Source organism: Brevundimonas sp. 1080 (assembly GCF_040545985.1).
Taxonomy (GTDB): domain Bacteria; phylum Pseudomonadota; class Alphaproteobacteria; order Caulobacterales; family Caulobacteraceae; genus Brevundimonas.
Window position 1 is genome coordinate 962303 of record NZ_JBEPMW010000002.1, and the last position, 56306, is coordinate 1018608.

General features: G+C 66.8%; 54 protein-coding genes (2 of these 54 running past the window's edge). 32 read left to right on the forward strand and 22 right to left on the reverse strand.

Annotation, left to right across the window (positions count from 1 at the left end):
• On the reverse strand, positions 1-253 hold the 5' portion of the coding sequence (locus tag ABIC32_RS10060) for a universal stress protein (protein WP_055809688.1). Its footprint begins 215 nt before the window's first position; the window shows 253 of its 468 coding nt (coding positions 1-253); it begins with the start codon at positions 251-253; its stop codon lies beyond the left edge, outside the window.
• Between the two features lie 73 nt (positions 254-326).
• Positions 327-5183 (reverse strand): NAD-glutamate dehydrogenase, encoded by a 4857-nt coding sequence (locus ABIC32_RS10065; RefSeq protein ID WP_354074057.1) that lies wholly within the window; start codon positions 5181-5183, stop codon positions 327-329.
• A gap of 449 nt (positions 5184-5632) precedes the next feature.
• Between ABIC32_RS10065 and ABIC32_RS10070 the strand changes: the two genes are divergently transcribed.
• Positions 5633-6529: a hypothetical protein gene (locus tag ABIC32_RS10070; protein ID WP_165114750.1), complete on the forward strand. Its 897-nt coding sequence runs from the start codon at positions 5633-5635 to the stop codon at positions 6527-6529.
• On the opposite strand, the gene ABIC32_RS10075 is transcribed toward ABIC32_RS10070, so the two are convergent.
• Together ABIC32_RS10075 and secA are read right to left on the reverse strand one after the other, a co-directional pair.
• Positions 6530-7690: an aminotransferase class V-fold PLP-dependent enzyme gene (locus ABIC32_RS10075; RefSeq protein ID WP_354074058.1), complete on the reverse strand. Its 1161-nt coding sequence runs from the start codon at positions 7688-7690 to the stop codon at positions 6530-6532.
• Between the two features lie 84 nt (positions 7691-7774).
• Positions 7775-10624, reverse strand: a complete 2850-nt coding sequence (gene secA, locus ABIC32_RS10080) for a preprotein translocase subunit SecA (RefSeq protein ID WP_354074059.1) — start codon at positions 10622-10624, stop codon at positions 7775-7777.
• A 244-nt stretch (positions 10625-10868) separates the two neighbouring features.
• Here secA and ABIC32_RS10085 point away from each other — a divergent pair, with 244 nt between their 5' ends.
• From ABIC32_RS10085 to ABIC32_RS10100, 4 genes are read left to right on the forward strand one after another with little or no spacing between them, the layout of a single operon-like run.
• On the forward strand, positions 10869-11765 hold the full coding sequence (locus ABIC32_RS10085) for a peptidylprolyl isomerase (protein WP_354074060.1): 897 nt from the start codon (positions 10869-10871) through the stop codon (positions 11763-11765).
• A 1-nt stretch (position 11766) separates the two neighbouring features.
• A complete protein-coding gene (gene argJ, locus ABIC32_RS10090) occupies positions 11767-13161 on the forward strand; it encodes a bifunctional glutamate N-acetyltransferase/amino-acid acetyltransferase ArgJ (protein ID WP_354074061.1) in 1395 nt (464 codons plus the stop codon).
• Positions 13158-13571, forward strand: a complete 414-nt coding sequence (locus tag ABIC32_RS10095) for a (deoxy)nucleoside triphosphate pyrophosphohydrolase (protein WP_091751939.1) — start codon at positions 13158-13160, stop codon at positions 13569-13571. The genes argJ and ABIC32_RS10095 overlap by 4 nt, the downstream gene beginning before the upstream one ends.
• Before the next feature lie 25 nt (positions 13572-13596).
• A complete protein-coding gene (locus ABIC32_RS10100) occupies positions 13597-13785 on the forward strand; it encodes a Flp family type IVb pilin (RefSeq protein ID WP_039246696.1) in 189 nt (62 codons plus the stop codon).
• Here ABIC32_RS10100 and ABIC32_RS10105 read toward each other — a convergent pair.
• The gene (locus tag ABIC32_RS10105) at positions 13782-14684 is read right to left on the reverse strand and encodes a class I SAM-dependent methyltransferase (protein WP_354074062.1); all 903 of its coding nucleotides are present in this window, start codon (positions 14682-14684) and stop codon (positions 13782-13784) included. The two genes, ABIC32_RS10100 and ABIC32_RS10105, sit on opposite strands and share 4 nt — an antisense overlap.
• Between ABIC32_RS10105 and ABIC32_RS10110 the strand changes: the two genes are divergently transcribed.
• The 5 genes from ABIC32_RS10110 to ABIC32_RS10130 all read left to right on the forward strand — a co-directional run bounded on the left by ABIC32_RS10110 (position 14683) and on the right by ABIC32_RS10130 (position 17580).
• Positions 14683-15477 (forward strand): ComF family protein, encoded by a 795-nt coding sequence (locus ABIC32_RS10110; RefSeq protein WP_354074063.1) that lies wholly within the window; start codon positions 14683-14685, stop codon positions 15475-15477. The two genes, ABIC32_RS10105 and ABIC32_RS10110, sit on opposite strands and share 2 nt — an antisense overlap.
• Positions 15478-15541: 64 nt before the next feature.
• Positions 15542-15799 (forward strand): glutaredoxin 3, encoded by a 258-nt coding sequence (gene grxC / locus ABIC32_RS10115; protein WP_354074064.1) that lies wholly within the window; start codon positions 15542-15544, stop codon positions 15797-15799.
• Between the two features lie 3 nt (positions 15800-15802).
• Positions 15803-16642, forward strand: a complete 840-nt coding sequence (locus tag ABIC32_RS10120; protein WP_354074065.1) for a carbon-nitrogen hydrolase family protein — start codon at positions 15803-15805, stop codon at positions 16640-16642.
• A 6-nt stretch (positions 16643-16648) separates the two neighbouring features.
• Positions 16649-17083: a DUF1178 family protein gene (locus ABIC32_RS10125; RefSeq protein WP_112863065.1), complete on the forward strand. Its 435-nt coding sequence runs from the start codon at positions 16649-16651 to the stop codon at positions 17081-17083.
• Positions 17083-17580, forward strand: a complete 498-nt coding sequence (locus ABIC32_RS10130; RefSeq protein ID WP_354074066.1) for a GNAT family N-acetyltransferase — start codon at positions 17083-17085, stop codon at positions 17578-17580. Before ABIC32_RS10125 ends, ABIC32_RS10130 begins: the two co-directional genes overlap by 1 nt.
• On the opposite strand, the gene ABIC32_RS10135 is transcribed toward ABIC32_RS10130, so the two are convergent.
• A complete protein-coding gene (locus ABIC32_RS10135; RefSeq protein WP_354074067.1) occupies positions 17577-17882 on the reverse strand; it encodes a UrcA family protein in 306 nt (101 codons plus the stop codon). The genes ABIC32_RS10130 and ABIC32_RS10135 overlap by 4 nt on opposite strands.
• Positions 17883-18115: 233 nt before the next feature.
• On the opposite strand from ABIC32_RS10135, the gene typA reads away from it, so the two are divergent.
• From typA to ABIC32_RS10160, 5 genes are all read left to right on the forward strand, one after another.
• Positions 18116-19948 carry a translational GTPase TypA gene (typA, locus tag ABIC32_RS10140; protein ID WP_039246805.1) on the forward strand — a complete coding sequence of 611 codons (1833 nt, stop codon included), beginning with the start codon at positions 18116-18118 and terminating at the stop codon, positions 19946-19948.
• Positions 19949-19999: 51 nt separating this feature from the next.
• On the forward strand, positions 20000-22705 hold the full coding sequence (glnD, locus tag ABIC32_RS10145) for a [protein-PII] uridylyltransferase (protein WP_354074068.1): 2706 nt from the start codon (positions 20000-20002) through the stop codon (positions 22703-22705).
• Positions 22706-22741: 36 nt separating this feature from the next.
• Positions 22742-24337, forward strand: coding sequence for a murein biosynthesis integral membrane protein MurJ (gene murJ / locus ABIC32_RS10150; RefSeq protein ID WP_354074069.1), 1596 nt, complete (start codon positions 22742-22744; stop codon positions 24335-24337).
• Positions 24338-24462: 125 nt separating this feature from the next.
• Positions 24463-25506 (forward strand): tryptophan--tRNA ligase, encoded by a 1044-nt coding sequence (trpS, locus tag ABIC32_RS10155; RefSeq protein WP_354074070.1) that lies wholly within the window; start codon positions 24463-24465, stop codon positions 25504-25506.
• Positions 25506-25970, forward strand: a complete 465-nt coding sequence (locus ABIC32_RS10160) for an OsmC family protein (RefSeq protein WP_354074071.1) — start codon at positions 25506-25508, stop codon at positions 25968-25970. Before trpS ends, ABIC32_RS10160 begins: the two co-directional genes overlap by 1 nt.
• Here ABIC32_RS10160 and ABIC32_RS10165 read toward each other — a convergent pair.
• Genes ABIC32_RS10165 through ABIC32_RS10185 form a run of 5 tightly spaced genes read right to left on the reverse strand, consistent with a single transcriptional unit; the run spans position 25967 to position 29194 of the window.
• A complete protein-coding gene (locus tag ABIC32_RS10165; protein ID WP_354074072.1) occupies positions 25967-26908 on the reverse strand; it encodes an NAD(P)/FAD-dependent oxidoreductase in 942 nt (313 codons plus the stop codon). The two genes, ABIC32_RS10160 and ABIC32_RS10165, sit on opposite strands and share 4 nt — an antisense overlap.
• Positions 26886-27365 (reverse strand): Rrf2 family transcriptional regulator, encoded by a 480-nt coding sequence (locus tag ABIC32_RS10170; protein ID WP_354074073.1) that lies wholly within the window; start codon positions 27363-27365, stop codon positions 26886-26888. The genes ABIC32_RS10165 and ABIC32_RS10170 overlap by 23 nt, the downstream gene beginning before the upstream one ends.
• Before the next feature lie 57 nt (positions 27366-27422).
• The gene (locus ABIC32_RS10175; protein ID WP_354074074.1) at positions 27423-28172 is read right to left on the reverse strand and encodes a dienelactone hydrolase family protein; all 750 of its coding nucleotides are present in this window, start codon (positions 28170-28172) and stop codon (positions 27423-27425) included.
• A gap of 52 nt (positions 28173-28224) precedes the next feature.
• Positions 28225-28863 carry an alpha-ketoglutarate-dependent dioxygenase AlkB gene (locus ABIC32_RS10180; protein ID WP_354074075.1) on the reverse strand — a complete coding sequence of 213 codons (639 nt, stop codon included), beginning with the start codon at positions 28861-28863 and terminating at the stop codon, positions 28225-28227.
• Complete coding sequence (locus tag ABIC32_RS10185) at positions 28826-29194, reverse strand: hypothetical protein (RefSeq protein ID WP_066553572.1); 369 nt, start codon at positions 29192-29194, stop codon at positions 28826-28828. Before ABIC32_RS10185 ends, ABIC32_RS10180 begins: the two co-directional genes overlap by 38 nt.
• Before the next feature lie 257 nt (positions 29195-29451).
• On the opposite strand from ABIC32_RS10185, the gene dnaK reads away from it, so the two are divergent.
• The 3 genes from dnaK to dapB all read left to right on the forward strand — a co-directional run bounded on the left by dnaK (position 29452) and on the right by dapB (position 33516).
• On the forward strand, positions 29452-31392 hold the full coding sequence (gene dnaK / locus ABIC32_RS10190) for a molecular chaperone DnaK (protein ID WP_354074131.1): 1941 nt from the start codon (positions 29452-29454) through the stop codon (positions 31390-31392).
• 175 nt (positions 31393-31567) lie between these two features.
• A complete protein-coding gene (dnaJ, locus tag ABIC32_RS10195; RefSeq protein WP_354074076.1) occupies positions 31568-32770 on the forward strand; it encodes a molecular chaperone DnaJ in 1203 nt (400 codons plus the stop codon).
• A complete protein-coding gene (gene dapB / locus ABIC32_RS10200; RefSeq protein ID WP_354074077.1) occupies positions 32767-33516 on the forward strand; it encodes a 4-hydroxy-tetrahydrodipicolinate reductase in 750 nt (249 codons plus the stop codon). Before dnaJ ends, dapB begins: the two co-directional genes overlap by 4 nt.
• Before the next feature lie 70 nt (positions 33517-33586).
• Here dapB and dnaQ read toward each other — a convergent pair whose 3' ends face one another.
• From dnaQ to ABIC32_RS10225, 5 genes are read right to left on the reverse strand one after another with little or no spacing between them, the layout of a single operon-like run.
• Positions 33587-34309, reverse strand: a complete 723-nt coding sequence (dnaQ, locus tag ABIC32_RS10205; protein WP_153924215.1) for a DNA polymerase III subunit epsilon — start codon at positions 34307-34309, stop codon at positions 33587-33589.
• 24 nt (positions 34310-34333) lie between these two features.
• On the reverse strand, positions 34334-34966 hold the full coding sequence (gene coaE, locus ABIC32_RS10210) for a dephospho-CoA kinase (protein WP_354074078.1): 633 nt from the start codon (positions 34964-34966) through the stop codon (positions 34334-34336).
• Positions 34963-35793, reverse strand: coding sequence for a shikimate dehydrogenase family protein (locus ABIC32_RS10215; RefSeq protein ID WP_354074079.1), 831 nt, complete (start codon positions 35791-35793; stop codon positions 34963-34965). Before ABIC32_RS10215 ends, coaE begins: the two co-directional genes overlap by 4 nt.
• Positions 35790-36422 (reverse strand): Maf family protein, encoded by a 633-nt coding sequence (locus tag ABIC32_RS10220; protein ID WP_354074080.1) that lies wholly within the window; start codon positions 36420-36422, stop codon positions 35790-35792. Before ABIC32_RS10220 ends, ABIC32_RS10215 begins: the two co-directional genes overlap by 4 nt.
• Positions 36422-37291 carry a pyruvate, water dikinase regulatory protein gene (locus ABIC32_RS10225; RefSeq protein WP_137720454.1) on the reverse strand — a complete coding sequence of 290 codons (870 nt, stop codon included), beginning with the start codon at positions 37289-37291 and terminating at the stop codon, positions 36422-36424. Before ABIC32_RS10225 ends, ABIC32_RS10220 begins: the two co-directional genes overlap by 1 nt.
• A gap of 450 nt (positions 37292-37741) precedes the next feature.
• Here ABIC32_RS10225 and hemE point away from each other — a divergent pair, with 450 nt between their 5' ends.
• The 11 genes from hemE to ABIC32_RS10280 all read left to right on the forward strand — a co-directional run bounded on the left by hemE (position 37742) and on the right by ABIC32_RS10280 (position 48155).
• Positions 37742-38800: a uroporphyrinogen decarboxylase gene (gene hemE / locus ABIC32_RS10230; protein WP_354074081.1), complete on the forward strand. Its 1059-nt coding sequence runs from the start codon at positions 37742-37744 to the stop codon at positions 38798-38800.
• Positions 38797-39858 (forward strand): ferrochelatase, encoded by a 1062-nt coding sequence (hemH, locus tag ABIC32_RS10235; protein ID WP_354074082.1) that lies wholly within the window; start codon positions 38797-38799, stop codon positions 39856-39858. The genes hemE and hemH overlap by 4 nt, the downstream gene beginning before the upstream one ends.
• Positions 39855-40322: a CopD family protein gene (locus ABIC32_RS10240; RefSeq protein WP_354074083.1), complete on the forward strand. Its 468-nt coding sequence runs from the start codon at positions 39855-39857 to the stop codon at positions 40320-40322. The genes hemH and ABIC32_RS10240 overlap by 4 nt, the downstream gene beginning before the upstream one ends.
• Before the next feature lie 207 nt (positions 40323-40529).
• A complete protein-coding gene (gene rho, locus ABIC32_RS10245; RefSeq protein ID WP_354074084.1) occupies positions 40530-41963 on the forward strand; it encodes a transcription termination factor Rho in 1434 nt (477 codons plus the stop codon).
• Between the two features lie 82 nt (positions 41964-42045).
• On the forward strand, positions 42046-42270 hold the full coding sequence (locus ABIC32_RS10250) for a DUF6489 family protein (protein WP_354074085.1): 225 nt from the start codon (positions 42046-42048) through the stop codon (positions 42268-42270).
• Between the two features lie 36 nt (positions 42271-42306).
• Complete coding sequence (gene mnmE / locus ABIC32_RS10255) at positions 42307-43617, forward strand: tRNA uridine-5-carboxymethylaminomethyl(34) synthesis GTPase MnmE (protein ID WP_354074086.1); 1311 nt, start codon at positions 42307-42309, stop codon at positions 43615-43617.
• Between the two features lie 102 nt (positions 43618-43719).
• Complete coding sequence (gene mnmG / locus ABIC32_RS10260) at positions 43720-45600, forward strand: tRNA uridine-5-carboxymethylaminomethyl(34) synthesis enzyme MnmG (protein ID WP_354074132.1); 1881 nt, start codon at positions 43720-43722, stop codon at positions 45598-45600.
• Positions 45600-46232 carry a 16S rRNA (guanine(527)-N(7))-methyltransferase RsmG gene (rsmG, locus tag ABIC32_RS10265; protein WP_354074087.1) on the forward strand — a complete coding sequence of 211 codons (633 nt, stop codon included), beginning with the start codon at positions 45600-45602 and terminating at the stop codon, positions 46230-46232. Before mnmG ends, rsmG begins: the two co-directional genes overlap by 1 nt.
• Positions 46213-47031, forward strand: coding sequence for a ParA family protein (locus ABIC32_RS10270; RefSeq protein WP_039246649.1), 819 nt, complete (start codon positions 46213-46215; stop codon positions 47029-47031). Before rsmG ends, ABIC32_RS10270 begins: the two co-directional genes overlap by 20 nt.
• Before the next feature lie 24 nt (positions 47032-47055).
• Positions 47056-47946: a ParB/RepB/Spo0J family partition protein gene (locus tag ABIC32_RS10275; protein ID WP_354074088.1), complete on the forward strand. Its 891-nt coding sequence runs from the start codon at positions 47056-47058 to the stop codon at positions 47944-47946.
• A gap of 26 nt (positions 47947-47972) precedes the next feature.
• A complete protein-coding gene (locus ABIC32_RS10280) occupies positions 47973-48155 on the forward strand; it encodes a hypothetical protein (RefSeq protein WP_055755069.1) in 183 nt (60 codons plus the stop codon).
• 2 nt (positions 48156-48157) lie between these two features.
• On the opposite strand, the gene holA is transcribed toward ABIC32_RS10280, so the two are convergent.
• The 4 genes from holA to ABIC32_RS10300 all read right to left on the reverse strand — a co-directional run bounded on the left by holA (position 48158) and on the right by ABIC32_RS10300 (position 52889).
• Positions 48158-49210: a DNA polymerase III subunit delta gene (gene holA, locus ABIC32_RS10285; protein WP_354074089.1), complete on the reverse strand. Its 1053-nt coding sequence runs from the start codon at positions 49208-49210 to the stop codon at positions 48158-48160.
• Positions 49207-49686, reverse strand: coding sequence for an LPS assembly lipoprotein LptE (gene lptE, locus ABIC32_RS10290; RefSeq protein WP_354074090.1), 480 nt, complete (start codon positions 49684-49686; stop codon positions 49207-49209). Before lptE ends, holA begins: the two co-directional genes overlap by 4 nt.
• Positions 49686-52265, reverse strand: a complete 2580-nt coding sequence (leuS, locus tag ABIC32_RS10295) for a leucine--tRNA ligase (protein ID WP_354074091.1) — start codon at positions 52263-52265, stop codon at positions 49686-49688. Before leuS ends, lptE begins: the two co-directional genes overlap by 1 nt.
• 159 nt (positions 52266-52424) lie before the next feature.
• On the reverse strand, positions 52425-52889 hold the full coding sequence (locus ABIC32_RS10300; protein ID WP_017505409.1) for a DUF3576 domain-containing protein: 465 nt from the start codon (positions 52887-52889) through the stop codon (positions 52425-52427).
• Positions 52890-53213: 324 nt separating this feature from the next.
• Here ABIC32_RS10300 and ABIC32_RS10305 point away from each other — a divergent pair, with 324 nt between their 5' ends.
• A complete protein-coding gene (locus tag ABIC32_RS10305) occupies positions 53214-53633 on the forward strand; it encodes an NtrZ family periplasmic regulatory protein (protein ID WP_354074092.1) in 420 nt (139 codons plus the stop codon).
• A gap of 10 nt (positions 53634-53643) precedes the next feature.
• Here ABIC32_RS10305 and ABIC32_RS10310 read toward each other — a convergent pair whose 3' ends face one another.
• Positions 53644-54288 (reverse strand): thiamine phosphate synthase, encoded by a 645-nt coding sequence (locus tag ABIC32_RS10310; RefSeq protein ID WP_354074093.1) that lies wholly within the window; start codon positions 54286-54288, stop codon positions 53644-53646.
• Here ABIC32_RS10310 and ABIC32_RS10315 point away from each other — a divergent pair.
• Together ABIC32_RS10315 and ABIC32_RS10320 are read left to right on the forward strand one after the other, a co-directional pair.
• Positions 54287-55003, forward strand: coding sequence for a YggS family pyridoxal phosphate-dependent enzyme (locus ABIC32_RS10315; RefSeq protein WP_354074094.1), 717 nt, complete (start codon positions 54287-54289; stop codon positions 55001-55003). The two genes, ABIC32_RS10310 and ABIC32_RS10315, sit on opposite strands and share 2 nt — an antisense overlap.
• Before the next feature lie 65 nt (positions 55004-55068).
• Positions 55069-55755 carry a response regulator transcription factor gene (locus ABIC32_RS10320; protein ID WP_066627096.1) on the forward strand — a complete coding sequence of 229 codons (687 nt, stop codon included), beginning with the start codon at positions 55069-55071 and terminating at the stop codon, positions 55753-55755.
• Positions 55756-55759: 4 nt separating this feature from the next.
• Here the strand turns inward: ABIC32_RS10320 and yczE are convergent, their stop codons facing one another.
• On the reverse strand, positions 55760-56306 hold the 3' portion of the coding sequence (yczE, locus tag ABIC32_RS10325) for a membrane protein YczE (protein ID WP_354074095.1). Its footprint extends 53 nt past the window's final position; the window shows 547 of its 600 coding nt (coding positions 54-600); the start codon falls outside the window, past its right edge; it ends in the stop codon at positions 55760-55762.

Here is a 56306-nt window from a genome sequence, read left to right on the forward strand (position 1 = left end):
TTAGGAAGACCGGCGCGGCGCCGGAGCGGGTCTGCGCCTCCTCGCCCAGGCGGTTGAGCAGGATTTCCGCCTCCTGGCGCTGCTGGCGTTCGATTTCCTCGCGCACGCCCGACCAGTGGGCGTCGCTGTCGGTCGGCAGGACGCGCAGCATGACCACGCGCCCGCCCGTCGATTTCGCCCGGCGCGAGGCGAACCGCAGGGCGGCCTCGAACTCCGGACTGTCGTCGACGACGACGAGGAACTTTCTCGGCATTGCGGCCTCCCCAGCCTGATCATCGGCTGAAGAGGCCGTGCGACGACGGCTTCGTCAAGCGAAGACCCGCTGCTCAGCCATTCACGGCCGCCGTCGCCAGATCGCGGATCGTCGCGTTGGCGATCGTCAGTTTGGCGAAGGTCCAGCCCGAGCCGGACTGTTCGATCTCGTCCACCGAGGCGCGCACGCCCTCGACCGTCGCCTGTTTGGAGCCGATCCAGGCGTCCACGGCGGCCTCAGCCGCGTCCTCGCTGACGCCAACCGACGGATCGGAGGCGCGGGCGACGGCGCGGGTCAGGGCCGCCTGCTCGTTCATCAGGTCCTCGATCAGACGACGGACGGCGAGACGATCGAAATGATCCGCAGACGGAATGGAACCGGCGGCGGCGCGCAGACGGTCGAAGTCGAAGGCGGCGCCGACCTGGTGATACAGGCGCGCCATGGCTGCGACCGGCCAGTTCGCCTCCTGCGCCAGGTCCCCGATGTCGGAGGCGGCGACGAGGGGGCGCATGATGGCGATGCTGCGGGTCAGATCCTCAGGCGCGCCGTGGTCGGCGAAGCGTTTGACGCGCGCATCCAGACGCCCTTGTTCGAAGCGCGACAGGACCGGCGCGCCCTCGGCCTGCAAGGCGTCGGCGATCGGACGATAGCGGTCGATCAGGGCCTGAACCGACAGACCGCCCTTGGCGCGGCGGGCCAGCCAGAAGGTCTGACGACGCAGGACGACGGCGATCTCCTGATAGAGGGCGATCTGCGCCTCGGCCGAAATCTTGAGGTCCAGGGCCGAAACGGCGTCCCAGGCTTCGTCCAGGCGGAAGACGCGGCGCGCGGCCTCGAAGGCGATGATCAGCGCGGTGGTGTCGCATTCCGCCGAACCGCGCAGGCGGTCGGGGAAGGTCGGGCCGCACATGTTGACGACTTCGTTGGCCATGACGGTGGCGATGATCTCGCGCCGCAGACGGTGGCTCTTCATCTCCGGCTCGAACCGGGCCAGAGCCTCGGGGAAGTAGCGGACCAGGATCTGTTCGAAGAAGGGATCCTCGGGCGCCTGCGAGGCGACGATGTCGTCCGACAGCTCCAGCTTGGCGTAGGCCATCAGGACGGCCAGCTCGGGCCGGGCCAGCGGGATGCCCGCCGTCATCAGCTCCTTGACGCGGGCGTCGTTGGGCAGGCCCTCGACCTTGCGATCCAGCTTTCCACGCGCCGACAGGCTCTGCATGAACCGCTGCTGGGCGTCCAGGGCGCCGACGCCTTCGGCCTGTTGCAGGGTCAGGGCCAGGGTCTGGTCGTAGTTGTGGGCCAGCACCTTGAGGCCCACCTCGTCGGTCATGGAGGCCAGAAGCGGCGTGCGCTCCTCGGCCGGCAGGACGCCGTTGGTCACGGCTGAGCCGACCAGGATCTTGATGTTGACCTCGTGGTCGGAGGTGTCGACCCCGGCGGAGTTGTCGATGGCGTCGGTGTTGATCCGGCCGCCGGCCTGACCGAAGGCGATGCGCCCGGCCTGGGTGAAGCCGAGGTTTGCGCCCTCGCCCACCACCTTGACCCGCAGTTCGTCGGCGTTGATGCGCAGGGCGTCGGTGCCCTTGTCCCCGACCTGGGCGTCGGTTTCGGCCGCCGATTTCACATAGGTGCCGATGCCGCCCAGATAGAGCAGTTCGACCGGCGCCTTCAGGATGACGCGGATCAGGCTGACGGGGTCCAGCTCGTCCTCGGCGATGTCCAGGGCCGCCTTGATCTGCGGCGTCAGCTGGATCGACTTGGCCGAGCGCGAGAAGACGCCGCCGCCCTCCGAGATCAGCGCCTTGTCGTAGTCCTGCCAGGACGAGCGCGGCAGGTCGAACAGACGCTTGCGTTCGGTCCAGCTGGCCACATGATCCGGGTTCGGATCAATGAAGATGTCGCGGTGATCGAAGGCGGCGACCAGGCGCGTCGCCTTGGACAGAAGGACGCCGTTGCCGAAGACGTCGCCGGACATGTCGCCGACGCCGACCATGGTGAAGGGCTGGGTCTGGATGTCCTTGCCCATTTCGCGGAAGTGGCGCTTGACCGCCTCCCACGCGCCGCGCGCAGTGATGCCCATGGCCTTGTGGTCATAGCCGATGGAGCCGCCGGAGGCGAAGGCGTCGCCCAGCCAGAAGCCGTAGGCGGCCGAGACGCCGTTGGCGATGTCGGAGAAGGTCGCCGTGCCCTTGTCGGCGGCGACGACCAGATAGGGGTCGTCGCCTTCCCAGGCGATGACATTGGCCGGATGGGTCACCGAACCGTCGGCGGCGATGTTGTCGGTGATGTCCAGAAGGCCAGACAGGAAGGTGCGATAGGCGCGGATGGCCTCGCCCTGAATGGCCTCGCGGTCCGTCGTGCGGGGCAGTTGCTTGGGATAGAAGCCGCCCTTGGAGCCGACCGGCACGATGACCGCGTTCTTGACCTGCTGCGCCTTGACCAGGCCCAAGACCTCGGTGCGGAAGTCGTCGCGACGGTCCGACCAGCGCAGACCACCGCGCGCGACGGGACCAAAGCGCAGGTGCACGCCCTCGACGTGCGGCGCCCAGACGAAGATTTCGCGATAGGGTTTGGGCAGGGGCAGGTCGTCCAGCTCGCGCGAGGCGATCTTGATCGAGATGTGCGGCTTGGGCTGACCGTCGGCGTCCAGCTGGAAATAGTTGGTGCGCTTGATCGCGCCGATCAGGGCGGCGATGCGGCGCAGGGCCCGGTCGTGATCCAGGCTCTTCACGTCCTGCAGCAGAGTGACGATCTTGGCGTCCAGCTCGGCGACGGCCGGCGCGCGGTCGTCAGCCGAGCCCCCTTCGGGCGCGAACTTGGCCTTGAACAGCGACAGCAAAGCGCGCGCCACGTCGGGATATTCGCGTAGGGCCTCTTCCTGCACCGTTTGGGAGGGGTCGAGACCCGTCTGCTGACGATAGTGGGCCAGGGTGCGGATCAGAGCGGCGTCGCGCCATTCCACGCCCAGTTCGATCACCAGACGGTTGAAGCCGTCGCTTTCGTTGCGGCCGGTCCAGACAGCGGCGAAGGCGTCCTCGAACGGGCCCTTCACATCGTCGAAGACCAGCGCCTCGCCACGCGGATCCTCCATCAGGAACTCGTGGACGTGGATCTCCTCCTCGCCCATCGGACGGATCGGATAGCCGTATTCCTCCAGCGTCTTCAGGCCCATGTCGGCCAGGATCGGCAGGACGTCGGACAGGGGAACGGCGGGGCCGCGACGGTAAAGCTTGAAGCGGAACTGCAGACGGCTGTCGTCCGGCGTGCGGAAGGCGCGCACGGCGACGGCCTTGCCCTCGCCGGGCAGACCGGTCTCATTCAGCCGGTTTACATATTGTAGGTCGGTCGCGGCCTCATCGGCGTCATAGCGATCGCGATAGGCGGCGCCGAAGGCGCGGGCCCATTGGGCGCTCAGCGGCCCGACGGCGACTTCCTCGACGCCCGAGCGACGCAGAGCGCCTTCGAAACGATCGACCCAGCCGCGACCGGCCTCGGCGACGTCGGCCTCCAGCTGGGCGGCATCCGGGATCGGGTGGGCGCCGGGCTCCACGCCGATGATGTAGTGGATGCGCACCAGGGGCGCGTCCGACAGCTGCGGATACCAAGCCGAGATGCGGCCGCCCCAGGCGCGGGCGACGATCTGGCCGATGCGTTCGCGCACGGCGGAATCGAACTTCTCGCGCGGGATGAAGCACAGGACCGAGACGAACCGGTCGAACGGATCCTGGCGCGAGAACAGGCGGATGCGCGGCCGGTCGTAGAGGTGAAGGATGCCCAGGGCGATGGACAGCAGCTCGTCCTCGCTGACCTGGAACAGCTCGTCGCGCGGATAATTCTCAAGGATATTCTTGAGGCGTTTTTCGTTGTGGCTGCCGGGCGCCTTGTCGGCGCGAGCCAGGGCGTTGGCCACCTTGCGACGCAGCAGCGGCACCTCGGTCGCCAGATGATCGTAGGCTTCCGACGTGAACAGGCCGACAAAACGGGTCTCGCCGGTCGCCTTGCCGTCCGGGCTGTAACGCTTGACCCCGACATAATCCATGTAGGCGCGACGGTGGACGCGCGAGCGGGCGTTGGCCTTGGCCACCGTCACCGGTTCGCTGAGATCCAGCTGGCGGCGCATCTGGCGCGTCAGGACGGCGGGTTCCGACGCGCGACGCAGCACGGTGCGCTCGGGATCGGCCAGGATCCCCAGGCCGTCGGTGGACAGGCCCAGCGGCGCCTCGGCCTCATAGTCGCCGTCGGCGTTCAGCGGATAGTCGTAGTCGCGCGCGCCCAGGAAGACGAAATGGTCGCTCTTCAGCCATTTCAGGAAGGCGATGTTCTCGGCCAGCACGGCGGGATCGACCGGGGGCGGGGTCTCTTCCAGACGCTGCACGGCCTGGCGCATCAGAGACGTCATGGCGTCGTGATCGGCGACGGCGGCGTGGACGTCCGACAGGCTCTGGGCCAGGCCTTCGCCCAGGGCGTCGCGGCGCTCCTGCGGCACGCTGTCGATGACCAGCATAATGATCGACAGGCGCCGGCCGTCCAGCTCGACCACCGGGTGGAACAGGGCGCGCACGGACACGCCGGCCTCGGCCAGGGCGCCCATGACGCTGTCGACCAGGAACGGGGCGTCGTACTGGACGATGCGCACCAGATCGTAGTCCAGCACCTTGTCCGACGCGCCGTGCAGCGGGCCGACGGTGATGGTGGGGGCGGCCGCGTCGGTCGGATAGGCCTTAGCGGCGGCCCAGGAGGCGGCAAGCAGGGCGGCCAGATCCTCGCCGCTCAGCTCAGGCGTCTCATCGGCGGAATAGTCTTCGTGCGCCTGGGTCAGATAGGTCTGTTCGACTGCGCCGGGCCCGGTCCCCACGATCTTGGCGAAGGCCGCCTCCAGCGCGGCCTTGGTGATCGGCTGAACGGGTTGGCGCAGATCGTGGGCGGTCATGGACGAGCAGTCTCGAACGACGCGGCAGGGCCGCAAGGGATGCGGCGCGACGAGGCGCCACCCCCGCTGACTAGGCCAGGTCCGGTCGCTCGGGAAGCCCCTGGCGACCGTTCATTGTAATGATCAGTGATCAGGTTGGAATTATTGTGCAGCGCCACAAAGCAGAAAGCCGCCGGACTGGGGGAGTCCGGCGGCCTGCGCGAGCGGCGCCTGGAGGGGAGGGGAGGGCGCCGGCTTCGCTTCGCTGCGGTTCGGAGGGGGAGTGTCCCGCAGCGTCGAAATCGGAAATGGGAAGCCCCCTGCGCCGTTCAAGAGTGGATCGGCCGGAATCTTTCGCGACATTTTGGCGCCTCTGAGCGGCGATGACGACGTCGGCGAATGCGGGCGACAACGGATTCCGATGCTATGCGTTAGGATGGGTCAACGGTGAAGCTGGAGCACCCGATTACATGCGTCGCTTTTTGATGGGTTCAATCGTGGCGGCCGTGGTCGGCCTGCTGCTCGCCGGCGCCGGATACTGGGCCTATTGGAACTTCTATTCGCGGTTCCAGCCGGTCACGATCAGCCGCAATCAGGCCGAGGTGCAACAACTGCTGGACGAGGCATCCTGGGTGTCGGACGGCAGCGGGGGACAGGCCCTGTATATCGTCACCTATCGCGACAGCGCTTCAGCCCTGCGTTACGCGCGCGACGAAGCGCCCAAGCTGAAGGCGGCGGGGATCGAGACGCGCTACATCCTGTTCGCCCGCCCCGATCTGGAAGGCGCGGCGCAATCGACGGCGGCGGAGCGGGCGACGGTCGCGGAGCTGTGGCTGACGCGGGATTGGCCGCTGTATCAACGCTGGATGGCGACGCCGGCGAACAGCTGGACCGCCGCCGGCGTGCCGCAGGCGGACGGCAATCTGGCGCGCACCGCCGTGGTCGAGGCCGGACGTCGCTTCAACGAGCGGCTGAGCCAGCTGCTCAAGGAGTCCGGCGTCGACATCAGCTATCCGCTGATCCTGTGGCGTGACAAGCAGGGCTTCCTGAAGGCCTGCGGCTGCTCGGACCGGCAGGCCTGGGCCTTCATCCGCGACGATGTCGGCGCGCCCGACCGGTTGGGCCAGTCCGATGCGGGACCGATCGCGCCCGATGAAGCGGCGCCGGCGCAGGACGCCCGCCCTTCGGCCATGCCCTATCCAGATTTGCCGGCGATCCCTCCGGTGGATGCGCCGGCGGGCGGGACCACGCCGACGCCGCCCTCGCCTCAAGCCCGCCCGGCGACCCCGCCCGCATCGAACCGTCCGACGCCGCCGCCGCGCACGGCCCCGGCGCCCAGCAAGCAGGACGACACGACCTTCTACTGATCAGAGGGATCGGCAGGCCGCGATCAGGCGATCGACGTCCTCGGCGTCCTGATACAGACCGAAGCCGAAGCGGATGACGTCCTCGCGCACGTCGGTGACGATGTTCGCCGCCCGCAGACCCGCGCACCAGGCCTGGGCGTCGGGATGACGCAAGGCGAGGAAACGGGCGCGCGGCGCATCGCCCTCGACCGGATTGAGGATTTCGGCCTGAGACAACAGCCCCGCCTGTCCAGCCTGAACGGCCTGCTGGAACGTGGTCGCCAGATCGCGCGCATGGGCGGCGACGGCGGCGGTGTCGATCCCCTGCTGATCCAGCATTCGGCGCACGGCGTTGAAGCGATACAGCGGCGTGCAGTCGAAGGTGGCGCCCCAGAAACGACCGCCGTCGCTGCGATACTGAACGCCGCCGGGCGGACCCGACAGGTCGCCGAACTCCGCGAACCAGCCGGTGACGACAGGACGCGGGCAGAAGCCGGGCGGGGCGTGCAGGAAGCAGACGCCCTCGCCTGACATGGCGTATTTGTAGCCGCCGGAGACATAGAAGACCCGGTCGGCCACCGCCGACAGGTCGGTCGGGGTCGCCATGAAGCCGTGATAGCCGTCGATCAGCACCCAAGGCCCTTCGGGTCTCGCCAGGGGGGCAAGCTCCTCGATCCGGTCGAACAGGCCCCCGGTGCGGAAGAAGACCTGGCTGACCACGATCCAGTCGTAACCGCCCCTTGACGCCTCGGCGATGAAGCGGTCGGCGAAGGTGTCGAAGGGCGCCAGCGGAATGCGCGTGACCACCGCCGCCCCGACCTCTTCCCACCGTTCGGCCTGACGACGGAAGGAGTGGAATTCGCCGTCGGTCGCCAGAACGCGGACCGGCCTGGTTTCCACGCCCGAAAACAGGCGCAGCAGGAAGTCGTGGGTGTTGGACGAAAAGACGATGCTGTCGGGCGAGGGCAGTCCCAGCTCGGCCGCGACATGGGCCTGGGCCTCGGGAATCACCTGGCGGAAGACGAGGTCCCACTTGTGATCGGCATGAAGATTGGCGTCGAGCCAGGTCTGTTGCTGCGCCTCGAAACTGGCGTCGGGCCACAGGTGATGGCTATGCGCGGCGAAATGCAGCCGACCGGGCGCCGCCGACAGGGCGCGGGAGAAGAGGGACTTGTAGGTCATCCCTCTTCTTTAGGACATCTCACTCAGCGCTCAAGCAGCGAGCCGAAGCGCGGCGAGCGAGAGCGCCGCGCGGTGGCTCGCCTCTTAAACGAGAGCCCCGTGGCAGTGTTTAAACTTGCGGCCCGAGCCGCAGGGGCAGGGGGAGTTGCGGCCGGTCATTTCCCAGCCGGGCGGCAGAGCCTCGACAGGCAGTTTGGAGCGGTCGTCGCCGATCAGCGTGCCTTCAGGGTTCTGAGCCGACGGATTGGCCATCTCGTTCTCGCCGGTGCCGGGGTTCAGGTGGATTTCCTGGAACTCGGGCAGTTCGGGTGGCGCCTGGAAGCGGAACTCGACCGTCATCAGCCAGCGGGTCACGTTGTGGCGCAGGTCGTAGAGCAGGTTCTCGAACAGCGAGAAGGCTTCGGTCTTGTATTCGTTCAGCGGGTCGCGCTGGCCATAGCCGCGAAGGCCGATGACGCCGCGCAGGTGGTCCAGGTGGACCAGGTGCTCGCGCCACTGCATGTCGATCATCTGCAGCATGAACTGCTTTTCCAGACCGCGCGTCTGTTCGGCCCCGATCATCTCCAGACGTTCGGCGGCGCGCGCATCGGCGGCGGCCAGCAGCCGCTCCTCGATCTCCTCGTTCGACACGCCTTCCTCGGCGGCCCAGTCGTGCAGCGGCAGCTCAAGGCCCAGGGTCGAGCGGACCTTTTCGTCCAGGCCGTCGATGTCCCACTGCTCGGCATAGGCCTTGGGCGGCATGTAGCGTTCGACCAGGTCGGACACGACGTCGCGACGGAAGTCGCCGACCAGTTCGGACAGATCCTCGGAGTCCATGAACTCCTGGCGCTGCTCGAACACGGCCTTGCGCTGATCGTTCACGACGTCGTCGTATTTCAGCAGATTCTTGCGGATGTCGTAGTTGCGGGTCTCGACGCGCTTCTGGGCGGTCTCGATGGCGCGGTTCAGCCAGGGGTGGGTGATCGCCTCGCCCTCCGCCACGCCAAAGGTCTTCATGATCGAGTCGAGGCGGTCGCCGGCGAAGATGCGCAGCAGGTCGTCCTCGCAGGACAGGTAGAACTTCGACGTGCCGGGGTCGCCCTGACGGCCGGTGCGGCCGCGCAGCTGGTTGTCGATGCGGCGGCTCTCGTGGCGCTCGGTGCCCAGAACGAACAGGCCGCCGGCGGCCAGAGCCTTTTCCTTCTGGACGGCGATCTCGGCCTTGAACTCGGCTTCCTTGCCCGCTTCCATTTCCGGCGTGACCTCGACGGCCAGATTGCGCTGTTCCAGCAGCCACTTCTGCATCTTCATCTCGAGGTTGCCCCCGAGTTGAATGTCGGTGCCGCGGCCAGCCATGTTGGTGGCGATGGTCACCGCGCCCGGCAGGCCGGCGTCGGCGACGATATAGGCTTCCTGCTCGTGCTGGCGCGCGTTCAGGACACTGTGCGGAATGCCGCGCAGCTTGGTCTCGTAGGTGATGTTATAGGCGGCGTCGCCGATCTTCTCGGCTTCCTTGGCCTTGCCCGCATATTCCGGCTTCAGCGTGCGCGAGGTCTCGACCTTGTACTCGAAGCGGTTCAGCAGGTCCGACAGCTGTTCCGAACGCTCGATCGACACGGTGCCGACCAGGATCGGCTGACCGGCGAGGTGGCATTCGGCGATCTGGCGCGCGATGGCCTGATTTTTCTCGGCGTGGGTCCGATAGACCTCGTCGTCATAGTCCTTGCGCTGGATCGGCCGGTTGGTCGGCACCTCCAGCACGTCCATCTTGTAGATGTCGCCGAATTCCTGCGCCTCGGTCGCGGCCGTGCCGGTCATGCCCGACAGCTTTTCATACAGGCGGAAGTAGTTCTGGATCGTCACCGAGGCCAGGGTCTGGTTCTCGGGCTGGATCTTGACGTCTTCCTTGGCCTCGATGGCCTGGTGCAGACCTTCGGACAGGCGACGGCCGGTCATCATACGGCCGGTGAACTCGTCGATCAGTACGATCTCGCCGCCCTTGATGATATAGTCCTTGTCGCGCTGATACAGGGTGTTGGCGCGCAGGGCCTGGTTGGCGTGGTGAACCAGGCTGATGTTGGCGGCGTCGTACAGGCCGGTGGTGTCGGCGGCGAAGTGACCGCCGGCCTCCAGGGCTTCTTCCATCCGCTCGGAGCCCAGCTCGGTCAGCAGGACCTGCTTCTGCTTCTCGTCGAGCTCGAAGGTGTCCTTGTCCTTGATCAGGTCTTTGATCAGGCCGTCGAGGATCTTGTAGAGATCCGAACGGTCCTCGGTCGGGCCCGAGATGATCAGAGGCGTGCGCGCCTCGTCGATCAGGATGGAATCGACCTCATCGACGATGGCGAAGTTGTGCGGACGCTGCACCATCTCGCGCCGGTCATAGACCAGGTTGTCGCGCAGATAGTCGAAGCCGAACTCGTTGTTGGTGCCGTAGGTGACGTCGGCGTTATAGGCCTGCTGGCGCTGGCCCTGGCTGAGGCCGTTGACGATGACGCCGACCTCAAGACCCAGGAAGCGATAGACCTTGCCCATCGTCTCGGCGTCGCGGCGGGCCAGGTAGTCGTTGACGGTGATGACGTGCACGCCCTTGCCGGGCAGGGCGTTCAGATAGACCGGCGCCACGGCGACCAGGGTCTTGCCTTCACCGGTCCGCATTTCGGCGATGCCGCCTTCATGCAGGATCATGCCGCCGGCCAGCTGAACGTCGTACTGACGCTGGCCCAGCACGCGCTTGGAGGCTTCGCGCACGACCGCGAAGGCTTCGGGCAGGATCTTGTCCAGGGTCTCGCCGTTCGCCAGCCGATCGCGGAAGGCGTCGGTCATCATCCGCAGTTCGTCATCGGACAGGGCGGCGAACTTGGGCTCCAGCGCATTGATGCGCTGGGCGTGGTCCTGGAAGGCCTTGACCTTGCGGTCGTTGGAAGAGCCGAAAAGTTTCTTGGCGAAGCCGAGCATATTGGATCCGGTAAGCGGTCGAGCGTCTGCGAGCTGAGCGGCTCTGAAATCCCGTGAGGGGCGGCGATACGGACGCCGTGAGAGAGGCCCTGACCGACCGCAGCCCCGGAGCGCCGCATCAGGCGCGCGCGAAGGGCCGCGCAGACGATCAAAACCCCTCGACTTGGGCGCAGGCGGGACTTAAGCACCGGCCTAACCCCTGTCAACGCGAGGGGCTTTCGGCCGCCTTCGACGGAGCGCCCCCTTGACCCCATTCCGGCGATCTTCACGTATCCTGACGGCGGCCTTGCTGACGGCGGCGCTTTCGATCGCCGCCTGTTCGCGTGGCGGCGACAACCGTCCACCCGAACAGGGCGACAAGGCCGTGGCGACGGTGCAGGACGAAACCATCTGGGCCTCGGACGTGAAGCGCGAGGCGGTGGCCCAAGGTTTGATCGGCGAGGACGAGGCGCTGGATACGACGTCGGATCTCTTCCGCCGGGTGCTGGACGAGGTCATCGACCAAAAGCTGCTAGCCGGAGAGGCGCAGCGGCGGCGGCTGGACTCTTCACCTCTGGCGCAGCGGCGTCTGGAAGCGACGCGCGAACGCATCCTGGGCGACATGCTGGTCGAGAGCGTGGTCAACAAGGCCGTCTCGGACCAGGCGGTGCAGACCCTTTATAATGAGCAGTTGCGGCTGGCGAAGACCTCGGAAGAGATCCGCGTACGGTTGATCCTGTCGCGCACCAAGCCCGAGGCGGACGCCGTGATCGGCATTCTGGGCCAGGGCGCCGGCTTCGAGGCGGTGGCGGCGGAGCGGTCGATCGACGAGGCGACGCGGTTTTCCGGCGGTGATCTGGGCTACTCGACGCTGGACGTGATGCCCCAAGCCTATGCCGACGCCCTGCGCGACAAGCCGGCCGGTGCGACCGTCGGGCCCTTCCAGACCGAGGGCGGCTGGGCCGTTCTGAGGGTTGAGGACCGGCGCAAGGAAAACCCGCCGACGCTGGAACAGGCCCGACCGCAGATCGTGCGCTATCTGACCTATGAGGGCGTGCGACAGTTGCTGGAACAATTGCGTGGCAAGGCCAAGGTCGATGTCCGCCTGCCCGCGCAGACGCCGCCCGCATCGCCTGCTCCTTCCGCTCCTCCGGGCGCCTGACATGACCAAGCCTCCCTCCACGACCGGCCAGAAGATCGAGCATGCGTTCGAAAAAGCGCTGGACCCGTTCGCCACGGCGCTGAAGCGCGCCACCCGCACGCCGGGATCGGATGCGGCCCCGGCCGCCGCGCCTGCGCCGGCCGCCGCCGGCAAGCCGGGTCTGGCCATCTCGCCCTTAGCCGTGCCGTTCCCGACCATTCCGCCGATCGGCGGGGTCGAGATCGCGACCGCCCGCGCCGGCTTCTACAAGCACGAGCGCGACGACCTGGTGGTGTTCCGGTTCGCGCGCGGGACCAGCTGCGCCGGGGTCTTCACCCGCCACAAGATCGGCTCGGCGCCCGTGGACTGGTGCAAGAAGCATCTGGCCGGGGCCGAGGGCGGCAAGGATGTGCGCGCCCTGGTGATCAACGCCGGATGCGCCAACGCCTTCACCGGCAAGGCCGGCGCGGACGCGGCGCGGCGCACGGCCTCGGAGGTCGCCAAACGGTTCGGCTGTCGCCAACGCGACGTCATGCTGGCCTCGACCGGCGTGATCGGCGTGGTGCTGGACGACAAGAAGATCGTCGCCAAACTGCCCGAGATCGAGACCGGACTGGAGGCGGACGCCTGGGCCCGGGCCGGTCGCGGCATCATGACCACCGACACCTTCCCCAAGGGCTCCTACGCCGAGGCCGAGATCGAGGGCTACAAGGTCCGGATCGCCGGCATCGCCAAGGGATCGGGCATGATCGCGCCGGACATGGCGACCATGCTGGCCTTCATCGTCACCGATGCGGACATCCATCCGAACGTGCTGCAGGCGCTGCTGGGTCTGCATGTGCGCACCACCTTCAACAGCGTGACGGTGGACGGCGATACCTCGACCAACGACACGGCCCTGCTGTTCGCCACCGGAACCTCGGGCGCGCCGCGCATCGGGCGGGTCGGCGATCGCCGCCTGAAGAGCTTCTCGGCCGCCCTGGACAAGGTCATGCTGGACCTAGCGCACCAGTTGGTGCGCGACGGCGAAGGCGCGACCAAGTTCGTCAAGGTGACGGTGGACGGCGCCGCCTCGCCCGCCTCGGCCCGCAAGCTGGCCAAGTCCATCGCCGACAGTCCGCTGGTCAAGACCGCCATCGCCGGTCAGGACGCCAACTGGGGCCGGGTCGTCATGGCGGTGGGCAAGACCGAGGAACCGGTCGATCGCGACCGCTTGGCCATCAAGTTCGGCCCTCATCAGGCCGCCGTCGATGGCGCCCCGTCCCCGACCTACGACGAGGCCAAGATGACCGCCTATATGAAGAACCCCGAGATCGACATCACCGTGGATGTAGGTTCGGGCCGGGCGTCGGCGACCGTGTGGACCTGCGATCTGACGAAGGGCTACATCGAGATCAACGGCGACTATCGCTCGTGACCGCTGCGTCGCTTCCCACTGTCCTGGTCGTCGCCGTCGCCCTGATCGACGTGGACGGGCGGGTGCTGATCGCCAAGCGTCCCGAGGGCAAGAAACTGGCGGGGCTGTGGGAGTTTCCGGGCGGCAAGGTCGAGCCTGGAGAGCGGCCTGAACAGGCCCTGATCCGCGAGCTGAAGGAAGAGCTGGGCATCGACGTCAGTGAAAACTGTCTGTCGCCATTCGTTTTCGCCAGTCACGCTTACGATTCGTTTCACCTGTTGATGCCATTGTATCTGTGCCGACGGTGGGACGGCGTGGTCACGGCGCGTGAACACGACGGCCTGGCCTGGGTGAAGCCGAGCAAGCTTTCGGACTATCCCATGCCGCCGGCGGACGAACCTCTGGTCGCCTGGTTGCGCGACCTGCTCTGACCACCGCCGACCAGGGAGGCCGGCCATGCGACGTCTTATCGGCCGGTTCCTGCGCAATGAGAGCGGGGCCACAGCCATTGAATACGGGCTGCTCTGCGCCCTGATCTTCCTGGCGATCGTGACCTCGATCAGCGCCTTGGCGAACAGCCAGAATGGCGGCCTGGCCGCCACGGTGAACAAGCTGAGCGCCGCCATACAGGCCGCGATCAGCTAGTCCGGCTCTTCGCCCGTCATTTCCTTGACGCCCAGCGCATCGGCCAGCCGCGTCTTGGCCGAGCCGCGCGGCAGGGGCTTTTGCTGGCTGTCGTGGGGTTTCCAGCCGGCCAGATGGATGATCTCGAACGTCGCCGGGATGCGGCCGTCGTCGAGACCGTAGCGCTCGGCATAGAGGGCGGCGGCGCGCGCCACGAAGCGGCGGCTTAAGGGTCGAACGGGCCCGTACAGCACATTGGTCTCGCCCATGGCGCGCAGGTCGCGGATCAGGGCGAACAGGTCGGCGTAGCGGACAGTGAAGCGGTCCACGTCCGATACCGGCAGGGCGAACCCGGCGCGCTGCAAGAGGGCCGCCCCGTCATAGCCGTCAGCGAAGGGCGAAACCCGCGCCTGGGCGCCGCCGCGCTCTTCCAGTTCGACCTCGGTCAGGACGGCGCGAAGCTCTTTCAGCGTGCCCGCGCCGAACAGCGTGCCGATGAACAGGCCGTCCGGTTTCAACGCGCGCCGGATCTGGGCCAGGGCGCCGGGCAGGTCGTTGGCCCAGTGAAGGGTCAAAAGGGAAACGATCAGATCGGTCGAGGCGTCGGCCAGCGGCAGCGCCTCCGCACCCGGCGCTGCGCGCTGGGCCAGGGAGACGGGCGTCTGGATGGGACCGACGCGTTCAGCGGCGTCGCTGGACCGGACCGCCGCATCGAACACGCCTGGATGGGCGGACAGATCGACCACAACGGGAAAATCGCGCAGTATGGCTTCCAGGCTCTCGGCGGCGTTGGCGGCGGCGCGGGCGTGCAGGAAGTCGGCTTGGGGGAACCGGGCGGCGGACCGCACAAGCCGCGCTTGGCGTCGAATGGCGTCGAAGATGCGCGGGGGGCCGTCGGAGGGGGATTGGGGGGCGGTCATGGACGCACAGGATGGGGGCTGGCGACGCGCCTGGGAAGGGGCGGGCCGTCACTTGCGAGGAGCGGGGCGGGGACTGGCCGATCTGATCCTGCCGCCGATGGCGCACGACAGCCGTGAGGCGACGGCTGCGGCCGGCCTGACGCCCGACGCCTGGAGCCGGATCAAATTTCTGGAGGCGCCGGTCTGCGACGGCTGCGGAGCGGCCTTCGACTTTGACGGCGGCGCCTTCGCCCAGGATCGCTGCGCCGCCTGTATCGCCAAGCCCTATGCGTTTGAGCGGGCGCGGGCGGCCTGCCTGTATGATGAGGCGTCGCGCGGTCTGATCCTGAGGTTCAAGCACGGGGACCAGCAGCAGTTCGCTCCGCTGTTCGCGCGCTGGATCGAACGCGCCGCCGCCGATCTGGTCGAAGACGCGGACGTGATCCTGCCCGTGCCGCTGCATCGTTTTCGCTTGTTGTCGCGACGGTTCAATCAGGCGGCCGAAATCGCCCGGCCGCTGGCCCGGCACGCCGGCCGCGACTATTTGCCCGACGCCCTAGTCCGCACGACCCACACGACCAGCCAGGGCGGCAAGAGCCAGCGCGGGCGGCGGCTGAACGTCAAGAAGGCCTTTGCCGTGACCGAGGCGGGCCGGCGTCGGATCCGGGGACGACGCATCCTTCTGATCGACGATGTGTTGACCACGGGCGCGACCGGAGAGGCCTGCGCGCGCGCCCTGATCGACGCCGGAGCGCGCGCCGTGGATCTCGCCGTCATCGCGCGGGTGCGAAACGCCCGTGAACTTATTATGTAGGCCCTATCGCTCGTCGCGCGGCGGCTCGCTGCTTTAGGGCGCCCTCACTTCTGGAGATCTGATTTTGGCCGACGTCGTCATCTACACCAAGCCTGGCTGCCCCTACTGCTTCAGCGCCATGTCGCTGCTGAAGAAGAAGGGCGTGGACTATACCGAGATCGTCGCCTCCAACGATCCCGACAAGAAGGCCGAGATGGTCGAGAAGTCGGGCGGCCGCATGACCTTCCCGCAGATCTTCATCGGCGGCCAGCACGTCGGCGGCTCCGACGACATCCACGCGCTGGATCGCGACGGCAAGCTGGACGGACTTCTGGACGCCTGATCCATGAGCAGCGGGCTCGACATCGCCCTGATCCAGACGCGCACGCCGGCGACGGCGCGAGAGGCGCTGGCCCATATCGAGCCCCTGATCCGCGAGGCGGCGTCGGGCGGAGCGAAGTTCATCTTGACGCCCGAGGGGACCAATGTCCTGGAGCAGCGCCGGGCCCGGCGCGATGTGGCGATTACGACCGAGGACGAGGACGTCGCCGTTCTGGGTCTGCGTCGTCTGGCGGCGGAACTGGGCGTCTGGCTTCTGATCGGTTCGGCAATCGTCCGGTCTGGCCAGGCGGGAGATGGCCGCGCCGCCAATCGGTCGCTGCTGATCGATGCGTCGGGCGGGATCGTGGCCCGATACGACAAGCTGCATGTCTTCGATGTGAACCTGCCCAATGGCGAGACCTATCGCGAAAGCGCGACGGTGAGGCCCGGCGACGGGGCGTCGGTAGCGGACACGCCCTGGGGCCGGCTGGGCCTGACCATCTGCTACGACATCCGCTTTCCCCACCTGCATCGCCAGCTGGCCAAGGCCGGGGCGTCGATGATCGCTGTCCCGGCCGCCTTCACCGCCCCGACAGGCGAGGCGCATTGGGAAACCCTGCTACGCGCCCGCGCCATCGAGACGGGGGCCTTCGTCCTGGCCCCAGCGCAGGGCGGACTGCACGAGGACGGTCGCCGCACCTGGGGGCGATCCACCGTCGTCGGCCCGTGGGGTGAGATCATCGCCAAGGCGGATCACGACGAGCCTTGCATCGTGCGTGCGAAACTGGACATGGAGGCCGTGGCCAGGGCGCGCGCCGCCGTGCCCAGCCTGACCCACGATCGCGATTTCCTGCCCGCCACCTGACCCCCCATGATCCGCTACGCCCTGAAATGCGACCAGGCCCACGCCTTCGAAGCCTGGTTCGGCTCCTCGACCGACTATGACGATCAGGCGGCGCGGGGGCTGGTGGAATGCCCGTTCTGCGGTTCGCACGCGGTCGAAAAGGCGATCATGGCTCCGGCGGTCAGCGGCGCCCGCAAGGCCGATCCCGCCTCTGACGTCGCCGCCAAGATGCAGACGATGATGATGGCCGCCGCTCGCGAGGTCCGCGCCCATGTCGAGGCCAACTTCGACTATGTCGGCGATGCGTTCGCCCGCGAGGCGCGCGACATTCACGAGGGCCGGTCCGAGAAGCGCGAAATCTATGGCGAGGCCACGCCCGCCGAGGTCCGAAAGCTGAAGGACGACGGGGTGCCGGTCTCGGCCCTGCCGGCTGCGCCCGTCGATCCGGCAAAGGTGAACTGATGATCCGGCAATGGCGACCCATGCGGCCGACGGACATTGATGCGGTGGTGGAGGTGGCGCGGCTGTCGTTTCCCGACCATTTCGAGGATCGGGCCTGTTTCCAGAACCGGCTGGCGCTCTATCCGCGCGGCTGTTTTGTGCTGGTGGAGGGCGAGGGCGCCGCGCGGGGCTATCTGATCGCCTATCCGTGGAAGACCGAGAGCGCGCCGCCGCTGAATACGGTGATCGAGGGCCTGCCGGCCCAGCCGGACCTGATCTATCTGCACGATCTGGCCCTGCACCCCGAGGCGCGAGGCGGGGGCGTGACCGGCCCCATCGTCGAGCGGCTGGCCGAACAGGCGACGGAGGACGGTTGGCCCGCCATCGCCCTGATCGCGGTCAATGACGCCGTCGGCTTCTGGTCGCACCACGGTTTCGTCGAACAACCCGCCGAGGCCATGGCGGCCAAACTGGCCAGCTACGGCGCCGACGCCCGCTATATGCTGCGGCCGCTCTAGCGCCGATTGAGGGCGGTCTGTCCGCCCGCACGCACGAAATGCATGCGTTGGGGACGGGGCAGGGCGATATAGGCCCGGCGTCTCATTTCACGCTCGCAGACGCTGGCGTCGCCAAGACTGTCAGGCGTCAGAACCGCGCGATGAACGGCGCACCAGTCATGGCTGGCAGCGCGGATGCGGCTGGCCAAGATCATCGCCTCGCCGGGTCGGGCCATGTTCAGCCCCTCGGCGTTCACATGCATGTCCGGCGCCTCGCCCACGGCCAGGGCGGCGGCAAGCGCGGCTGCGATCATCAAACCCATAATCATCTCCCCTTCGGAATGGACCTGCGCCAGGCCCGTCGTGGGAAAGAGGCGTCCGTCGGCGGCGTCGGATGCGGCGTCTGGGATGAAATATCGGTAAGGCGGCGATCGGCGCGACGAACGCCCGCTCTGGTCTTTCTGTCCACATGCCTGTAAGAGGCGCGCGCCTCCCGCATGCCTTTTCATGACCAGCGGCCGCCCGTATGCCGGCCGCGCCTTTTCGCGATACTCAAATGAACCTGCGCAACGTCGCCATCATCGCCCACGTTGACCACGGCAAAACGACCCTGGTTGACCAACTGCTCGCCCAATCCGGCGTGTTCCGAGCCAATGAGGCGACGACCGAGCGCGCCATGGACTCCAACGACCAGGAAAAAGAGCGCGGCATCACCATCCTGGCCAAGTGCACCTCGGTGCTCTGGAACGGCAAGGCGGGCGAAACCCGCATCAACATCATCGACACCCCCGGGCACGCCGACTTCGGCGGCGAGGTCGAGCGCATCCTGGGCATGGTGGACGGCTGCGTCATCCTGGTCGACGCCGAAGAGGGCGTCATGCCCCAGACCAAGTTCGTGCTGACCAAGGCGCTGAAGATGGGCCTGCGCCCGATCCTGTGCATCAACAAGGTCGACCGCGCCCACGCCGATCCGGACCGCGTCCACAACGAGACCTTCGACCTGTTCGCCGCCATCGGCGCGACGGACGAGCAGCTGGACTTCCCGCACATCTACGCCTCGGGCCGCAACGGCTGGGCGACGCTGGACCTGAACCAGCCCAACGACAATCTGGCCCCGCTGTTCGACCTGATTGTCGACCACGTCCCGCCGCCCGCCGTCCAGGCCAACAAGGACAAGCCGTTCCGCATGCTGGACGTGCTGATCGAAAGCGATCCGTTCCTGGGCCGCCTGCTGACCGGCCGCATCGAAAGCGGCAAGGCCGTTCCCGGCATGGCGATCCACGCCCTGGACCGTGAAGGCAAGGAAATCGAACGCGGCCGCATCACCAAGGTGCTGGCCTTCCGCGGCCTGAAGCGCCAGCCGCTGGATGAGGGTTCGGAAGCGGGCGACATCGTCGCCATCGCCGGCATGTCCAAGGCGACCGTGGCCGACACCCTGTGCGCCATGGAAGTGACCGAGCCGCTGGACGCCCAGCCGATCGATCCGCCGACCATCTCCATGACCGTGTCGGTCAACGACAGCCCCCTGGCCGGCCGTGAAGGCGACAAGGTCCAGTCGCGCGTCATCCGCGACCGCCTGCTGAAGGAAGCCGAGGCCAACGTCGCCATCCGCGTGACCACGACCGAAGGCGGCGACGCCTATGAAGTCGCGGGCCGCGGCGAACTGCAGCTGGGCGTTCTGATCGAGAACATGCGCCGCGAAGGCTTCGAGGTTTCGATTTCGCGTCCGCGCGTCGTGTTCAAGGAAGGCGAGAACGGCGAGAAGCTGGAGCCGATCGAAGACGTCATGATCGACGTGGACGACGAGTTCACCGGCGTGGTCATCGAAAAGCTGTCGGCCCGCAAGGCCGAGCTGGCCGACATGGGCCCGTCGGGCGCCGGTAAGACCCGCATCAGCCTGAAGGCGCCGTCGCGCGCCCTGATCGGCTATCAGGGCGAGTTCCTGACCGACACGCGCGGTTCGGGCGTGCTGAACCGCGTGTTCAGCCACTATGAGCCGCACAAGGGCGCCATCGCTGGCCGTCTGAAGGGCGTTCTGATCTCGAACTCGGACGGTGAAACCGCCGCCTTCGCCCTTTGGAACCTGGAAGACCGCGGCGTCATGTTCGTCGGCGCGGGCGAGAAGACCTATCAGGGCATGATCATCGGCGAGAACGCGCGCTGGGACGACCTGGACGTCAACCCGATCAAGGGCAAGCAGCTGACCAACGTCCGCGCCGCCGGCAAGGACGAGGCCGTTCGCCTGACCCCGCCGCGTCAGATGTCGCTGGAACAGGCCATCGCCTATATCGACGACGACGAGCTGGTCGAGGTGACGCCCAAGTCCATCCGTCTGCGCAAGCAAGTGCTGAACCCGTCATTCCGCAAGAAGCGCGTTCGCCCGGAGTAGTCCGCAATCCCTGACTGACGTGCGGTGGGATGGGGCCTATAGACGGCTGACATGAACGCCTCGCCCAGTCTGGATGACCGCCTTGACGAGGCCGCCCGCGCGGAAGACCCGCGCGCGGCGGTCTCTGTCGTTTTGCGCGAGACCTATGACGCCGCCCGCGCGCGGGCCGAGCGCAAGCTGGACGGGGGCATGAAGGGGCGTGACGTGGCCCGTCTCTATGCCGCCGCCGCCGACGAGATGCTGGCCGGCCTGTGGCGGGTGGCGACCCAGACCCTGTGGCCGACCTCGCCTGTCGAGGCCGAACGGCTGGCCCTGGTCGCGGTCGGGGGCTACGGCCGAGGCGTTCTGGCGCCGCATTCCGATCTGGACCTGCTGTTTTTGAGATCGTCCAAGGCGACACCGCGCGGCGAGCAGGTGATCCAGTTCGTTCTCTATGTGCTGTGGGACCTGGGGGCCAAGGTCGGGTCGGCGGTGCGCTCGGTCGAGGAGTGTCTCAGCCTGTCGCGCACTGACATGACGGTGCGGACGACCCTGCTGGAGGCCCGTCCGCTGGCGGGGGACGAGGCGCTGGCCCAGCTGATGATCGGCCGGTTCCGCGACATGGTGTCGAAATCCGATCCGCGCCCCTTCATCGCCGCCAAGCTGGAGGAGCGTGCCGCCCGGCACGAAAAGGCCGGCTCGACCCGCTACAAGGTCGAACCCAACGTCAAGGACGGCAAGGGGGGCTTGCGCGACCTGAACACCCTGTACTGGATCGCCCGGTCCCTGGCGCCCGAAAGCCGGCTGGGCGCAACGGTGATGGACGAACTGTTCACCCCGCGCGAGCGCCGCACGTCGGACGAGGCGTTCGACTTCCTGTGGCGGGTCCGCATCCATCTGCATCTGATCGCGGGCCGCGCCGAAGAAAAGTTGACGTTCGACATGCAGCCCGAGGTCGCCCGGCGCATGGGCTGGCGCGGGCGTGGCGACGAACCGGCGGTCGAGCGGTTCATGCGGCGATACTTTCTGGTGGCCCGCGACGTCGGCGCCCTGACCCGCGCCATGTCGGCCAAGCTGGAGGCGCGCCACCAGAAGACAGCGCACGGCCTGTCGCGTCTGATGGCGCCGTTTCGGCCCGCCCCCCGGCGCAAGCTGGAGGTCGAGGGGTTCTGGATCGACCAGGGCCGTCTGTCGGTCGGAGGGCCGGAGGTGTTCGCCGCCGATCCGGTCAAGCTGCTGACCCTGTTCGTCTGCGCCGACAAGCACGACCTGGATCTGCATCCGGACGCCTTTTCGGCGGTGACGCGGTCGCTGTCGCTGGTGACGCCCCGGCTAAGGCGCGATCCGGCGGCGACGCGGGCCTTTCTGGACATTCTGGCGCATGGGCAGAGGCCCTATCGCGTCCTGACCATCATGAACGAGACGGGCCTGCTGGGCCGGTTCCTGCCCGAATGGGGGCGCATCGTCGGCCAGACCCAGTTCAACATGTACCACGCCTATACGGTCGACGAGCACACGCTTCAGGCCATCGGCATCATCAACGACATCGCGCGCGGCAAGCTGAAGACCGACCACCCGATGGCCAGCGAGATCGTGCATCTGATCTCGGACATGGAAGCCCTGATGCTGGGCATGCTGTTGCACGACGTGGGCAAGGGTGGCGAGCGGGGGCAGCTGGAGGACGGGGCCATCGCCGCGCGTCGGGCCTGTGAGCGGCTGGGCGTCGATCCGCGCCGGATCGAACTGGTGGTCTGGCTGGTGCGCAGCCATCTGGCGCTGTCGGACTACGCCCAGAAGCGCGATCTGTCGGACCCGGCGACGATCCGCGCCTTCGCCGAACTGGTCGGTGATCCCGAGCGGCTGCGGATGCTGCTGGTCCTGACCGTCGCCGATATTCGGGCCGTGGGGCCGGGCGTGTGGAACGGCTGGAAGGGTCAGCTGATGCGCACCCTTTACAACCAGGTCGCCGCCCTGTTCCGGGGCGAGGACGTGACGCGCGAGGATCCGCTGGCGGCGCATCCGGCCCTGGTCCAGCGGGCGCGCGAGACGGGCGCGGCGGCCGAGAGCGCGCCAACCGCGCCGGTGCAGGGGCTGACGGTCCAGACCACCGAAATCTCCATCGCCGCGGCCGACCGGCCGGGCCTGTTCGCCGACCTGGCCCAGACCATGGCCGCGCTAGGGGCCGACGTGACCGACGCCCGCGTGGCGACCGAGGACGGCGTCGTTCTGGACGTGTTTCGTGTTCAGGACGGGGCGGGCCTGCCCTATGGCCAGGCCGAACCGCGCCGGCTGAAGGCGCTTGTCGAGGCGCTCGAAAAGGCTGCGCGGGGCGAGGGCCACATCGGCCGAGCGCCTGATCCGGCCGGCAATGCGCGCAAGGCGGCCTTCGAGGTCCGGCCCGTGGTCATGGTCGATCACCACGCCAGCGAGGTCGCCACCGTGGTCGAGGTGTCCTGCGCCGACCGGCCGGGCCTTCTTGCGGACCTGTCGCGAGTGTTCAACGACGAAGGCCTGAGCATCCGCTCCGCCCACGTCGCCAGCTATGGCGAGCGGGCGGTAGACAGTTTTTACGTCGTGGATCGCAAAGGGCGGAAGATCACCTCGGAACAGCGGATCGCCGAACTGCGCACCGCGCTTGAAGCCGTGCTGGACAGCCGCGCGCCCGCGCCCGCCGGACGCAAGGTCGCCTCGGCCCGCGCCAGCGCGCGCGACGTCTCCGACCTGGGCCGCCGCAGCCCGCGCGCAAAGCCCGTATCGCCCGGCGAACAAGCGCGCTAAGCGACAACCTTCCTCCGCGCCCTGTCGAATGTCCGCATGAGCCTCGCCCGAAACACCCTGGTGCAGTCGACCCTGACGCTGGGCAGTCGAATTCTCGGCTTCGTGCGCGACATGGCGCTGGCGGCGCGCTTCGGCCAGGGGCCGATGATGGACGCCTTCACCACGGCGTTGATGCTGCCCAACATGTTCCGCCGCCTGTTCGCCGAGGGCGCCTTCGCCCAGGCCTTCGTGCCGGTCTATGGCGGGGTTCGGGCGCGCGAGGGTGAGGAAGCGGCCGCCGTCACGGCGTCCGAGGCGCTCAGCTTCATGCTGGCCGTGGTCGCGGGCTTCTGCATCCTGCTGCAGGTCGTGATGCCCTGGATCATGCCGTGGCTGCTGTCGGCCTATCGCGACCAGCCGATGGTGCTGCGCGCCGCCGTGATCGCAACCCAACTCGCCATGCCTTATCTGGCCTGCATGACCGTGGCCTCGCTGCTGTCGGGCGTGCTGAACACGGGCGGTCGGTTCGCCCTGTCGGCGGCCGTGCCGGTGTTCCTGAACCTGTGCACCCTGGCCGCCCTGATGCCGCCACTGATCCTGCCGATCCCGCAGGAGACGGTGCTGCTGATGGTGACGGCGGCGGTGACGGTGTCGGGCCTGATCCAGGCCGGTCTCTTGTGGTGGGGCGTGCGGCGTCTCGGCGTTCGGCTGAAGATCGGCCTGCCGCGCATCACGCCGAATGTGCGTCATACCCTGGCGCTGGCCGTGCCCGGCGCCCTGGCGGGGGGGGCGCTGCAGATCAACTCTCTGGTGTCGCAGTTTCTGACCGGCTCGGACGAAGGCGCGCGCTCGGTGCTGTATAACGCCGACCGCCTTTATCAACTGCCGCTGGGCCTGGTGGGGGTCGCTATCGGCCTGGCCCTGGTGCCGCGCCTGACCAAGGCGTTCGTCGACGGCGATCACGAGGGCGGGCAGAAGACGCTGGACGACGGCATCAACCTGGCCATGGCCTTCACCCTGCCGGCGGCCGTGGCCCTGTTCGTCATTCCCTTCTTCATCATCGACGCGACCGTAACGCGCGGCGCCTTCACCTCGGCCGACGCCGCCCGCACAGCCGACGTTTTGCGTCAGTTCGCCTGGGGCGTGCCGGCCTTCGTCCTGGCCAAGGTTCTGACCCCGCCCTTCTTCGCGCGCCAAGACACGCGCCGTCCGATGATCTTCGCCGTGGCCAGCGTGGTCATCACCGTCATCCTGGGCTCGGCCCTGTTCTTCTGGTTACGCCGTCAAGGTTGGGACGGGGTGCTGGGCCTGGCCATCGCCACCAGCACCTCGGCCTGGGTGAATGTCGCCCTTTTGGGCGGGGTCCTGATCCGCGAGAACAGCTGGCGGCCGTCGCCGGCCTTTTTGTCGCGCATCGCCCGCGTGATCGCCGCCAGCGCCATGATGGCCGCCCTGCTGTTCGCCGCCGACGTCTTCTATCCGCAGCTTAGCCGCCTGTTCCTGGCCAAGGAAATCGCCGTCCTGGTGGTCTGCGGCGCCGGGGCCGGGCTTTACGGCTTCTGCCTGCTGGCGTTCCGGGCCGTCACGATCTCGGAACTGAAGGCCACGCTGAAGCGCGAGCCCGGTGGCGGCGCGGTCTCCGGTCTGGACTGACAGGCGGCGAACCGATAAGCGCGAGGCCATGACGACCTCGGGCCTGATCCATGACCTGCGATGGCGCGGCTGAACCGCCGCCTGCCTCGCCACGCCTGCCTTTCGACCTTCCGAGACCCGATCCCATGACCGACCAAACCCCCGCCGTTGCGACCTATGACGGCCCGCGCCGCATCCTGTCCGGCATCCAGGCCTCAGGCGCATTGCACCTGGGCAACTACCTCGGCGCCCTGAAGCGGTTCGTGGAACTGCAGGACCAGGGCGCGCCGGTCTATGTCTTCGTCGCCGACATGCACGCCATCACCGTGTGGCAGGATCCCGCCAAACTGACCGCCCAGACGCGCGAGATCGCCGCCGCCTATCTGGCCTCGGGCCTGGATCCGGAAAAGGCGACCATCTTCCCGCAGTCGGCCGTACGCGCCCATGCGGAACTGGCCTGGATCTTCAACTGCGTCGCCCGCCTCGGCTGGCTCGACCGGATGACCCAGTTCAAGGAGAAGTCGGGCAAGCACAAGGAACGCTCGTCGGTCGGCCTCTACACCTATCCCGTGCTCCAGGCGGCCGACATCCTGCTGTACAAGGCCACCGAAGTGCCGGTCGGCGAGGACCAGAAGCAGCATCTGGAGCTGACCCGCGACATCGCCGCCAAGTTCAACAACGACTTCGGCGTTCCCGGCTTCTTCCCCGTACCCGAGCCGATCATCCAGGGACCGGCGACCCGCGTCATGTCCCTGCGCGACGGGGCGGCCAAGATGTCCAAGTCGGATCCGTCCGACAACAGCCGCATCAACCTGACCGACGACGCCGACACGATCGCCTCCAAGATCAAGAAGGCCAAGACCGATCCCGAGCCGTTGCCGGAAACCCTGGAGGGCCTGAACGAACGGCCCGAGGCCAAGAATCTGGTCGCCATCTATGCGGCGTTGGCGGGCCTGACCCGCGAACAGGTGATCGCACAGTTCGGCGGCCAGGGCTTCGGCGCCTTCAAGCCGGCGTTGGCGGATCTGGCGGTGTCGTCGCTGGCGCCCGTGACGGCCGAGATGCGCCGTCTGATGGACGATCCGGCCGAGATCGACCGTGTGCTGAAGGCCGGCGCCGAACGCGCCGCCGAGGTCGCCGATCCCGTGGTGGACGAGGTCAAGAAGATCGTCGGCTTCTGGAGGGCGTAATGGGGGTCTATGAAGCCAAGGTCGTCTGGAACCGCGGCGACCAGCCCTTTCTGGACAAGGGCTACAGCCGGGCCCATTCCTGGAGCTTCGACGGCGGGGCGGTGGTGCCGGGGTCGTCGGCGCCCTCCAGCGTGCCCGTGCCGATGTCCGATCCGGGCGGCGTCGATCCAGAAGAGGCGATGATCGCCTCCCTGTCCAGCTGTCACATGCTGTGGTTCCTGGCCTTCGCCGCCAACGCCGGCCTGGTGGTCGACACCTATGTTGACGAAGCGTCGGGCAAGATGGGCAAGGACGAGAACGGCAAGCGCTACCTCGCCGAGGTGACGCTGCGCCCCTTTACCAGCTTCACCGGCCGCGAACCCGATCAGGCCGAGATCGACGCCCTGCACCACCAGGCCCACGACCATTGCGAAATGGCCCATTCGGTCCGCGCGACCATCACGGTCGAGGCGACGATCGGCTAGGCGGCGACCGCCGTCTCTTCCTCGACCAGGGACCTGAACAGGGCGTGGGCGGCGATCATGCCATCCGAGGTCGCCAGGGTGATGTTGGAGGCGGCGCGCGCCAAGTCGCCGGCGGCGAAGACGCCCGGCTGGGTCGTCTGCTGCATGGCGTCCACCTTGATCACTCGCCCAATCGGGGTGTCGGTCATCTCGCAGCCCAGCCGCTCGGCGAAGGGGCTGGCGACGCGCACATTGGCGCCGACGAAGATGGCCTTCAGGCCGACGAACCGTCCGTCGGTCAGCCGCGCGCCGCTCAGGTCAGGCGCCTCGCCCTCCAGCCGCGCGATGGGCGTGGCCTCGATGGTGACCCCGCGTCGATCCAGCAGATGGGCGTCCTCGGGCGACAGGCCCACGTCGAGATCCATGAACAGGGTGACCTGGCCCCATTCGGCGACCGTCGCCGCATACGGGACCGCGTGATCGCCGCGCCCCAGCACGCCGATGGGGCCGCCGCCGATCTCATAGCCGTGGCACCAGGGACAGTGCAGGGCGGTGCGGCCCCAGCGTTCCTTCACCCCCGGGATGTCGACCAGCACGTCCTCGACCCCATGCGACAGCAGCAGCCGGCGACCGCTTGTCCGTGTGCCGTCAGCGAAGGCGACCGAGAAACCGCCATCGATCCGTTCGACTTCGACCGCCTCCGCCATGCGGAAGGCAGCGGTCGGATAGGCCGCGACCTGGGCTCGAGCCGACGCCGTGATCTCAGCGCCGGGCTTCCCGTCATTCGTCAGGACGCCATGGGCGCGAGCCGCGAACCGATTGCGCGGCCGGCCGTCGTCGATGACCAGAACGCGGCGGCGCGCGCGGACCAGCTGCATGGCTGCGGATAGGCCGGCATAGGAGCCGCCGATGATCAGGGCGTCGTGCGGCATGACGTCAGGACTTTCGAGCGTGGGCATGCAGGAGGTCTCTCTTGGGATGTTCGGCCATGCGGCGCGAGAAATCCGCCGCCAGATCGGCCAGGGTTATGTCGTTCAGGCGCGCGATCAGAAGGGCGCGGGCGGCGGCGTAGGTCTCGGCCAAGGCGTCGTTGACCGCCGCCTCGACCAGGCAGCCGTCGGCCTCGATAGGCGGAGCGGCCGGAAACAGATCCGCGCCGCCGAGGGCCGCGTTCACCTGGCCCAGGGTGACCTGATCCAGCGGTCGCGACAGACGCCAGCCGCCGCCATGTCCCTTTTCCGACGCCACCAATTCCTGCTCGCGCAGGCCGGCCATGGTTCGGCGCACCACCACGGGATTGGTCGAAAGGCAGACCGCCAACTGGTCCGAGGTCATCGGCGAGCCGGTGCGTGTCTCATGCTCGGCCATGTGCAGCAGAGCGTGGAGAATGTTGGACAGACGAGAATCCCTTTTCATGTAACTGCAATTGTTACGTGATGGATCGCCCGTCAAGAGCGCGGGTCAGTTTTCTTTTCAGCTGTGTGGCACGGCGTCGGTCAGGAAGGCGCCGAAGCGGCGCAGGGCCTCGGTCGTCAGTTCCGGATCGTGGCGCATGGGGCCGTTGTTGGTCGGTTCGTCGAAGGCGTGAGTGCCCCCGGCGATCCAGCTTTCGACCTCGGAGCCGCAGTTGCGGATCATGGCGTTGACCTGTTCGGCGTTGCGCACGGTGGTCAGGTGGTCGCGCTTGCAGGTGACGGCCAGGACATGCGGGCAATGCCGCCAGGGCTTCAACCGGTTGAAGGCGAACGGGCCGATGTAGGGATAGGCCAGCCACACCGCCTTGACCCCGGACAGGCTGGCCTCGGCGGGATCGGTCACGCCAAAGGCGCCGGGCGTCGGCGCGCCGCTCATCATCTCCATGATCGACCAGCCGCCGTGGCTCCAGCCGGCCAGGGCCAGCTTCGTCGCGTCGACATCGGGGCGTGCCGAAACGCCCCGGATCGCCGCCAGCACGTCGCCCACCCGCTCATAGCCCCGGAACGACAAGCCTGTGCAGACCGCCGCCAGGGTGAAGGCCCGGCCCCAGCCGCGCGGGCCGTAGGAATCGATGATGAAGGCGCGCCAGCCCGCCGCCTTGGCGACCTCGGCATAGCGGGGCAGGTGATCGCGCAGACCCCCGCAGCCATGGAACATCAGCACTGCAGGACGGGGCCGGTCGTCGTCCGGGCCCACGACGGTGATGGCGGGCTCCAGCCGGGCCCAACGACGCTTCAGATCATCCATCTCCGACATACGCCGCAGCCGGACGGCGAAAGCCAGTCCAAAAATCCGGCGCTCAACCGGCGCAGCGCAGCGTCAGGTTCAGCCGGCCGCCGCCGGGGATCAGGCGCGACGATCCGGCCAGCACGTGGTCGACGCCGTGGCGGGCCAGGCGCGCGGGTCCGGTCAGGGCGCAGACATCGCCGCTGTCCAGCCTCAGCGTCGTGGTGCGTCCGCCCTCCGCCGCGCCGATGCGGAACGTCGCCGCGTCTCCCAACGACACCGACAGGACAGGCGCGCCGAGATCGGCCTCGTCCTTGTCCTGATGCAGGCCCATCTTCGCCGCATCGCGATACAGATTGACCAGACAGGCGTCCGGCGGTGTGGGCCAGCCGACCGTGGCGTGCCACAGATCGAGCAGCACAGTCGGGATCGCCGGCCAGGGTCGCCCGGTCTCGGGATGGATCGACTGGTAGCGATAGCCGCCCCGGTCGGAGACCCAGCCCAGCGGACCGAAGTTGCTCATCTGAACCGAAAAAGGCCGACCGCCCGGTGTGGTCGGCCGATAAAGCGGCGCGTCATCCAGTCGGGCGAACACCTCGGCGACCAGATCAGCCTGCGCCGCTGCATTGAGCGCCCCCGGCCAGAGCCGGAAGCCCTCGACGGCGCTCTTCACCTCAACGGGTATAGGTGTATTCGCTGACCTCACAGACATTGATGCGCGACCGCGTCAGCTCCTGACCGTTGGTGAACTCGGCCTTGAAGTCATAGATGCAGGCGCCCGAGCCGTCATCAATGTTGATGCGCACATCCTGCCCGCTTTCCAGAACGTCCGAGCCCAGGATGTCCTCTTCCCAGTCGTCGCTGCGCGAATCCGACGCGTAGAAGCGCAACATGGTCCAGCCGGTGCGGTTCTTGATTGTGACGTGTCGATCATAGCCGTCACGCGACTGGATGGCCGGCGCCCCAGCAGGCGGCGCGGCGGCGGCCGCAGAGCCGATCAGAACGGCGGCGGCGACGGCGGCCTTGAGCATGATCTTGATCATTGTTTCCTCTCCCTTCCTCGATCGCGATCCCCAGAGCGCGATGCAAAATCTTATGCGCCGTAATCGCCGCGCCTGCATATTCGAATTTCACCGTTCTTCGAAAGCGTTGAATCGCATAACGCCCTTGCGGGCCGGGGGGATTTTCCCATATCGGGGCCAGCTTCGGAGAAACCCCGCGAAACTTGGGGCTATCCAGCCTGATCCACGCCAACCCAACCGGGGGCGGTCACGCGCGGCGCTTCGTCGAAGGCCGCCGCATCGCCCGCCGAACCAGAGAGACTGAAGAACACATGGCCAAGATTATCGGCATCGACCTGGGCACCACCAACTCGTGCGTCGCCGTCATGGACGGCAAGACGCCGAAGGTGATCGAAAACGCCGAGGGCAACCGCACGACCCCGTCGGTCGTGGCGATCCAGGACGGCGCGGAAGTGCTGGTGGGCCAACCCGCCAAGCGCCAGGCCGTCACCAACCCGTCCAACACCTTCTTCGCGATCAAGCGCCTGATCGGCCGCAACTTCGATGATCCCGTCGTCGCCAAGGACAAGGGCATGGTGCCCTATGAGATCGTCAAGGGCCCGAACGGCGACGCCTGGGTGCGCGCCTTCGGCAAGGACTATTCCCCGCAGCAGATTTCGGCCTTCACCCTGACCAAGATGAAGGAAGCGGCCGAGGCCTATCTGGGCGAAAAGGTCACCCAGGCCGTGATCACCGTGCCGGCCTATTTCAACGACAGCCAGCGTCAGGCGACCAAGGACGCCGGCAAGATCGCCGGCCTGGAAGTGCTGCGCATCATCAACGAGCCGACCGCGGCGGCCCTGGCCTATGGCCTGGAAAAGAACGACGGCCAGAAGATCGCCGTCTATGACCTGGGCGGCGGCACCTTCGACGTCTCGATTTTGGAGATCGGCGACGGCGTGTTCGAGGTGAAGTCGACCAACGGCGACACCTTCCTGGGCGGCGAGGACTTCGACCTGCGTCTGGTCGACTACCTGGCCGACGAGTTCAAGAAGGAGCAGTCGGTCGACCTGCGCCAGGACAAGCTGGCCCTGCAGCGCCTGAAGGAAGAGGCCGAAAAGGCCAAGAAGGAGCTGTCGACCACGACCCAGTACGAGGTCAACCTGCCGTTCATCACCATGAACGCCTCGGGTCCGCTGCACCTGAACATCAAGCTGACGCGCGCCAAGCTGGAAAGCCTGGTCGAGGACCTGGTCCAGCGCACGATCGAGCCGTGCAAGAAGGCCCTGGCCGACGCTGGCCTGAAGGCCTCGGACATCGACGAAGTGGTTCTGGTCGGCGGCATGACCCGCATGCCCAAGGTCGTGGAAGCCGTGAAGGCCTTCTTCGGCAAGGAGCCGCACAAGGGCGTGAACCCTGACGAAGTCGTGGCCCTGGGCGCCGCCGTTCAGGCCGGCGTTCTGCAAGGCGACGTCAAGGACGTGCTGCTGCTGGACGTGACGCCGCTGACCCTGGGCATCGAAACCCTGGGCGGCGTGTTCACGCCTCTGATCGAGCGCAACACGACGATCCCGACCAAGAAGAGCCAGACCTTCTCGACCGCCGACGACAACCAGTCGGCCGTGACGATCCGGGTCTTCCAGGGCGAGCGTCCGATGGCGTCGGACAACAAGATGCTGGGTCAGTTCGACCTGATGGGCATTCCGCCCGCACCGCGCGGCATGCCGCAGATCGAGGTCGCCTTCGACATCGACGCCAACGGCATCGTCAACGTCTCGGCCAAGGACAAGGCGACCAACAAGGAGCAGTCGATCCGCATCCAGGCGAACGGCGGCCTGTCGGACGCCGACATCGACAAGATGGTCAAGGAAGCCGAGGCCAACGCCGCCACCGACAAGGCCAAGAAGGATCTGGTCGAGGCGCAGAACGCCGCCGACAGCCTGATCCACTCGACCGAAAAGGCCCTGGCCGAGCACGGCGACAAGGTGGGCGCCGACGAGAAGACGGCCATTGAGACCGGACTGGCCGAGCTGAAGACTGCGCGCGAAGGCACGGATCCAGAAGACATCCGCGCCAAGACCAACACCCTGGTCCAGGCCTCGATGAAGCTGGGTGAAGCCATGTACGCCCAGCAGCAGGGCGACGCCGCCGCCGAAGGCCAGCCGGCCGACGACGGCGTGGTCGACGCCGAGTTCGAGGAAGTGTCGGACACGGACGGCGACGACAAGAAGAGCGCCTGATCCGTCATAGGTCGCTGAAATGATACGGCCCCGCTTGTCTTGCGATAGGCGGGGCCTTTTCATGAAACTTGCATCATTGGTCCCGGACCCCATGTCAGCCGGGACATCGATTTCGACCAACGCTCGATAAGAGGCGAGGCGAAAGCGAACGGGGAAGTATGAGGACGAACGCCCGATGGCGCGTGATTATTACGAAGTTCTGGGTGTCGAACGCACGATCGACGCCCCCGGCCTGAAAGCCGCCTACCGCAAGCTGGCCATGGTTCACCACCCCGACCGCAACGGCGGCTCGGAAGAGGCGATGGCCAAGTTCAAGGAGCTATCCGAGGCCTATACGGTGCTGTCGGACGACAATAAGCGCGCGGCCTATGATCGTTACGGCCATGCGGGCGTGAACGGCGGCGGGGGCGGCAATCCCTTCGGCCAGGGCGGCCAGGGTTTCTCGGACATCAACGACATCTTCTCCCAGGTCTTCGGCGACGCGTTCGGCGACGCGTTCGGCGGACGCCAGGGCCGGGGCCAGCAGAGCGGACCGCGCCGGGGCTCGGACCTGCGCTACGATCTGGAGATCACTCTGGAGCAGGCCTACAAGGGCGAAGATGTCGAGATCGACATCCCCTCGACCATGACCTGCGACACTTGCGAGGGGTCAGGCGCCAAGCCGGGCACCAAGCCCGTCACCTGCACCACCTGCCAGGGCGCCGGTCGCGTGAGGCAAGCCAACGGCTTCTTCCAGGTCGAGCGCACCTGCCCCCGTTGCCACGGCCAGGGTCAGATGATTGCCGATCCCTGCACCACCTGCCACGGGCACGGCCAGGTTCGCAAAACTCGCACCCTGAACCTGAAAATCCCGGCCGGCGTGGACGACGGTTCGCGCATCCGTCTGTCGGGCGAGGGCGATGCGGGCCAGCGCGGCGGACCGCGCGGCGATCTGTATGTCTTCATCTCGGTCACGCCGCACGACCTGTTCGAGCGCGACAACCTGGACCTGCTGGTCACTGTGCCCGTGCCGATGACGGTGGCGGCCCTGGGCGGCGAGATCGACGCCCCTTGCCTGGTCTCAACGGCCTGCGACGGCAAGTGCAAGGCCTCGGTCGCCGTGCCGGCCGGCGCCCAGACCGGCAAGACCGTACGCATCAAGGGCAAGGGCATGCCCCATCTGAACGGCCGCAACCGGGGCGATCTGGTGGTCGAACTGTTCGTCGAGACGCCCACCGATCTGACCGCGCGCCAGCGTGAGTTGCTGGAAGAGCTTGCCCTGTCGTTCGGGGAGGGGCAGAACCCCAGGAATTCCAGCTTTGCCGGAAAGGCGAAGCGTTTCTGGGCCGACATCCTGGGCAATCAGGACGCGGACGGGTCGAAAGAGAACGCGGTTTGAGCGCAATCTTCCACGCCGGCATTTCCGGCTATCGCGGCCGGATGGGGCGTGCGGTCTCTCAGGTTCTGGACGCCCGCGAGGACGTGGTGGTCGCCGCCCGCTTCGATTGGGGCGAAACCGCCGACCTGTCGCTGTGCGACGTGATCATCGACTTCTCGACTCCGGCCGCCTCGGTGGCCCTGGCCCAGAGCGCGGCCGAGCGCGGCGGCCCGGCCTTGGTGATCGGTTCGACCGGCTTCACGGGTGAGCAGGAGGCCGACCTGATGAAGGCCGCCGAGAAGGTCGCCATCGTCAAGAGCGGCAACTTTTCCCTGGGCGTGAACATCCTGATCGGCCTTGTCCAGCACGCGGCCCAACGTCTGGACGCCCAGGATTGGGACATTGAGATCACCGAGGCCCACCACCGCCGGAAAGTGGATTCACCGTCGGGCACCGCTCTGATGCTGGGCGAAGCCGCAGCCGAGGGGCGGTTCGCGGATCTGGATGACCTGCGCTCCAAACCCTATGACGGGGTCCAGGGCGAGCGCGAGAGCGGCAAGATCGGTTTTTCCTCGATCCGCGCCGGCGGCATCATCGGCGAGCACACGGTGCTGTTCGCATCGGAAGACGAGGTACTGACCCTCAGTCATTCGGCGATCGATCGGTCGCTGTTCGCAAAGGGCGCTGTCGCCGCCGCTGCCTGGGTGCGGACGCGAGGGCCCGGTCTCTATGACATGCAAGACGTGCTGGGCTTCCGGCAGGCTTAAGCCTGGGGCGCTGCGCGCCGCGCTATGTTCGCGACGCGGTCGCTCACGACTTGGGCGCTAAAAAAAGAGACTAAGCCGCGTCTTCCTGCGCCGGCAGACCGTAGGCGTCCCACAGTGATCGGTCCTTAAGCGCCTTGGCGAGGAAGGCGACGTGGGCGGCCTGTTCCTCAGGCGTGGAGCGCGGCGCCAGAGGGCGGGGGCGCTGGCCGTAGGCGGCGGTTTCGATGACGCCGCCGGGACCACGGCCGACCGGCGCGGACGACAGGTCCAGCACCCGCTCCTTGCCGCCGCGAAGCTCAAGATAGACCTCGGCCAGCAGACGGGCGTCGATCAGGGCGCCGTGCAGCGTCCGCTCGACAAGCGAGACCTTGTAGCGTTTGCACAGGGCGTCCAGCGAGTTAGGCATGCCCGGAAACCGCGTCTGGGCCAGTTTCAGCGTATCGATCCAGCGCGCCTCGCCAGTGATCGGCCGGCCGCACCGCGCATATTCGAAGTCGATGAAGTTTCGGTCGAAGGCGGCGTTATGGGCGATCATCTGCGCATCGCCGATGAATTCGATCAGGTCGTCGGCGATCTCGGCGAACTTGGGCGCATCTTTGACCTTTTCGTCGGTGATGCCGTGAACCCGGATGGCGTCGGGCGGGATCAGCCGCTCTGGATTGACGAACCGATGGAAGGTGCGCCCCGTCGGCAGCAGGTCCTGGATCTCGATACAGCCGACCTCGATCAGCCGGTCGCCCGTCTTGGGGTCGAAGCCGGTGGTTTCCGTATCCAGAACGATCTCGCGCGCCATTCGCCCTTAATGGCGGCATTCGCCTCAGCGCGAAAGGCTCGCCGCGCCGCGCCGGGGAGATATCCACGACGGGTCCAGAACGGCGGCGACGATCGCCTCGACCTCGGCCCGCGCGGCCTCCAAACCCCGGCCGGTGTCGATGACGAAATCGGCGCGGGCGCGCTTTTCGGCGTCCGGCATCTGGCGCGCCAGGATGGCGTCGAACCGTTCGCGGGTCATGCCGGGACGGGCCAGGACGCGCTCCGCCTGGATCGCCGGATCGGCGGTGACCACGACAACGGCGTCGACGGCCTTGTCTCCACCCGTCTCGAACAGCAGGGGGATGTCCAGAACCGCCAGTTTCACACCCGCCGTGCGCGCCGCCTCAAGATCCGCCGCGCGACCCTGGGCGACCAGGGGGTGCACGATGGCTTCCAGATGTCGAAAGGCGGTGTCGTCTTTCCCAAGCACCTCCGCCAGACGCGTGCGATCGACCGCGCCGTCCACCACGACGCCGGGAAAGGCTTCGCCCACCGGACCAACCGCCGCACCGCCAGGCGCATAGAGGCGGTGAACCGCATCGTCGGCGTTCCAGACGACCGCCCCCAAATCGGCGAACATGGCCGTCGTCGTCGACTTGCCCATGCCGATGGAGCCGGTGAGACCGAGCAGGATCATGCCGCCTCGCCCAGATGGGTCATCAACAGGGCGCGAAGATCGAGAGGCGGCGGCGGACGGCGGAACAGGGCTTCGAACGACGGCGCCGCCTGGCCGATCAGCATGGCCAATCCATCCACCGTCGGCAGGCCGCGTTCGCGCGCCGCCGTCAGGAAGGGCGTGGCCAACGGCTTGTAGGTCATATCCATCACCACCGTGCCGGGCGCGATCCGGTCGAAGTCGATGCTGGGCGCAACGCTCAGCGCGTTGATAACCAAGGCTGCGCCGTCAAAAGCGTCGTCGGCTGCCATGACCCGAACCGACGGCCCGAGATCAACGGCCAGGGCCTGGGCGCGTTCGGGCGAACGGTTGACGATGCGAACCTCGGCGCCCGCCTCGACCAGGGCGCCGGACCCGGCGCGCGCCGCGCCGCCGGCGCCCAGCACCACTACAGGCCGCCCCGCCACGTCCAGGTCCGGCGCCTGTTCCTTCAGGCCACGCATCAGCCCGATCCCGTCGGAACTGTCGGCCAGCACCCGCCCGTTTTCGAACTGCAGGATATTGGCCGAGGACGTCAGCCGTGCGGCCGCCGTCGCCTGATCCGCCAGGGCGAAGGACTGTTCCTTGAATGGGGCGGTGACGTTCAGCCCCATGATCAGGCCCGCGCGTCCCGCTGCGACCAGGGCCTCAAATCCGGCCGCATCGACAGGGGCGAAGGGGACATAGACGCCGTCGATCCCGCTTGCCGCCAGCCAGGCGTTGTGGATGACCGGACTGAGCGAATGGGCGACCGGATTTCCGGCGATCCCGGCGACCATGGCGGCCCCGGTGATGCGGTGGGTGCTCATGCCGCGATCACCCCCGCCCGACGCAACTCTTTCAACACCGGCCAGAGCGGCAGACCCAGCACCGTGAAATAGTCGCCGTCCACCGCTTCGAACAGCTGCGAGCCTAGCCCCTCAAGCCGGTAGGAACCGACGCAGGACAGCAGGGCCTCGCCCTCGGCCGCCAGATAAGCGTCGAGGAAGGCGTCCGAGAAATTGCGCATCCGCATCTGAACCGTATCGACGCCGGACCAGACGATCTGGCCCTTGGTCGCCAGCGCTGCGCCGGAGTGCAGTTGGTGCGACTTGCCGCGCATCGCTTTCAGCCGCTCGCGCGCCGCGTCAAGCGACTTGGCCTTGGAGACCAGGCCGCCGTCAAAGGCCAGGGTCTGATCCGAGCCCAGCACCCAGGCGGTCTCATCGGCGCGTGAAACGGCCAGGGCCTTGGCTTCCGCGAGACGAACGGCGAGGGCCGCGGCGTCCAGATCGGTCGAGACGGCCTTGATCGCGTCCTCGTCCACATCGGCGACGCGCACCTCAAAGGCGACGCCGGCGTTTTCCAGCATGGCGCGGCGGGCCGCGCTCTTGGACGCCAGGATGAGAGTGCCGCGCTCAAGCAGCGCGGAGGGCGATACCGAAACAGCGGCGCTCATCACCAGGTCGTCCCGATCTTGTGGTTGCGGTGCTCGCTCAGAAGATTGGTGATCGCCGCCGCCGTTTCTTCCACCGAGCGGCGCGTCACGTCGATGGTCGGCCAGCCACGCCGTTCAAAGGCCCGCCGGGCCTTGATCGTCTCGTCACGCACGGCGTCTTGGTCCGTATAGTTCGACGACTGGCTGGCGTTCAAATTGTCGATGCGGTTGCGCCGGATCTGAACCAGCCGATCGGGCGACACGGTCAGGCCGATCACCAGGGGGTTCTTTAGCTTGGTCAGCCGCTCGCCGTCCTCCTGGCCCGGCACCAGGGGCACGTTGGCCGCCCGGATGCCGCGGTGGGCCAGATAGATGCAGGTGGGGGTCTTGGATGTCCGGCTGACCCCGCACAGAACGACGTCGGCGCCCTCCAGCTGATCCAGCGAACCCTGGCCGTCATCATAGGCCATGGCGAAGTCCAGCGCCGCGATCCGGTTGAAATAGTCGTGGTCCAGCGCGTGCTGGGCGCCGACGCGGGTGGACAGGGCCGCGCCGAGATAGCGCGACATGGCGCCGACCAAGGGATCCAGCGCGCCGATCTGGGGCATGTCCAGGCGACGACAGCCCTCTTCCAGCTGCTCGCGCAGATCGCGGTCGACCAGGGTGTGGAGAACGACGCCCGGCGCGGATTCTACTTCCTGCAGCACCCGCTCCATCTGCTTTGGCGATCGCACCAGGGAATAGATGTGCTCAATCGGAATAACGCCGTCGAAACGCGCGGTCACCGCCTTGGCCATGGCGTTCAAGGTCTCGCCGGTAGAGTCCGACACCAGGTGAACGTGGAAATAGGTGGCCAGACGGGCCGGTCCCGAGGGTCTCGCAGGGCTCATGAGACTGTCTGTCTCCCTGTTGAAAGTTGGGGGACGGCGTTGGACCGTCGGGGCGCCGTTTTTCTTAGCCGCTGATCGATCCGCCCGCGAGCGGGGATGATGGTGGATCGCATTGGGCGTCCGCCGCCGGATCATCCCAAGGCGGAAAACCGAATTTCCAACCGCTGTGGAAAATCCTAATGAAAGGTTAACGGTGCTTAACCGCGTTCACAGCCGCAAGCCCCCGCAAACCCTTGCCCGTTAAGGTTTCATTAGGGATTGTCCACCGGCGGGATCAGTCGTTTCGACATCCCCGTTAAGGATACGCCAGGCGTGGATATCCGCTTTTGTTCCGCCGCCGCAGATCGAGTCATCCCCGCCATTCCACCGCCCTACCTGCCACTTCGAATCTTTTAATTCTTAATCTGATTAGGGATTGAGAGCGGGGGGCTGTGACCTTAATCCTCCGGCATGACCGATCAGACCCAGACTGCCGATCCGACACCCCTGGTGCTCCGGGCTCTCCGCGGGGAGACGTTGGCGCGTCCGCCGGTGTGGTTCATGCGCCAGGCTGGTCGGTATCTGCCGGAGTATCGCAAGCTGAGGGCCGAGGCGCCCGACTTCATCGCCTTCTGTCTGAACGCCGAAATGGCCGCCGAGGCGACGCTTCAGCCCATGCGCCGGTTCGGCTTCGATGCGGCGATCGTCTTCGCCGATATCCTGCTGATCCCGCGCGCCTTGGGCCAGGACGTCTGGTTCGAAACGGGGGAGGGGCCGCGTCTGGGCGAAATGCCGATCCCGGGTCGGATGGCCGAACTGGCCCCGGCGGCGGGCGAGCATCTGTCGGCGGTGGGCGAGACCCTGTCGATCGTGCGCGCGGCCTTGGAGCCGGAACGCGCCCTGATCGGCTTCGCCGGCGCGCCCTGGACCGTGGCGACCTATATGCTGGACGGCCAGGCGCGCACCATAGGCAAGGGCGAGCGCGCCCAAGCCCGCACCTACGCCTATGCCGATCCCGAGCGCGTCGATGAGACGCTGGAGGTTCTGGTCGAGGCCACGGCTCGATATCTGAAGATGCAGGCCGACGCCGGCGCCCAGGTTCTGAAGATCTTCGAGAGCTGGGCCGAGGGCTTGCCGGACGACCTGTTCGAAAGACTGGTCCTGAAGCCCCACCAGGCGCTGGTGAAGCGCACGCGGGAGCTTGGGGTCACCGTGCCCCTCATCGGCTTCCCACGGGGCTCTGCGGCGCTTGCAGAGCGGTATGCTGAAGAGGTCGAGGTCGACGCCGTCGCCCTCGACACCGCCTGTCCGCTCGAGGTCGGCAAACGGGTGCAGCAGATCAAGCCGATCCAGGGGGCGCTCGACCCGCTTTTGCTGCGTGCCGGCGGCGATCTGCTGGACCGACGCGTCGACCAACTGATGGAGGCCTGGGGGCAGGGGCCCTGGCTGTTCAACCTGGGCCACGGCATCCTGCCGGACGTGCCGATCGACCATGTCGAACAGGTTCTGAGACGGATCGGCGCCCAATGAGCGAAGCGACCCCCGGCCGCCGCATTGCGGTGGTGCTGTTCAATCTGGGCGGGCCGGACGATCAGGCGTCGGTCAAGCCGTTCCTGTTCAACCTGTTCAACGATCCGGCCATCATCGGCCTTCCGGGGATCTTCCGCACGCCTCTGGCCAAGCTGATCTCAAACCGGCGCGAAACCAGCGCCCAAGCCAACTACGCCCTGATGGGCGGGGGATCGCCGCTGCTGCCCGAAACCCGTCGTCAGGCCGAGGCCTTGCAGGCGGTGCTGGGCGCGCGGCTGGGCGGCGATGAGGTCAAGGTCTTCATCGCCATGCGCTACTGGCATCCGTTGACCGAGGAGACTGCGGCCGAGGTCGCCGCCTTCGGACCCGACGAGGTCGTCCTGCTGCCGCTCTATCCGCAGTTTTCGACCACGACGACGGAATCCTCGCTGAAGGCCTGGAACGCCGCCTATGCCGGGCCCGGCGTCAGTCGCGCCGTCTGCTGCTATCCGGCCGCCACCGGCTGGGTTGAGGCCCAGGTCCAGGCGATCGGCGAGAAGCTGGACGAGGCGGTGGGCCAGCCGGTGCGGGTGCTGTTCTCCGCCCACGGCATCCCCGAGAAGCTGGTGACCGGCAAGGGCGATCCCTATCAGGAGCAGATCGAGACGACAGTCGCCGCCGTGGTCGTCGCCATCGAGGCCCGGCGCGGGCCGATCGACCACGCCATCTGCTACCAGAGCCGGGTCGGGCCGATGAAATGGCTGGGGCCGTCGACGCCGGAAGCCATTGAAGCTGCGGCCAAGGACGGCGTTGGGGTTGTCGTCACGCCCATCGCCTTTGTCTCGGAGCATATCGAGACCCTGGTCGAGCTGGATATCGAATATGGCGAACTGGCCCACGAAAAAGGGGCCAGTCCCTATTTGCGGGCGCCGGCGGTCGGGATCGAGCCGCTGTTCATAGACGCCTTGGCCGATGCGGCCGTGGGCGCGCTATCCCAGGCGGGCGTCGCGCCGTTCGGCCAGGGGTGCAAGGCGGACTGGAAGGCCTGTCCGCATCGCAAGGCAAGGCAGGCGGCATGAACACCTACGATCTCGCACGTGGACTGCACATTCTGGCGGTGATCGCCTGGATGGCAGGGCTGCTGTTCCTGCCCCGGCTCTACGCCTATGACGCTGAGCAGAACGCCAAGCCCGAACCGCTGAAAAGCGAGATGCAGGGCCTGCTGCGCCTGTGGCAGACGCGGCTGCTGCGCATCATCCTGAACCCGGCGATGATCCTGGCCTGGGTCTTCGGTCTGTGGCTGATCCACATCGACGTCTCGGCGCGCGGCGCGGCGTTTCTGGGCGAGCCTTGGATGATCGCCAAGCTGGCGGGTGTTTTACTGCTCAGCGGCTGGCACGGCTTCCTGGCGGCCCAAAGGAAGAAGATCGCGGCCGGCACGTCCAAATATTCGGGCAAGTTCTGGCGGATGACGAACGAAATTCCCTTTGTTCTGGCCATCGTCATGGTGCTGTCGGTGACGACGGAGTGGACGTTCCGTTAAGCGGCTCCGCTTGACCTGACCCGCCGCGTGTGGTTCCGCTGGCGGCGAACCGTTTGGCGTCCTGCGCCGGCGGTCCCTCTCTTTCGTGACGCCTGCAGGCCTTGGAGCCAGCGGGAGCCCGTCGCACCTCCCTTCGGCCTTCCGGCCAGACATTTTCAGAGACCCGCGCCGCAGCCTTCTGGCCGCGTGCGCCCGCGAGCCTGCATCATGACCGACGTCCGCGACACCCATCCCGACACCCCCGAGAACGAAGGCGTGGAGGTCGAAGCCCCCACCCATCACGGCGCAGCGCACGAAGCCGGCGAGGCGGCGGGCGCCGATTCCGGCGTGGACACGACAGCGGACGATGAAGAGGACGGCGAGCCCGTCGTCGCCAACGGCCGCATCACGCTGGCCGAACTGAACGAGAAGACCCCGGCCGACCTAGTCGCCTTCGCCGAACAGCTGGAGGTCGAGAACGCCTCGAACCTGCGCAAACAGGATCTGCTGTTCGCCATCCTGAAGGCCCTGGCCGACGAAGAAGTCGAGATCATCGCCGACGGCGTGCTGGAAATCCTGCCGGACGGGTTCGGCTTCCTGCGCAGCTCAGACGCCAACTATCTGCCGGGGCCGGACGACGTCTATGTCTCGCCGTCGCAGATCCGCCGCTTCGGCCTGCGCTCGGGCGATACCGTCCATGGGGCCGTGCGGGCGCCGCGCGAAGGCGAACGCTACTTCGCCCTGCTCAAGGTCGACACGATCAATCTGGAAGACCCCGAAGCGGTCAAGACCAAGGTCCTGTTCGACAACCTGACGCCGCTCTATCCCGAAGAGCGACTGCACATGGAGATCCAGGATCCGACGCTGAAGGATCGCTCGGGCAGGGTCATCGATATCGTCGCGCCGCTGGGCAAGGGCCAACGCTGCCTGATCGTGGCGCCGCCGCGCGTGGGTAAGACGGTGATGTTGCAGAACATCGCCAAGTCGATCGAGCGGAACCACCCGGAAGTCTTCCTGATCGTCCTGCTGATCGACGAACGCCCTGAAGAAGTGACGGACATGCAGCGCACGGTGAAGGGCGAGGTCGTCGCCTCCACCTTCGACGAGCCGGCCACCCGCCACGTCGCGGTCGCCGAAATGGTGATCGAAAAGGCCAAGCGTCTGGTCGAGCACAAGAAGGACGTGGTGATCCTGCTGGACTCCATCACGCGTCTGGGCCGCGCTTACAACGCCACCGTCCCCTCGTCGGGCAAGGTGCTGACCGGCGGCGTCGACGCCAACGCCCTGCAGCGGCCCAAGCGCTTCTTCGGCGCCGCGCGTAACGTGGAGCAGGGCGGTTCGTTGACCATCATCGCCACGGCCCTGATCGACACCGGCAGCCGTATGGACGAGGTGATCTTCGAAGAGTTCAAAGGCACCGGCAACTCGGAAATCGTGCTGGACCGTAAGGTCGCGGACAAGCGCATCTTCCCCGCCATCGACGTGCTGAAGTCGGGCACCCGCAAGGAAGACCTGATCACGCCGAAGGATCAGCTGGCCAAGACCTATGTCCTGCGCCGCATCCTGAACCCGATGGGTCCGCAGGACGCGATCGAGTTCCTGCTCGACAAACTGCGCCAGTCGAAGAACAACTCTGACTTCTTCCAGTCGATGAACACCTGATCCGTCATCCTCAAGCAACCACGCGCCGCGCGCGTGGCGTTAGGGTATAAATGGCGTTTCACGTGAAACAGGAGACCGCGCGATGAAGGTCAATGTGGAAGTCGAGTGCACACCGGCCGAGGCGCGCGCCTTTCTCGGCCTGCCGGACGTGACACCGCTGAACGACGCCATGGTCGCGGAGATGCAGAAGCGGATGGAGGCAAATGTCGCCGCCATGCAGCCTGAGGAACTCATGAAGACCTGGACCAGCTTCGGCCTTCAGGCTCAGGACCAATTCCGTCGCGTGATGGAAGCGGCGGTCAAGTGAGCACGCTTTCGCTTCGGAGCCCCTCGGTCTGAGTTGATGATCGACACCATTTTCGCCTTGGCGACGCCGCCCGGCCGAGGCGCCATTGCGGTTCTCCGTTTGTCGGGACCCGGCGTCGAGGCCGCCTTGACGGCGCTTGGCGCAACCCGTGTGAAACCGCGCATAGCGTCGGTGCGCAATCTCAGCCATGCCGGCGGTCACATCGATCAAGCTTTGATCCTGCGTTTCGTGGCGCCCAACAGCTACACGGGCGAGGACGCCGCCGAACTGCATCTGCATGGCGGTCGTGCGGTCGTTGACGCCGCCAGCCGCGCCTTGATCGCGTTGGGCTTGCGCCCGGCAGACCCCGGCGAGTTCACGCGCCGCGCATTTCAGAACGGCCGCATGGATCTGGCGCAGGCCGAGGCGGTCGCCGATCTGATCGATGCGGAAACCAGCGCCCAGGCCAAACAGGCCTTGGGGCAGTTGGACGGCAAGCTCAGCGAGACCTATGCTGGTTTTCGTCGTGACCTTCTCCACGCCTTGGCCCTGGTCGAGGCCGAGATCGATTTTCCCGATGAAGAGGTGCCGGACAATCTGGCCCGTACAGCGGGGCCAGTGCTGGACCGACTCGGCGCTGACCTGCGACGCGCCGTCGATACGGGGCGGCGTGGCGAACGGGTGAGGGACGGCTATCGCATCGTCCTGATAGGAGAGACGAACGCCGGCAAGTCGTCGCTGTTCAATGCGCTGGTTGCGCGTGAAGCGGCCATCGTGACGCCGATCGCGGGCACCACGCGGGATGTGCTGGACGCCGATCTGGTGATCGGCGGCTATGCCGTGACCTTGTCGGATACGGCCGGCTTAAGAGACAGCGATGACTTGGTCGAGGCCGAGGGCGTACGGCGGGCTCGGTTGCGCGCCCAGCAAGCCGACTTGCGCCTTTGGGTCCGCGCGCCTGGCGACCCGGACGGGGTGGCTGCGGTCTACGTCGAGGATAGCGATCTGATCGTGGCGACCAAGTCCGACCTTGGCGCCCGGTCTGGGGGGGAAGATGGTCTTGAGACTTTAGCGGTCAGCACCGCGACCGGAGAGGGCCTGATCGAGCTTCGGGACTGGATTGCCGCCCGTCTTGCGAGAGATCTTTCCGGCGCCGACTTCCCTGCCGTGACGCAAGAGCGGCATCGGCTGCGTTTGCTTGAGGCGCTGGAAAGCGTCGAAGCGGCGCGCGTCGCGCTAGATGTGGCGCCGGAAATGGCTGGAGACGATCTGAGACGGGCTGCCGACGCTCTGGCGCGCGTGACAGGTGCGATCGGTGTTGAGGACATTCTGGGCGAAGTCTTTTCGACCTTCTGCATCGGAAAGTAGGTCTAGCCATACCAGCGTTTCACGTGAAACAGATGCGCGTCACAGTGTGATGCGCTAGGCGTGCCTCTGGTGATCACCCCCATTTTGCCCTATGTGGCGGCGATGATTTCTACCCCCGAACTCCTATTCGACGTCGTCGTCATCGGCGGCGGCCACGCCGGCTGTGAAGCGGCGGCGGCGTCCGCGCGGGCGGGCGCCCGCACGGTTCTTCTGACCCAGAACCTGGAGACGATCGGCGAGATGTCGTGCAACCCGGCCATCGGGGGGCTGGGGAAGGGCCATCTGGTCCGCGAGATCGACGCCATGGACGGCGTCATGGGACGGCTGGCCGATGTGTCCGGCATCCAATTCCGCCTTCTGAACCGATCCAAGGGCGCCGCCGTTCGGGGCCCACGCAGCCAGATCGACCGCCGCCTCTATCGCGAGGCCATGCAGGCCGAACTCCAGGCGACGCCCAATCTGACCCTGATGGCGGGGACGGCCGAGCGGCTTATTCTCGAGGGCAGCCGTGTAGTCGGTGTCGTGACCGGCGCGGGAGAGACGGTTCGCGCCGGGGCGGTCGTCCTGACGACCGGCACCTTCCTCAATGGTGTCATTCATCGCGGCGACGAACGCATTCCGGCGGGTCGGCATGGCGAGGAGCCCTCGACGGGTCTGGCCGCCGATCTTCATGCCGCCGACCTTATGATGGGACGTCTGAAGACAGGTACGCCCGCACGCTTGGACGGCCGGACGATCACCTGGGACCGTCTGGAAATGCAGCAGGCGGACGAGGTGCCGTCCGCCTTTTCCTTCCTGACCGACCGGATCGACGTGCCCCAGATCGCCTGCGGCGTGACCCACACGACTGAAGAGACCCATCGGATCATCGCAGAGAATCTCGGTGAGAGCGCCGTCTATGGCGGCAAGCTTTTGGGAAGGGGGCCGCGGTACTGTCCGTCGATTGAAGACAAGGTCGTTCGGTTTGCCGACAAGACCAGCCATCAGATCTTCTTGGAACCGGAAGGTTTGGACGATCCAACGGTTTATCCGAATGGGATTTCGACCTCGGTATCGGAGCCGACGCAACTCGCCTTCCTGCGTACCATTCCCGGCTTGGAAGCGGTTGAGGTTTTCCGGTACGGCTACGCCATCGAATACGACTACGTCGATCCGCGCGAGCTGACGGCGGCGCTAGAGGCCAAGAAGCGTCCCGGACTGTATTTGGCCGGACAGATCAACGGCACGACCGGTTATGAGGAGGCTGCGGCTCAGGGGCTGATGGCGGGGCTGAACGCCGCGCGGTCAGCAGCCCGGCAGGAGCCGGTGATCCTGGGGCGTGATCAGGCCTATATCGGCGTCATGATCGACGACCTGGTGACGCGGGGCGTCACCGAACCATACCGGATGTTCACCAGCCGGGCGGAATATCGGCTGACGTTGCGGGCCGACAATGCCGACCTTCGGCTCACACACCTTGCGATCAAACTGGGCATCGTCGGCGATGAGCGGCGTATTCGGTTTGAAGCCAAAGCCTCGGCGCTTGCGGCAGCGAGTGCTGTTTCACGTGAAACACTGTTCACGCCCAACGAGGCTGGCGCGCTCGGCATTTCGGTCAATGCTGACGGTCGGCGACGGTCGATGCGCGAACTGCTCGCCTTCCCCGATGTGACTTTGGATCAATTCGTTTCGGCCGTGCCCGTTATCGGCGACTGGACCGATGATGTTCGCGAGCAGATTCAAATCGACGCTGCCTACGCCAACTATCTGGATCGTCAGTCGCAGGATGCGGATGCGCTGAAGGCGGAGGAGGGGCTGATGCTCCCGACCGATCTCGACTACGGCGCCGTTGGCGGCTTGTCGAACGAGGTGAGGGAAAAGCTGGCGCGCGTCCAACCGCGCACCTTGGGCCAGGCTGGCCGGATCGAGGGCATGACACCTGGCGCTTTGACGGCGCTCTTGGCCTATGTGAAGCGCGCGCCCAAGGCGTCGGTCGCAGCTTGATGTTGGAGGCAGAGCAAGAGGCGTTCCGCGCACGCGCCAATGCATCTGCGGAACAGATCGCCGACCTCGAGGCCTTTCGGTTGCGGTTGGTCGAGGCCAATGCGGTGATGAATCTGGTCGGTCCGGACAGTCTGCCGGACTTCTGGAACCGCCACGTCTGGGACAGCGCGCAACTGCTTGACCTGGCGCCGGACGCGAAGACCTGGGCGGACCTGGGGGCAGGAGCTGGCTTTCCCGGACTGGTCCTTTCCATCATGCTGAAGGGGCGGGGCGGGGCGCATGTCTGGTTGATCGACAGCCTGGCCAAGCGCTGCCGGTTTCTTCAAGAGGTGGTGGATGCGCTGTCCTTGCCGGCGACGGTCATCGTCGGTCGGGCTGAGGCGCAGTCTGTGACGTGTGACATCGTCACCGCCCGCGCCGTCGCGCCGATGGAGAAACTGCTGGGTTATGCACAGCCCTACTTCCAAAGAGGTGCACAAGGTCTGTTCCTGAAGGGGGAACGTGCCGAATCCGAGTTGATCGAAGCGCGCAAATCCTGGCATTTCGAGGCTGAACTGGCCCCGTCGCAAAGCGACGTGCGCGGCCGCATCGTGACAATCCGGAGCCTCCGCCGTGCCCGCTCAACGCGCTAGAAAGCCCGCCCGCGTCCTCGCCGTGTCCAACCAGAAGGGCGGGGTCGGCAAGACGACGACAGCCATCAACCTCGGCACCGCCCTGGCCGCCATTGGCGAACGCGTGCTGATCGTGGATATGGATCCACAGGGCAATGCCTCGACGGGCCTGGGTGTTCCACGTGAAACACGGCGCGTCACCATTTATGATGTCGTGGTAGATCAGCGCTCGATCGCCGATGCATCGGTCCAGACGACGGTGCCGGGTCTTTGGATCGTGCCGGCTGACGCCGATATGTCGGGTGTGGAAATCGAACTCAGCCAGGCGGATCGCCGATCCTATCGGCTGCGCGACGCACTGCGTGCCCACGACGATGGCCCTACTGCGTATGACTATGTGCTGATCGACTGCCCGCCGTCGCTAAACCTGCTGACGCTGAATGCAATGGCGGCGGCGGACGCGGTGCTGGTGCCGCTGCAATGCGAGTTCTTCGCTCTGGAAGGCCTGAGCCAGCTGATGCGCACCATCGATATGGTCAAGCACAGCCTCAACCCGTCGTTGGAAATCCAGGGCCTAGTCCTGACCATGTTCGATCGTCGTAGCGCCCTGTCGGGACAGGTGGCGAACGACGTGCGCGCCCACTTCGGCGACAAGGTCTATGAGAGCGTGATCCCGCGTAACGTCCGGGTCGCCGAGGCGCCGTCTTTCGGCAAGCCCGCGCTGATCTATGATCTGAAGTGCGCCGGCAGCCAGGCCTATCTGCGGCTGGCCAAGGAAGTGGTGAAGCGCGAACGACAGCGGCTGAAGCTGGCCGCCTGAGTTTTAATAGAACGGAACAGTATCTTGGCTGAACGACAAAGAGGTCTGGGCCGCGGCCTGTCGGCGCTGATGGGGCAGGACGCCGAGGCGCCGGTCGCATCTGACGCCCCCGCGCCCGCCGGCGTGCAACGCGTGCCGATCGAAAGCCTGAAGCCCAATCCGGACCAGCCGCGCAAGACCTTCCGCCAGGAGGATCTGGAGGAGCTGACCGCCTCGATCCGCGATAAGGGGGTGTTGCAGCCGATCCTGGTGCGGACCCAACCGGGCGAGGACGGCGTCTGGCAAATCATCGCCGGCGAACGCCGCTGGCGCGCGTCACAGGCGGCGCGCCTGACCGAAGTGCCGATCGTGGTCCACGAGATGGACGACGTCGAGGTGTTCGAAGTCGCGATCGTCGAGAACGTCCAGCGCGCAGACCTGAATCCTCTGGAAGAGGCCGAGGCGTACCGCGTCCTGATGGATCGCTTCGGACGGACGCAGGATGCGGTGGCGGGCGTGGTCGGCAAGAGCCGCAGCCATGTGGCCAACACCATGCGCCTGCTGCAACTGCCCGAGCGGGTGCTGTTCTATGTGCGCGAAGGCAAGCTGTCCGCGGGTCACGCCCGCGCGCTGATCAATACGCCCGATCCAGGCCAGTTGGCGGACATCGCCTTCGTGGACGGTCTCAGCGTTCGTGAGACAGAGGCCCTGGCGCGCCGTGCGGTCGAGGGGCCGAAGCCGACGAAGACCAAGTCGGCGTCGGCGGCCGTCGGCGGGGAAGGAGCGGCCGATGTCGCCGCCTTGCAGCAGGATCTGGCCGATGCGCTGGGCCTGAAGGTCCAGCTGTCGGACAAGGGCGGGAAGGGCGAACTGACGATCGGCTACGGCTCGCTGGAGCAGCTCGACGATCTGTGCCGCCGTTTGATGCGCGGTTGAGCGGCGGACTGTGCTAGGGTGCCGATATGACTGAAGACACGACACCCACTGCCGCCGACAAGCTGAAACAGGCGCTCGCCGCCAAGAAGGCCAAGGCGGGTCATGGATTCAACGCCCAACCGGGCGCCAAGGCCGAAGAGAAGGCTGTGTCGGCGCGCAACGTCGCCATGGCCCAGCCCGCCTTCCGCAAGGCGTCCAAGCGCGGCTAGGGCTAAAGCCCCAGGCGTCTGGCGCGACCTGCGATTTCCAGCAGCAGGCGTTCTGCGATCAGTTGGTCCGGCATTCCGGTCGTCTTGGTGGCGACATCGGCCGTGTTGATACTGTCCAGGACCTCGTCCAGGGCTTCGAGCCGCCAGGACCGCGCCTGACGCAGCATTTCCGCCTCCTGTTTCCAGAAGACGCCGGCGGCCTTGGCGGCCTCCTTCGAGTTTGCGCCGTTGGCCTGCAAGATATTGATCCGGCGTAGCTTTCCGAGATGGATCGCCGCAGAGCGAACGGCGAGCACCGACGATTCGCCCTCGGCGAAGGCGCGCCTGAGCCCCGCCTGCGCCGGGCCGGGACGCGCGCCGAAGGCCTGAAGCGCCGCATCCGACAGGGAGGCGTCCGGCTCCACGCCGAGATGATGCTCCAGCGCGTCCATATCCAGCGTCTTGCCGGAGCCGGGGCCGATGAACAGGGCCAGCCGCTCGATCTCTTGCCGCATCAAGCCCCGCTCGCGCGGCAAGCGCGCGACGAAACGGTCCAGGGCGTCGGACGTCAGGCCCACCTTGTCGGCGGCCAGGGCCTCTCGGACCATGCGGGCGACATCGCCAGTCTCGTCCTCGTAGCAGACAATGCCGACCGCGCCGTTCTCCTTCTCGGCCGCCTTTCTGAGCGCGGACTCGCGGCCCAGCTGGTCGGCCTCGACCACCATCATGGCGTCGGGATTGTAGCCGCCGTCGGCGTGGATTTTCAGCGCGGCGGCGACGGCCTTATCCACGCCAGGCTTCACCGCCGACAGACGGATGCGCACCAGACGGCGGCCGCCCATTAGCGACATGGCCGTCAGCGCTTCTTCCAGCTTCGTTTCGTCGCCATCGATGTCGCTGTCGGTCAGGACGGTGACGTTGAAGGGGTCGTTCAGGTCGGGCGTGACCGTCTTGCACAACACCTCAGCCCGCTCGGCGACGCCGGACCGGTCCTTGCCGTGGATCACCGCCGCCCGGATCGCCGGATCGGGCGCCTTCAGGAAGCGATCGATCTCGGGGCGTTTGGCCAGGATCACGGGTTCGACAGCGCCTGCATCAGATCCAGTCGGATCAGGCGAGCCAGTTCGGCTGCGGCGCGCTCCTCGCCGTCCTGCTGGGCGGCGATGGCGGCATAGGGCTGGTCTGCCGTGGCGTAGGTCGTGGTTACGGTTTCCGTGCCGCTGACAGGCATTCCGCCGGCAGCCGGGGTCAGGGTCCATGTCGCCTTGACCGTGAGTTCATAGCGGGTGGCGGTGTCGTCGATGCGGCGACCCAGCGAGCGGCGGTTCTGCTGGACCTCTGTCGTCAGGCGATACAGCGGCGTCGCGCCGCGATCCCAGGCCAGGACGTCTTCCAGCTGCTCGCGCAAGCGATAGCCCAGGCGGTCGTCCTGGGTCGTGACGGCGATCCGGCGCAGGGACGACCCCACGGCCGGCTCGGCGTACATGGGCGTGAAGCCGCAGGCGGAAACCGCCAGAGACGCGAGTAACGCGAGAGCCGCCGCAATACGCATCAGCCGGCCACCAGATTGACGATGCGGTCCTTGACCACGACGATCTTCTTCACGCTCAGACCCTCCAGCCGCGCCTTGACCGTTTCGTCGGCCAGAACCAGGCCTTCGACCTCCGACGGCTCCATGCCGCGCGGCACGCGGATTTCCGCGCGACGCTTGCCGTTGATCTGGATGGGCAGGACCACCTCGTCGTCGGCCGCGAGCGCAGCGTCCCACACGGGCCACGGCGCGTCCAGAACCATCCCGTCCTCACCCAGCCGCGTCCAGGCTTCTTCGGCCAGGTGCGGGGTGAAGGGGGCGATCAGGCGGGCCAGCGCCGACAGGGCCTGACGCTTGGCGTCGCCGCCGGCCTGGGCATTGTCGCGGATGGTGGCGACGAAGGCGTAGAGCTTGGCGATGGCCGAGTTGAAGCGGAAGCCTTCGACCCCTTCGGACACTGCCTTGATGGCCTTATGCGTCTCGCGCAGCAGCTCGGCGTTGGCCTTGTCCTCGCCCACGAAACCGGCATCGTAGGTGTCAAATAAGGTCCAGGCGCGCTGGACGAAGCGGCTGGCGCCCTCCACGCCGCCAGGGGTCCACTGCACGTCCCGCTCGGGCGGGCTGTCGGACAGGACGAACAGGCGACCGGCGTCCACGCCGTGGCTTTCTAGGATCTCGGCCGGCGCGACGACGTTCTTCTTGGACTTGGACATCTTTTCGATGTCGCCGATGACCAGGGTCTCGCCGGTCGACAGCTGGCGGGCCGAGCGGACGCCATTGTCGTTCTTGAGCTCGACGTCAGTCGGCTCGACCCAGGCGCCGTCGGCGCGGCGGTAGGTTTCGTGGACGACCATGCCTTGGGTGAACAGGCCGGCGAACGGCTCCTTCACCGACAGCATGCCGGCGTCAGAGAGGGCGCGGGTGATGAAGCGAGCGTACAGCAGGTGCAGGACCGCGTGCTCGACCCCGCCGATATATTGATCGACAGCCAGCCAGCGGTCGGCGGCGGCCTTGTCGATCGGCGCCTCGGCCGTCGGGTCCGTGAAGCGGGCGAAATACCAGCTGGAATCGACGAAGGTGTCGAGCGTGTCCGTTTCGCGCGTCGCGTCGGCGCCGCACGAGGGGCATTTGACGTGCTTCCAGGTTGCGTGACGCGCCAACGGGTTGCCGGGCACGTCGAAGGTGACATCATCAGGCAGGATGACCGGCAATTGATCGGCGGGAACCTCGACGACGCCGCAAGACGGACAGTGGATGATCGGGATCGGGCAACCCCAATACCGCTGGCGCGAAACACCCCAGTCACGAAGGCGATAGATGGTCTCGGCGCGGCCCTGGCCGGCGGCCTCGACCTTGGCGATCGCGGCGGCCTTGGCGGCCTCGACGTCCATGCCGTTCAGGAAGTCGGAGTTGAAGATTCGTCCGGGACCGACATAGGCCTCGGTTCCGATCTCGACCGTCTCGGCGTCGTCGGGTTTGACCACCGGCGTCACCGGCAGATCGTATTTGCGGGCGAAGTCGAGGTCGCGCTGGTCGTGGGCCGGGCAGCCGAAGATCGCGCCCGAGCCATAGGTCGACAGCACGAAGTTGGCGGCCCAGACGGGCAGGGTCTTGTCCGGATCGAAGGGATGGCGGACGCGAACGCCCAGATCCACGCCCAGCTTCTCGGCCTTTTCGATCTCGGCTTCGCTGGTGCCGGTCTGAGCACAGGCCTTGATGAAGTCCGCCACGTCCGGCCGATGTTCGGCGATGGCCTTAGCCAGGGGATGGTCGGGCGCCAAGGCCAGGAAGCTGGCGCCGAACAGGGTATCGGGGCGGGTGGTGTAGACCTCGATCGGATCGCGGGCGTGATTGGGTTCGCCCTCGGGGGAGGCGGGCAGGAAGGCCGGCGCCTCGACGATGTCCCACCACAGGGTCGCGCCCTTGGACTTGCCGATCCAGTTCTCTTGCATCAGCCGGACCTTTTCGGGCCAGCGGTCCAAGGTCTTCAGGCCGTCGATCAGGTCGTCGGCATAGTCGGTGATGCGCAGGAACCACTGGTTCAGCTTGCGCTTCTCCACCAGGGCGCCCGAGCGCCAGCCGCGTCCGTCGATCACCTGTTCGTTGGCCAGGACCGTGTTGTCGACCGGATCCCAGTTGACCACCGCATCCTTGCGATAGACCAGACCGCGCCGATACAGCTCCAGGAACCAAGCCTGCTGCTTGCCATAGTATTCCGGGTCGCAGGTGGCGAACTCGCGCGACCAGTCCAGCGACAGGCCCAGCAGCTTCAGCTGTTCGCGCATATTGGCGATGTTGGAATAGGTCCAGCCTTTCGGGTGGATACCGCGCTCCATGGCCGCGTTCTCGGCCGGCATGCCGAAGGCGTCCCAGCCCATCGGGTGGAGAACGTCGTACCCTTGCGCGCGTTTGGACCGCGCCACCACGTCGCCCATCACATAGTTGCGGGCGTGACCCATGTGGATGTTGCCCGACGGATAGGGGAACATCTCAAGCACATAATATTTCGGCCGGCCGGTGTCCTTCGTGACGAAGGCGGAAGCCTCGGCCCATCGGGCCTGCTGGCGGGGTTCGGCGGTCTTGGGTTCGTAACGGGCCACGGTCGTCCTGAAAGTCGAAAGGGCGCTGACGCCCTCCCGGCTCAACTAGCCCGAAGGACGACAGCGCCCAAGAAGTAATGCGTCCTAAAAACTCTTGGACGCGTCGCGCTCAAGCAGCCCGAAGGGCGGTAGCGCCTAGAAATAAAGCGAGCGCCGGCTTTAACCGGCGTTCGACAGGTTCAGCTGGCGCGCCTTGGTCAGGATGGCGTTTTCCAGATCGGCCTCGGTCTGGGCGGCGACCGGGGCGGCGGTCCACTGACCATCGGCGCCCTTCACTTCCTTGGTCACCGTGACGTTCAGCGCGTCAGCGCGCAGACGGGTGTCCAGGATGAAAACGGTCGCCTTGAAGCGCTCGTTCGGCGTCTGGGGATTGATGTACCAGTCATAGTTGATGACGCCGCCCCACGGATCGGCGGTCAGCAGCGGCATGAAGCTGAGGGTGTCCAGCGAGGCGCGCCACAGGAAGGCGTTGACGCCGATGCCCTGTTGCACGTTCGTCTTGGGCGCAGACTTCTTGCCGCCGACGAAGGGAATGCTCGAGCAGGCCGACAGGGACGCGCCCAGGGCCACGCCCGAGACCAGCACAACCGCGACGTTCCGAACCAGGGCCTTGTTGAGGCTCATCAAGAGAAGTCTCCGTAAACTCAGGGACGTGAGAGCCCTCGCCCGCACGCGCGCACGGCATGGGGAATGCCGACTGCCAGGCTCTATAACACGGCGAAAAGGGGCGATGACAAGGCGAAGTCGGTTCCCGTCGCATCACGCGTCGCGGTGTTTTGTGAAGGGCATGTGAGATTTCGCCGGAATCCGCCCGAATCCCGTGACGCTTGAGACACATACGCCGACAACAATGCGCGGGAACCTTGTTATCGCCGGCTCATTGCGTTGACCGCGCAGACACCCGGTGTCTAATCGCGGGGCTCACGACCATATAAGGTCGGTTCAGGGTTGAAACGCCGCCTCATGGCGGGGTTCGAAGGATTTGGTATGCGGTTCGGTGGTTTCCTGGCTGTGATGATGGCGACGACGGCGATAGCCGCGTCGACGTCGGCGCTCGCCCAAAGCACGTCCACCGTTTCCCTTTCGGAGGCCCAGGCGGCGCAGCGTAACGCGCCGGCGCCGCAGCGTCGCGGTCTGCGCCTCAACGATCGTGGCCGGTGGGGTCTGGATTTCAACCTGAACCAGCCCGTGGGTCGCGAGACCGACTGGGGTGACGTCGAGGCCGGCGCCTATTACCGTCTGAACGACCGTCTGCGTGTCGGCGCCGCTGCGGCCGTCAGCACGCCGGAAGCCGATCCGGCCCGTGCGCCCGAAACCAACGGCCGGGCTCAGCCCCGCGTCCGTCTGGAAACCATCTTCAAGTTCTGATTTCGATCGGTCAGCGAAACGCTGACTGGATCGCACTTACCGCCGCCAGGCCGCAGGCGCCTGTGTGTGCGAGCGTTGCGGCGTTCTCTGGCGTGACACCGCCCAGCGCATAGACCGGCAGGCGGGCGGCTTTCACATGCTGTTCGAATGCAGGGACGCCCAATGCGGGTTTGCCGGCGGACGCACCGCCCGCCGGAAACACCGGCGACAGGATCAGGGCGTTCACGCCTTCGGGCGCGGACGAAGAGCCATGCCAAGCCGCCGCCAGGATCCAGCCAGGTCGGTCCGAGCGAACGCGCGCGGCCTGCTCAACCGCACGTTCGGGCAGGTGTAGCCCGTCGGCGTCGATCGCCTCGGCCAGATCAGGGTCCAGCCCGACCAACAGTTTCACGCCCCGATCGGCCGTCGCTTCCCGAAGCCGATGCCCCGTTTCTACGGCGTCGGAGGCGCCAAAGGCGCGATAGATCACCGCCGAGCCGGCGGGCAGGCGCGCCGCCGTCTCCCACGGTCGGGGCGTGCGATCGGGGTCGGTGATGAACAGCATCGCCGGCAAGGCTGCGGCGGCCGGGCTGACAGCGGCGGCGGCGCGGTTTAGAGCGGTCGCGGCGTTCCAGAGCGCGCGCGCATCGTCGCTGTAACCGGCCGGCAGGATCATGACCTCTTCTTCCTCCGCTTTTTCCGCCCCGTCCATCGCCGAAAGGGTCGACGAGGTGCGGGCGCGCATCGACGCCGCCTGCCATGCGGCCGGTCGGGATCCGGCGGGCGTGACCCTGACCGCCGTTTCCAAGACGCAAGCCCCAGAGGCTATCGACGCCATCCTGGCGACGGGTCAGCGGATCTTCGGCGAAAACCGGGTGCAGGAGGCGCAAGGCCGGTGGGCCGACCGTCGTGGCGCCTTGCCGGGTCTGGAACTGCGCCTGATCGGCCCCTTGCAGACCAACAAGGCTGAGGATGCGGTCGCCCTGTTCGATGTGATCGAAACCCTGGACCGTGAGAAACTGGCGCGCGCCTTGGCGCAGTCGGGCGAAAAGCGCGGCCGATCGCCGCGCGTCCTGGTCCAGGTCAACACGGGCGCGGAGCCCCAGAAGGCCGGGGTCCTGCCCGACGCCGCCGACGCCCTGATTGCGGCGGCGCGCGACACGTATCGGCTGACGGTCGAGGGTCTGATGTGCATTCCCCCGGCGGATCAGGACGCAGAGCCGCATTTTCAGACGTTGCGGGACATGGCCGAACGAAACGGTTTGTCGGTCCTGTCGATGGGCATGAGCGGCGACTACGAGACCGCCATCCGGTGCGGCGCGACGCACGTCAGGGTCGGAACGGCCTTGTTCGGGGAACGAAATCGACCCGAAACGCCCTCTAGCTCGTAACCCGATGTGAATATTCGCACCCCCAAGCCTTGGCGCGGGGGCCAAGCCTCGCCATTGTCTGTCCCATGCCTACGCCCAAGACCATTCTGATCATCGACGACGACGACGACCTGCGCGAGGCCCTGGCCGAGCAGCTGAACCTGCATGAGGAGTTCAAGACCCAGCAGGCCGCGACCGCGACCGATGGCGTCCGGATGGGGCGCGAGATCCGCGCCGATCTGATCCTGCTGGACGTCGATCTGCCCGACATGGATGGCCGCGAGGCCTGTCGCCTGTTGCGCAAGGACGGGGTTTCGACGCCGGTGATTATGCTGACGGCGCAATCGGCGGACGCCGACGCCATCCTGGGCCTGGATGCCGGAGCCAACGACTATGTCACCAAGCCCTTCCGGTTCGCCGTGCTGCTGGCGCGCATCCGCGCCCATCTGCGCAGCCATGAACAGTCCGAGGACGCCGTCTTCACCATCGGCCCCTACGAGTTCCGGCCCGCCGCCAAGGTGCTGATGGACTCAAAGGGCAAGAAGGTGCGGTTGACCGAGAAGGAAACCAATATCCTCAAATACCTCTATCGCGCTGGGGCCAAGCCGGTGTCGCGCGAAGAGTTGCTGACCGAGGTCTGGGGCTACAACGCCGGGGTCACGACGCATACGCTGGAAACCCATATCTATCGCCTGCGCCAGAAGATCGAACCGGAACCGGGCCATGCGCGTCTGCTGCTGACCGACGCGGGCGGATACCGGCTGCAGCCCTAACGGCTCAGTCGGCCGTCTTCGGGCGGATCGTGAACAGCGGCAGGAAGATGTGGACCAGCGGGCCGATGGTCAGGGCGTAAAGCACCGTGCCCACCCCGACCGAACCGCCCAACAGCCAGCCGACGGCGATGACGGTCAGTTCGATGGCCGTCCGCACCCATTTCACGGGCCAGCCGGTGCGCGTGACGATGCCGGTCATCAGGCCGTCGCGGGGACCGGGACCGAGGCCTGCGCCGATATAGGCCCCGCTGGCCACGCCATTCAGGACGATGCCGGCGATCAGCAGGCCGGCCCGGAGCGGTAGGTCCAGGTCGGACGGGATCCAGTCCAGACCGAAGTTGGCGACCGTGCCGATGACCAGCACATTGGCGACGGTCCCGATCCCTGGCTTCTGGCGCAGGGGAATCCATAGCAGCAACACGGCCATACCGATCAGATTGACCACAAGACCGAAGCTGATGCCGGCGGGTTTCGCGAACCACTCGAACACACCTTGGTTCAGCACGTCCCATGGATCCAGACCGAGATCGGCGCGAACGATCAGGGCGATG

Coding starts and splice junctions, on each gene's coding strand:
- dnaQ (WP_153924215.1), bottom strand. CDS start 34,309: ATGGCGCGCGAGATCGTTCTGGATACGGAAACCACCGGCTTCGACCCC.
- hemE (WP_354074081.1), top strand. CDS start 37,742: ATGACCGATCAGACCCAGACTGCCGATCCGACACCCCTGGTGCTCCGG.
- ABIC32_RS10180 (WP_354074075.1), bottom strand. CDS start 28,863: ATGTCTGTGAGGTCAGCGAATACACCTATACCCGTTGAGGTGAAGAGC.
- ABIC32_RS10105 (WP_354074062.1), bottom strand. CDS start 14,684: ATGACCGCCCCCCAATCCCCCTCCGACGGCCCCCCGCGCATCTTCGAC.
- ABIC32_RS10100 (WP_039246696.1), top strand. CDS start 13,597: ATGCGACGTCTTATCGGCCGGTTCCTGCGCAATGAGAGCGGGGCCACA.
- ABIC32_RS10280 (WP_055755069.1), top strand. CDS start 47,973: ATGACTGAAGACACGACACCCACTGCCGCCGACAAGCTGAAACAGGCG.
- ABIC32_RS10120 (WP_354074065.1), top strand. CDS start 15,803: ATGAGCAGCGGGCTCGACATCGCCCTGATCCAGACGCGCACGCCGGCG.
- ABIC32_RS10320 (WP_066627096.1), top strand. CDS start 55,069: ATGCCTACGCCCAAGACCATTCTGATCATCGACGACGACGACGACCTG.
- argJ (WP_354074061.1), top strand. CDS start 11,767: ATGACCAAGCCTCCCTCCACGACCGGCCAGAAGATCGAGCATGCGTTC.
- mnmE (WP_354074086.1), top strand. CDS start 42,307: ATGATCGACACCATTTTCGCCTTGGCGACGCCGCCCGGCCGAGGCGCC.
- ABIC32_RS10135 (WP_354074067.1), bottom strand. CDS start 17,882: ATGGGTTTGATGATCGCAGCCGCGCTTGCCGCCGCCCTGGCCGTGGGC.
- trpS (WP_354074070.1), top strand. CDS start 24,463: ATGACCGACCAAACCCCCGCCGTTGCGACCTATGACGGCCCGCGCCGC.
- ABIC32_RS10315 (WP_354074094.1), top strand. CDS start 54,287: ATGACCTCTTCTTCCTCCGCTTTTTCCGCCCCGTCCATCGCCGAAAGG.
- dnaJ (WP_354074076.1), top strand. CDS start 31,568: ATGGCGCGTGATTATTACGAAGTTCTGGGTGTCGAACGCACGATCGAC.
- secA (WP_354074059.1), bottom strand. CDS start 10,624: ATGCTCGGCTTCGCCAAGAAACTTTTCGGCTCTTCCAACGACCGCAAG.
- rho (WP_354074084.1), top strand. CDS start 40,530: ATGACCGACGTCCGCGACACCCATCCCGACACCCCCGAGAACGAAGGC.
- ABIC32_RS10110 (WP_354074063.1), top strand. CDS start 14,683: ATGGACGCACAGGATGGGGGCTGGCGACGCGCCTGGGAAGGGGCGGGC.
- ABIC32_RS10130 (WP_354074066.1), top strand. CDS start 17,083: ATGATCCGGCAATGGCGACCCATGCGGCCGACGGACATTGATGCGGTG.
- ABIC32_RS10220 (WP_354074080.1), bottom strand. CDS start 36,422: ATGAGCGCCGCTGTTTCGGTATCGCCCTCCGCGCTGCTTGAGCGCGGC.
- ABIC32_RS10215 (WP_354074079.1), bottom strand. CDS start 35,793: ATGAGCACCCACCGCATCACCGGGGCCGCCATGGTCGCCGGGATCGCC.
- ABIC32_RS10165 (WP_354074072.1), bottom strand. CDS start 26,908: ATGCCCACGCTCGAAAGTCCTGACGTCATGCCGCACGACGCCCTGATC.
- ABIC32_RS10175 (WP_354074074.1), bottom strand. CDS start 28,172: ATGGATGATCTGAAGCGTCGTTGGGCCCGGCTGGAGCCCGCCATCACC.
- ABIC32_RS10075 (WP_354074058.1), bottom strand. CDS start 7,690: ATGACCTACAAGTCCCTCTTCTCCCGCGCCCTGTCGGCGGCGCCCGGT.
- ABIC32_RS10170 (WP_354074073.1), bottom strand. CDS start 27,365: ATGAAAAGGGATTCTCGTCTGTCCAACATTCTCCACGCTCTGCTGCAC.
- ABIC32_RS10240 (WP_354074083.1), top strand. CDS start 39,855: ATGAACACCTACGATCTCGCACGTGGACTGCACATTCTGGCGGTGATC.
- murJ (WP_354074069.1), top strand. CDS start 22,742: ATGAGCCTCGCCCGAAACACCCTGGTGCAGTCGACCCTGACGCTGGGC.
- hemH (WP_354074082.1), top strand. CDS start 38,797: ATGAGCGAAGCGACCCCCGGCCGCCGCATTGCGGTGGTGCTGTTCAAT.
- ABIC32_RS10310 (WP_354074093.1), bottom strand. CDS start 54,288: ATGATCCTGCCGGCCGGTTACAGCGACGATGCGCGCGCGCTCTGGAAC.
- ABIC32_RS10125 (WP_112863065.1), top strand. CDS start 16,649: ATGATCCGCTACGCCCTGAAATGCGACCAGGCCCACGCCTTCGAAGCC.
- ABIC32_RS10160 (WP_354074071.1), top strand. CDS start 25,506: ATGGGGGTCTATGAAGCCAAGGTCGTCTGGAACCGCGGCGACCAGCCC.
- glnD (WP_354074068.1), top strand. CDS start 20,000: ATGAACGCCTCGCCCAGTCTGGATGACCGCCTTGACGAGGCCGCCCGC.
- mnmG (WP_354074132.1), top strand. CDS start 43,720: ATGATTTCTACCCCCGAACTCCTATTCGACGTCGTCGTCATCGGCGGC.
- rsmG (WP_354074087.1), top strand. CDS start 45,600: ATGTTGGAGGCAGAGCAAGAGGCGTTCCGCGCACGCGCCAATGCATCT.
- ABIC32_RS10250 (WP_354074085.1), top strand. CDS start 42,046: ATGAAGGTCAATGTGGAAGTCGAGTGCACACCGGCCGAGGCGCGCGCC.
- ABIC32_RS10225 (WP_137720454.1), bottom strand. CDS start 37,291: ATGAGCCCTGCGAGACCCTCGGGACCGGCCCGTCTGGCCACCTATTTC.
- coaE (WP_354074078.1), bottom strand. CDS start 34,966: ATGATCCTGCTCGGTCTCACCGGCTCCATCGGCATGGGCAAGTCGACG.
- typA (WP_039246805.1), top strand. CDS start 18,116: ATGAACCTGCGCAACGTCGCCATCATCGCCCACGTTGACCACGGCAAA.
- ABIC32_RS10065 (WP_354074057.1), bottom strand. CDS start 5,183: ATGACCGCCCACGATCTGCGCCAACCCGTTCAGCCGATCACCAAGGCC.
- ABIC32_RS10300 (WP_017505409.1), bottom strand. CDS start 52,889: ATGAGCCTCAACAAGGCCCTGGTTCGGAACGTCGCGGTTGTGCTGGTC.
- lptE (WP_354074090.1), bottom strand. CDS start 49,686: ATGCGTATTGCGGCGGCTCTCGCGTTACTCGCGTCTCTGGCGGTTTCC.
- ABIC32_RS10185 (WP_066553572.1), bottom strand. CDS start 29,194: ATGATCAAGATCATGCTCAAGGCCGCCGTCGCCGCCGCCGTTCTGATC.
- ABIC32_RS10070 (WP_165114750.1), top strand. CDS start 5,633: ATGCGTCGCTTTTTGATGGGTTCAATCGTGGCGGCCGTGGTCGGCCTG.